Raw genomic sequence first — 57,671 nt, 5'->3', positions numbered from 1 at the left:
ATCCGGGCGCCGTGGTCGTTATATCGCACTCAATTGCGCGGCCATCCCCGAGAGTCTGGCGGAAAGTCAGTTATTTGGTGTCACCCAGGGCGCATTCACCGGCGCCCTGCAATCACGAGCAGGATTTATAGAAGCTTCAGATAAAGGCACTCTGTACCTGGATGAAATAGACAGCATGCCGCTGACTTTGCAGGCCAAATTTTTGCGCGTTCTGGAAACCCGTGGTGTTGAGCGATTGGGCTCGACAACATTCATCCCCGTGGACATGCGTGTGATTGCCTCGGCCCAAACCTCCCTTGCGAAGTTGGTGGCACAAGGTCATTTCAGGTGCGACCTGTACTATCGCCTGAATGTCGTGAATCTGCACTTGCCGCCTTTGCGAGAACGACGCGAATACATTACCCCCTTGTTTATGGAGTTTATTCAGCGCGAGGCCCGGCATTTCAACTCATCCATACCGGTACCGAACACTTCGCTGCTACAACAGATCATCTGTCACGACTGGCCGGGCAATGTCAGGGAGTTGCGCTCCGCAGCAAAGCGCTTTGTGCTCGGGCTACCCCCGCTGGATACGTCTCCCTGTGAACATGAATCCACAATTCTAAATTTAAAAATGCGCCTGCAACAAATAGAAAAGCAGTTGATCGCAGACTGCATGCGACGCCACTTTAATTGTATCGATTCTGTGGTAATCGAACTTGGGATTGCCAAACGCACGCTGTACCACCGAATGAAACAATTAGACATTTACTGAGCAACCCCCACTGGAACTGCCTACATGGATATCGACACTTAAATAGCGAACAGACGTTCTGTTGCACTCCCGATACCGAACCAAAGAGGTACATACATGCTCCTTTTACTGTCACTTGTAATGCCCTTTGCGAGCCAGGTCCTCAACGCACTTGGCGGATTTGGAAACACAAGAATGCCCCCTGCAAACCCGGCAAATACTCACACCAAAAACATCGATCCTGCTCCAACGAACATATACATAAATAATAAAATTTCGTTCTGACCTTCCTAAAAAAAACCAAGAGGATACAGACCATGCTTGGAGCACTATTTGGACTCTTTGCAGGAATGGCGCGCGGTGCTGGCGACGACCCCCTCCAAGCGCAAAAAAACTTTGCGCGCGAACAGGAATGGAAAGCCGCCGCGGCCGCCATGCACAAAACGGGAGTTGACACGAGAAACGGCATAGCCGCCGGAGTAATGGACTCAAGTAGCAAGTCAATGAATGCAACCTTTGCAGCTGCCAAGGCCATCTCGTACTGATTTTATTCATACCGCCCCATCTCGAATGGGGCATCCGGCCAATCGGGGCGTGCAGCCACACAAGCATGCAACTACAACTCACAGCTTGAGGTTTCAAATGAAAACCCACTTTCCTTCGAAGCTCCCCCAGGCCGTCTTGAGTGCCTCTGAACTACCCTCGAACACCCCCGAACTGGCCGATATCCATTGGTTCAACGCCTCTTTGCTTGCCACGGCAACTAAAGCAACCAATACCGAGATATCCGATAAATTGACCAGCCACCCACTCAAACAGCGCTCTGCACTTTTAGCGGGTCTGTCGAGTACCGCCGCAAGGGCCCTGCAAAAAGCCAGTACCAGCACCGACCCCCTCGACATGCTCAAATCCACCCGGGCCCTGTCGGCGCTCCACCTTGAGACCGTGCTGAGCGCCAAGATGATCAGCAAGACGTCACAAGCCATCGAAAAACTCACCAATCTGTCTTAGGTAACCGCATGGCAGCGCGCCTGATCAAGAGCGTGTGTTTCCTGCTCGTGCTGGCCGTCACCGGTTGTGGTGAAAGCGTGGTGCTTCACAGCCAGCTCTCCGAACAGGAGGCCAATGCAGTCATTGCAGAACTGGCAGACAAACAGGTCCACGCTCAAAAAGTCCCCGATAAAAATGGCATTTCCATTCGTGTCAGAACAGAAGCTATCAGCCGGGCGATTAACTCGCTGTCGGCGGCTGGCCTGCCCAGAACAAAGCGCTCCACACTGGGTGATATTTTTCGCAAGGAAGGTGTCATTTCTACGCCACTTGAGGAGCGCGCCCGTTACATCTATGCGCTGTCACAAGAGCTTGAAGCCACACTGTCGAGCATTGACGGGGTGATAGTCGCGCGCGTGCATGTGGTACTGCCCGAGCGTGTGGCGCCAGGTGAGGCCGTGCAGCCCGCATCCGCTTCGGTGTTTATCAAACACGATGCCAGACTGGACCCCGACGGCATCCAGTCGCGGGTACGGCGGATGGTTGCCAGCAGCATTCCGGGCATGGCAATGGCAATCGACAACCCGCACAAAATAACCACGGTTTTTGTTCTTGCCGCCGCGTTTCAGGACAACCAGCAACTGCTGTTCTTCGGACCTTTTCTGGTGCCGCAGCAAGACCTGGGGTTCTGGAAAAGCCTGTTCGCTGCACTGGTGACAGGGTGCCTGCTGGCAATCATTACGCCAGTTGTATGGTTAAAGCTGCGCAAAAAGGGCTCTGCATGAATGACATTGATGCCTGGGTACAGTGGTGGGCCTTGCCATGGCGCTACGCTCATCCGCACTGGCAGATCCTTGACGCATCGCCCGCCTTGCTGCGCAACCAGCATGCAGGCGCCAGCAAGAGCTTGGGTATCGCCCCCTGCCTGCCCTGTGCGCCCACAACCAGCCTGATGCAGCTGGCACTGGCGCAACCGGCGCACTATGACGCGTTGCTGCAAAGGGTCGAGCGTATCTGCCGTACTACACCTTCTGCTGCACGGGATGACACGCAGCGTTTGTGGTGCCAGCGCCTTGCCAGGGCTTTGCACACGCAGGACTGGCTCGAGCCCGCCGACGATCCCTTGCAACTGCTCAGAGCATGGCTCGAACCACCGGTCTGGCAGAGGTTGCGACTGCGCTTTGCCCCTGCACGGATCGAAACGCTGGAGCAAAAACCGGTGCCGGCCATTTCACCGGCCAAACTCCGAACGCTCTGGCAAACAGTGTTGTGGCACACACGACCCCGCGACGAGGGGCACAACCATGCTGACACGCCGCACGATTGAGCTGCAGCCAGGCGCAACCGGGCTGCCCCAGGTACTGATCAGCAGCCAGAACCTGATCGATTGCGGCCTGGCCAATGAGGTGCTGGCCCAGGCACGTGCCCAGGCAGACGAACTGCTGAGCAACGCTGAAAACGCTGCCGATACGCTGCTGCAAAAGGCCCACAGCGAATTCTGGCAACAGGCCAATGCCCATCTGGCGCGTTGGCAACAGGAACATGGCGCCTTGTGCCAAGCGATTGAAACCAGCGCCTCGCAAGTGGTCAATCAGGCTCTGGAGCGATTGCTCGGTGAGGTGCCGCCACAGATGCGAATCAATGCCTTGCTGGCGCAACTGCTGCCAGCCCAATGCCCGCCATTGAATGCAACCCTGCGCTGCCACCCGCAGATGCTTGCACCTATACGGCAGTGGCTAAGCACCCGCCCGGATACCGCATGGCAACTGCAAGCAGATGAACGCCTCGACCCCTTCGCTCTGGTGCTGGTCACTGCGCAACACGACCTGCGCATTGACTGGGCCACAACGCTCAAGGCGCTGCTGATCCCCATGACCACTGATGGAACTGATCCGGCAGGAGCTACCACTGAGTGGTGAGTATTGACTGATGGAGGTTCTATGGCTTCGTTCGAAAGCATTCAGCGTCGCATTGACACCCGCTTTATCCAGGCCCAAAAAAAACTGGAGGAGATCGCCCTGAACAATCAAGCAAGCCCCGAAGACATGCAGCGCTTCCTCGACGCTTCACAAAAAATGGCCATTGCCAGTTTCTCGATCAACGAGCAAACCCGATTCAAGCACAGCCTGACCAAAAGCATTATTGATGCCGTGCAGTGATGCTCAGGTTCAAGCACTCCTTGCAACGGACCCTGTTGCCAGCTCTTTTTTTGCTAGCCAACGGGGCGATGGCCGCCGTTCCACAGGAGTGGCAAAAAACGCCTTATGCCCATGAAGCCAATAACCTGTCAGTGCCTGATTTTCTAGGGGCCTTTGCCCATACCGTGGGCCTGCAACTACAGATTGATGGCGCGCTTCAAGGCGTCGTAAACGGCAAGCTACGCGCCGACACGCTCACCGGTTTAATGGAGCGGCTTGCACTGGAACACCGTTTCCAGTGGTTTGTGCATAACAACACGCTCTACATCAGTTCGCTTGACCAGCAGACCACGAGCCGCCTTGAAGTTGCGGACGATACCATTGCCGATCTGAAGCAGGCCCTGACCCGGATAGGCCTGCTGGATGAGCGTTTCGGCTGGGGCGAGTTGCCGGATATCGGCGTGGTACTGGTGTCCGGGCCCAAACGCTATATCGAGCAGATCAGGCAGTTCAGTCGCAAACGGGCAGAACCCGTCAATAAACAGGATGTGCTGACTTTCACACTGCAGTTCGCCAATGCGGCAGACCGGCAGATCGATTATCGGGGCGAAAAACTGAGTGTGCCCGGTATCGCCAGCTTGTTGCGCGGGTTGCTCGATACCAAGTCATCGAGCCCGTTCGCTGCTCCCTCCCCCGGCCCCTCGCCAGTATCCGGCACGGCCTCCCCCATGCCTTATTCAAGCAATCCACCACTGCCCGCGCTCACCGCCGATTTGAAATCATCAGGCCTGAACGCCATCCGCGTGGAGGCCGATGTACGTAACAACAGCGTGTTGATCTACGACGCCAGCGAACGCGGGACGCTCTATCAGGCACTGATCGCCAAGCTCGATGTCCCGCGCAAACTCGTGGAAATAGACGCCGTGATTCTCGATATCAACCGCACCCAACTCAACGAACTGGGGACGAAATGGGGCTTTCAGAGCGGCCGTTTCGGGATGGCTACTGGGTTGTCGGGCACTTCCCCGACAACCGTGTCCATGATCCAGGCTGACCGTTTTGCAGCCGAGATCAAGGCGCTTGAAGCCCGCGGGCTGGCAACGGTGGTATCCAACCCCTCGATCATGACCCTGGAAAACCAGCCCGCTGTTATCGATTTCAATCGCACGCAATATATCCAGGCCGTCGGTGAGGGCGTGGCCAACATCATGCCGGTCACCACCGGCACCAGTTTCCAGGTCATACCCCGGGTAATCGAAGCCAGTGGCGCCAATCAGATTCACCTGATCATCGATATCGAAGACGGCACCTTTGCCGATAACACAGGGCAGCATTCCACACCGGATGTTCGCAAAGGCAACATCAGTACCCAGGCAGTGATCCACGAAAAACAATCCCTGGTCATCGGCGGTTTTCATGTCGCTGAAGAGGTCGACAGCCGCAATCGAGTCCCCGTATTGGGAAATATCCCCTGGCTGGGCAAGCTGCTGTTTTCGTCCACGCAGAACACTAAAAATCGCCGTGAGCGGCTGTTTATCCTGACACCCCGCCTGATTGGCGACCAGACCAACCCTGCCCGCTACCTGCCACAATCGGATCAGGCGCAACTGGAGGCAGCGCTGACCCAATTGAGACGGCGTGATGCGAAGCAGCCAGTGATTCAGCGCTCCGATATTACCCGGGTGTTCCGCCAACTGGTCACGGGCCACGTGCCTGGCCGGTTCACAGCGATGCCGATGCCGCCCCGGACGGGCAGCCTGTGCAAAGCGTTCACGTCTCTGAAGGTCGATACCGCGCGTCATCAGTGGTACGAAAGTGAGGACTACAACGTGGCCCTACTGGTATTGCACAACCAGAGCCAGAGCCGGGTGCGCGTCGATGAACGTGATTGCAGCACTGCCGGCACCCTGGCGGTGAGTATCTGGCCGACTCCGTGGCTGGCGCCCGGCGAACGTGCGGAGGTGTTTATCGCGACACGAGCACCCGACCCCGACGAACAATCAAGCGTGTCTCGGCCATCATTGCTGGAGGCCACGCCATGACTCGGCTGATCGCAGTTGCCATGGCGGCGGCCCTGGCTGGACTGTTGCAAGGCTGCACCTCGGATTGCCGTACAGACCTGTGCGCGCGCCCGGCCTCCAGCGCCAGGACGCTGGTGATCTGGTGGCCACCACACATGCGTACAGATACAGGCTCGTATGCTGAACGTTCAGACCATCACGTTGTGCCTCTGGAACCCTAGATCAACCGTGCAACGACCCATTGCCCCGGTGATCTGAAGACATTCAAACCCACGCATCCGATCCTGCGCAGAGTCTTAGCCCCCACCCCCATGTACCGGCCTGTCTGATTATCAGCCAGGCCGGTATTATCATTACATCAAAGGGCTGCGGCCATGCCGGATCTTTTGGTCAAGCTGCTCGGGATTCAGCTCCCGAATACGAGCCGAGGGCAACGTATCCTTGAACTCAACGCGCAAGGGAGTGTTCTGATCCATACCGTATTTCAACTCAATGTTGAGGAGTTTGCAGGAATTGCTCAAGGCTGCCCTGCTGGAGTAGGCCACAAGAGGAATGGGGGTCTTCATAGCGTCGGTTCTAGTTGCCGTATAGCTTACAGCCAAGGTTTTAATCCGCAGGTTGTCCGGGTTTTCCAGGGCCTTTTGCACATCATTTATGGCGTTAGGCCCATCCCCTATCTGATTGTCAATCATGCGCAGCACCTTCGGCTTGACCTCCAGCCTGATCACTACCGAGGTGCCCTGGCTGCTTTCCAGGTCGTTGATGATCCGCTCGAATTGTGGCTGCTGGGCAAACAGCCGGAGAATTGCCGCCTTGTTAGCAGGCGCAGCGTCATTCAGCCACTCATGGTCAGGGCCACCTTTTACCCCCACATAGGAAACCGTTCTTTCAACTGATTTGAGTGCTCGCCGACCTTGTGCGGCCAGCGCCTCCTGGTGAAGGCAGGTTTGCAGCTGTTCATTGAGGGCATGGTGCTCTTCAGAACGGGTAGCGGGTGACGGTAGCTGAATGAATAGACGATGCAGATGTTGCAGTTGCTCCACCAGTGGGCCCTGTGCTGCAAACGAGGTCAGGTGTTGCTTGAGTGGCGCAGAATGCCGGGACAAGGCATCGCGTAATCCATTGACTTGCGCCTGATCGATCACAGCAGGCTGCTTGAAGGTAAAACGCATGCTGCGGGCAACACTGCGATCAAACCCCAGGGTGAACGAAGAATCACTCGTGATATACGGCACCCACGTAGGTCCATCGGCACCGAGCTGAGTCCACAAGGCGCCATTGGCCGGCGCCATACCTAAAGAGGCACTGCCTCTGGCTAACCATTGGGTATTCACGCTTTGGGCCCGGGTTATTTCATCCTGCCCCAAGACGACAGCGCTGCGTTGATCAACATGAAACAGTTGAAGCCCCCCCCCCGCATTCACCATAGTACGTACCAGGCCACCAGGTGTATTCGAGGTTTCCGGCATCAACATGTGAAAGCGGGGCTGCACATGAGCGGAAACACTCAAGTCCAAAGCATTTTTCGAGCTCGTGCCGCTCTTGTGATTGCTGCCAAGATCCAGCAAGTCGAAAACGTTCCCTTTCTCCCCGGTGAGGATGGCCATCATTGCGGGAAAATCTGCCTCCCTGATATCAAAGCTGACGCTTTGCTCGTTTTCATGCGTCAACGCCAATGTAGTCTCAGCCCCTACCCTGAGCCGGCCTTCGAGTGGCACCTCGGAGGGAAGCAACATGTTACCGACGCCTACAGAACCAGTGACGGTATGGCCAGTGCCCATATTGATGTCAACGCTGACCCCCTGATCGGTTCGAGTCAGCGTTATGCCGTTGGTATTGTCTCTTGAAACACCCCCTATGATTTCAAGCAACGGGACTGGAAGTAAGAACAGGGATGCCGATAAGGTTTTGCTCCGGCTCGATGCAACTGACTGGCCGCTTTCAGACTTTTGAATGCATTGCAGCAGAGCCTGCTTGACCGTCTCTTGTGGATTGAGCCCCAAGGTAGTGGTTATATGAAAATTGAGCGCTGATCCCGGGGTACCCAAGTCCCTGGCCAACAATTTGAAGTTGTTATAGAGCGTTTCTGCCTGCTTCAATCCATTGATGCTCTGCGATGTTTTCTTGTGTACCGGGCTGTTTTGATAGTTCTCTATCGCACTCTCCAGGCGGGCTGTTATTTCGGCCTGATCAGGCGCTTTACCCTCCAGCCGGTCGACCAGTTTGACCAGCCTGAAAAGTGTGCGGGCGTGCTGAATCAAATCGCTCTCGATCAGCCCGGTCGAATTGCTCAAATCACGTTTCAGGCCAGCGTCGTGCAACGACAAACAAACACCCTGTTTTTCGTAACTGCGCAGCAAGGCCGCTGTGATATCAGACTTTGAAGACCCCATATTCTCGAAGGACTGGCGAATTCGGGACAGGTTGCTCGCTGAGCCTTCAGTGGGTTTGCCACTCGTTGTGGGCAGATAATCCGGGATCACACGGGCTCCCTTGATGTCGCCCAATCGCCTGGCCAATTGCACGCTGCACTCTTCTACCTCACTCAGAAAACGCTTGAGTTTTGTGGCCAGGGCCTGGGTTGGCTGGCCCTCGCCCAGGCGGTCAAGGCGACTTGAAATATCCATCGTACGGGGTGTCACGCTCGCCAGCGTACGCAATAGCCCCTGCAGTTCCCGCACATCCGCGTAGAGGTCTGCCAGCCCGCGTCGCCCTTTAACATCATGCTGGATACCAAGGCCGATATTCTTGATCCCCTGAACAGGATGAAAATGGGCTAAAGCACTTTTAATGACCCCACGATCAACCGACAGGGCTTCAGTCTTGTGGCCAAAACAATCGGAGGTCACGGCCCAGGAGGTGCCGTTGTCCTGGCTCTTCAACTCAGCGTTGCCCAACACCGTACCCAGTGATCTCGCGGGGGTGTTTGAGTGTGCCGTTAAAGGTTTCCATTGCGGGTCACCATCCGCTGAAACAATCAACTGCCGATAGTGTTCACCCCATCTTTTTTGTTGCGCATTGTTTTCACCCCAGCTGACGATCAATTGCTGACCTGCTCCCATACGCAACGACTTGACCGGCGCATTGTCCGGCACCGGCACGGGAGTCCAGGTGAGCGCTGAGGTGCAAGGGGTTTGCCAGTGAGCCTTGTCGAGCTTGAGCAGTTCGCCGGCGCCGGTCTGTGCATACAGATCTCCCTGACGGTCAAGTGCCAGCGCCACAAGCTCTTTAGGCCGGGTAAAGGTCAAGACCCTGGCCTTTCCGTTGACGTGGGCAATCAGCTTGTTTTCAGCATCAAGCGTTACAAATTGCCTGGCGTTATCGATAGCAAAACCGGTGATCTTTCGCTCGTTATTCTCAACCATGGCGCCACCAAGGTTGATATGGGCATGAGCATCATTAACAGGTGTCAGGTCATAACTGGCACCGCTGTACGCAGCATCCCGCGTTTTATGGATTGCCAGCGCTTTCAGCTCTGCACCTTGCAATACATAAGCGCGACCATCCAGGCCACGCTCCAGTCGCTCCACATTGTGGTGAGCGCTTTTATCCCATTGCTGTGAGCGCTCGTTCCAGCACAGCAATGTGTTGCCCTCAAGCGCAACCTTGCCCCGCGGCCCAAGGTCCACACTACCGGCGAGTGTCTGCAGCCCTGGCTCGGGCAAACCTGTGTCGTTCACTCTGAGGATCACATCACTGAGGTTCCAGCCCGATGCCTGATCAGGGCCATGGCTCAAAGGGGTGCTGTGTAACTGGCGGCGGGAGTCGAGGACAAGGGCGTTGAGCCGGCCTTGATCATCATGCATAAAGCCCTTGATGCTGACTGCGCCCTGATGCAGCTGCTCAAGATTATCGAGTGGTTCAGGGCGCATGACCAATTGCCCGTCTTCGGCATTGCGCAGGTTCGCGCACAAAAACTCACCCTGAGGTGTCGAGGCGTACAGCACATCACCCGCCAGCCCCAGATGCGCCAGTTGCACCGGTTTACCCGACTCGTTGACGGGAACAAGACAAAGAGCAGCATCGGCTGTGTCGCGGCTGATTTTTAGCGTGAAACCCTCAAGGCTCGCCTGCGTTTTACCATCAATGCTCATGTCTGCGACCCCCTGCGGCACTTTCATCAGTTGCCCTTGAGCACTCAAGCCAATACGGCTGTATCGGGCCTCGTCCTTGTCGGGCAACCAACGAAGCGTCTGTGCTTCTAACCGGTACAGGCGTTGCTCGACCACACGAAACTGGCCGCCTTCGGCGGTTGTTTGCACACCGCTTATCTGCCCCAGATGGGCACGCCCGGGATTGATCGGGGGCGACGGGTAAAAACTCAGGGGAAGACTGCTTTTAAGTACTGCAGCGGCCGCAGGGGTGGACTGGATATGAAATACATTAAATTTGTCGTCCCTGATTCGCAGGTTCCGGGCAGGGCCTGCGTAAGTGGCATCTTGCTTGAACGGCCTGGACAACTGATTCAGTTGGGCGGCAATGTCCTGGCCCACATACGAGCCTTGGGTCACGACTTTTCCTTCAACCAGGCTGGCGCTGAATGCCAGAGAGGGCTGCTGATAATGACGAAAACCGGTCATTTGCACCGATTCGGTGGGGCCAGAAGTGTTCGGGGAGGCTGTGCCGCGCATTTCTGACGGCGCTGGCTTTGCGGGTTCAAAAAAATTGACGTCCATGACTGCTCAACTCTGACTGGCTGATGAAGAGTGAGTGACCATGTAATAGCGCCCGGTTCCTGCCCCGATCAGCGTTGCTCAAGTTCCGCCAACTCGATGACTTCACGGCGCTCGTCATCATCCAGTTCTCGCAGAGTGCGGTAGACCAGCGCAACCGCCTGCAGGGTCTCGCGGCTGATGCAATGCCCGGTCTCGATGCCATACAGCGTGCGAGCCAGCCACACACACTGAATCACCGGAACATCTGCTGCCCGTGCCCTGTCGATCATTCGCCGTGCCCGGGCATCAGCCCCCTTGGCAATCACGGTCGGCAAAGGCGTCTGTGGCGGCCGGTAGTACAGCGCCACGGCAAAATGCGTAGGGTTGATCAGCAGCATGTCGGCCTCTTCCAACGGCGGAGTCGGGGCCACAGGCTCTTCATGGGCCAGCTCCTGGGCCAGTGCCCGACGCAGCATCTTGGTATGTGGGTCACCTTCCATGCCCTTGTACTCCTTGACCACTTCGACATGGGTCATGCGCATGCGCCGGGCAAAAAAATACCGCTGCAACGCCAGGTCAACCACTGCTAGCACCAGCAGCAGGCCAAGGCACACATGCAGCAAATGCCGGAACAAGGCGATCAGCGCGACGATATAGCCCGGCAAGTCAGCGTTGACCAACCCGACCAACGCCCCCAGGGAAGGCCCGATCACTCGGTAAAGCACCGCACAGATCAGCAGTGCCTTGATCAGGCCGGTGAGCAGGGTCAACAGTGACTGGGCCGAAAACATCTGCCGGGCCTGATTGACCGGGTTGAGCCGGTTGAAGTCCGGGATCAGGACTTCAGGGGCAAACAGAAAGCCGAATTGCAGCCAGCTGCTGATTAATTTCATCAAGACTGCAACGCCGGTCATCAGTAAGGCGAAGTCAAAAAACAGGTAACCCGCCTCGACGAACACGGCCTGCAGCGAATGACCAAAGGGTTGCCCGACCAGTGAAACGGGCAGCATCAGCAATTGGCCAAAACGCTGCAGGCTGTTCTGAGCCGTGATCAAGGCGACCTCACTGATAACCGCCAGCGTCAGCAGTTTGGCGATGTCCTGACTTTGCGCAACCTGGCCTTTTTTGCGCTGGTCCTGCAGTTTTTTCTGGCTGGCGTCATATTTCTTCTCACCCGAATCGCTCATGACTCACCTACTTTGAAGAGCTGGCCCAGTGCGTGCCCAAGATCCCCCAGCAGACTCATCCGTCCCACGATCAGCTCCTCCAGTTGTGGCAGGTAGAGCAGCAGAAAGCCCAGCCCGGCCAGGCTTTTGGCCGGCATCGACAGCACAAATACCTGCAACTGCGGGCTGTAGAGGCTCAACAGGGCAACAGCGAATTCGATCAACAACAACAGCGCAATAAAGGGCGCGGCGTAGAGCAGCAGATGCGTGAAGGTATCGCCGAGCAAAGAAAGAAACACGGCAAAACCATCCGCAGCAATGGTCGGTAACCAGAGCGTGGGGGGCCAGATCAGGTAGCTGTCCCAGATCACCCGGGTCAAGCTGCCCAGCCCGAGGGTGACCATCAGCAAAAAAATGCTCAGTTGCTTGAACAGGTGCCCGACAGGTGTGGCATCCGCCCCCAGCGAAGGGTTGAGCTGCCCGCCGATCAGGGCACCACGCTGGTTATCGAGCAAAGCCCCTACCGACTCGAACAGCCAGAACGGCATGGACAGCAGCATGCCCAGCAAAAAGCCCAGCATGGCCTCTTTGAGCATCAGACCGCCGAGCGCCAGCAGGGTGTAATTCACGCCCGACAAGGCGTGATAAATACCCGGGGCAGGTATCAGGGCCAGCGCAAAAACGATGACATGCCGGGGCATGCCGCGCACATGTTCGAAGCAGAATGCCGGGATCAGAAAAAAACAGGGATACAGGCGCGCCATCGCAATGGCGAGGCTGGGCAGGTATTCGAGAAACGCAATCTGTGGGGCCATCGGGTGTTCCCTCTAAAGCGCCGAGCGGGCGACCATGTCAAAGGTGAGGTTGATCAATTGAATCAGCTCAACCCCGATCCAGCGCCCCGTCAGCGCCAACGTGACGCCCACTGCAACCAGTTTGATGCCGAAGGGCAGCGTCTGGTCCTGTACCTGCATCAGCGCCTGCACCAGCGAGGTCAGCACTCCCACCGCTACAGCCACGATCAGCGGTGGCGCAGACAGCACCACCACCAGCAGCATGCCCTGCTTGAACAGCAAAATCGGCTCCATGGACGCCTCACAGATAGGACAGGAACAGACTGTCGAGCAGACGTGTCCACCCCGAAACCAGCACAAACAGCAACAGCTTGAGCGGCAATGAAAGGGTCATGGGCGAGACCATCTGCATGCCCAGCGCCAGCAACAGGTTCGAGACGATCAGGTCGATCACGATAAAGGGGATGTAAATCAGAAAACCGATTTCAAACCCTGCCTGTAGCTGCGACAGCACAAATGCCGGTACCAGCAGGATAAGGTCGTCACGCTTGACCTCTTGCGCCAGTTGCGCAGGCCATAGACGCGCAGTGTTATCCAGCAGATGGGTCAGCACATCGGGAGCAGTGTTGCGTGCCATAAAGGCCCGCAAGGGCTTTACTGCCTCCTCCCCGCTCTCCTGCAAGGCTTGCACACTGCTCATATCCAGCGGCGTCTGCTTGAGGGCCTGGGCGGTTTCATACCCCACCGGTGCCATGACAAACATCGTTGCAGCCAGGGCAACTCCATAAAGGGCCATGCTCGGCGGCACCTGCTGCACACCAATGGCGTTGCGGGTAATCATCAACACAATGCAGATTTTCAGGAAGGCGGTGCACACCATCAGCAGCATGGGCATCAGTGACAGGCCGCCGAGAAACAGCGCCAGCAGAAAGGGATCGATCCCTTGAACGGTCATTGCGAAAAACTGATGCGCGACAGTTGCAGGCCAAGGCGCCCCTCAACCTCCACCAACTGCCCGTGACCGATCGGCCGGTCGCCGTAGTACAACCCGGCCATGCCCGTGTCATAGCCCTCGATGTTCAACACCATGCCGGGGGCCAACTGGCGCAGCTCACCCAGGCTCAACTTGAGTGCGCCACAGCGCACGCTCAGCTCTACCTGCAAGGTTTCAAACGGCTCATTGCCTTTATGCCGTTCAACGTCCGTACCCGCAAACATCACCTCTTCCACAGCCGACTCCTCGAGAGCACACACGGTCAGGCAGCGACGCCCGCCTTCATCATCAATTTGCGATGTGATCCGCCACCGCCCAATCCTCAACTGCCCCACGCCATCACCGCTGAACAACAGGCGCTCCGGCACCAGCACGTCGCCTGGCCGTACCCTGCGCAACTGCTCAACCGTCAACGGCAGATAGCCAAGCACCACGGGCACAGGCACGGCAAAGCAATCGGGCAACGGCGCCTTGACTGCCTGCCATTGCCCCGCCTCGCAAAGCGCCAACAGGCTGTGGGCCGCCAGCATCAATCGGCCGACACTTCGCGATGGGCCCAGCACTACACTGAGGCAGCACTCGAATGCGCCCACCTGCCTGTCGGCAAGGGGCCGCAGATAGCCAAAAAGCGCCCTCAACTGCGCACTCATGCGCTGCTCAAAATGCGCCCAAAACCATGACTGGGGATCGTTGCCGGTCTCGGCCAGCACCACCGGGCACTCGCCAAGCAGGCTAAGCAAGGGCCCTGCATCACTGAGCGTAAAGACCCCACAGCGGCTCTCGAACGAGACACACGCACCACCCCCTGGCGCCCGCCCCGGTTCCAGCAAAAGCTCACCGGGCTCGCCTGCGACCTGAAATGAATAGCGCAGGCCACGACCCAACCGCCAACAGGCCTGGACCGTGGTTGCGTCCAGCTGTGGCAAGGTGATCGGCGCTACCGTCATCACTGGCACTCCTGCAGTAACCGGATCCTGACGACCTGCCCCAAGGCACGGGCCAGACGCCGTTGACAGGGTTGCTGCTGACGGGAGAGCCATTGTCGGGTGGCGGATTGCTGCGCCTTTAAAATGATCAGCCAGCCATGATGTTCATAACGGGCGCTGACACTGACCCGCCCGCGATGTGCCAGATGCAGCACAAATTGCACTGGCCATGGCCCTGCCCCCGGTGCACGGGGCATCAGTGCCTCGGACAACACCTGTGCCAAGCCCCTATCCGCGCCTGCCAGGCTGTCTGCAAACAGTTTGCAGTCGGCTGCGCGCGCCGGGGCGGCAGGCAGATACCGGGCCAATGGCAACGGCACCGGGTTTACTCCTGATGACTCGGCCATCCCGCCTCCTCTGCCAGCAACATCGACCATTCCAGAAGTTTTTCGACCTTTCTCTGGCATTCACCCGCGTACTGGCGGGCACTCTCGACATGGATCGCAACCACGCGCTGCTGCTCGAGCAGCGCTTGCAAGGCACTTGCCTGCTGCGCTGTTTGAGCCGCCCACTGGCGCTGTGACTCGTCCCAGCCCGACAGGGTCCTGGGCGACACCACCTGCCCCTGATAGCGGCCGGTCAGTTCGGCTTGCTGCCGGTTTTCGTTTTGCCTGGCCTGCTCAACCGCCGAACGGGCCTGCTCAATGTTCAGGCCAAGGGCTCGCAGCTCCATACGTTTGATGTGCAACAAACGCTCAGCCCGATCGGCCCGATGTTGGCGCAGGCGCCGCAAGGGCTCGGTGGCAGGCGGGCGGTTTTCAGAAGGGCACATGGGCAGTCAACTCGCTCAAGTGCTCCAGGGTTTCCTGAAACGTTGCAGGCTCGCGCAAGTCCTGACGCAAAAAGGCCTCCACACGCTGGCGGCTCTCGACGGCCAGGTCGGTCAGGGCATCGTTGCCCGCCTGGTACTCACCCAGCCTGAGCAGCAGTTCGATCTGCTGATGCGCGCTCAGCAATCGCCTGAACGCGGCCATGTTTTGCATATGTTCTGGCGCAGCCACATTGCTCAGGATCCGTGACAGGCTGCCCAGCACATCTATCGCCGGATAGTGACCGCGCTCTGCCAGTTTGCGGGACAACACAATGTGCCCGTCCAGCAAGGATCGAACCTCATCGGCTACCGGATCGCCCATGGAGTCCTGCTCGATGAGTACGGTATAGATCGCGGTGATAGACCCCTCGCGAGTCAGGCCTGCGCGCTCTACCAGACGTGGCAACAGGCTGTAAACCGAGGGCGGCAACCCGCCTCTGCCCAAGGGTTCGCCAGCGGCCAGACCGATTTCCCGCTGAGCGCGGGCAAAGCGCGTCAATGAGTCGATCAACAATAAAACCCGCCGGCCTTTGCGTCGGAAACCTTCGGCCAGAGCAGTTGCGGTAAAGGCTGCCCGCGCACGCTCCATACTTGTGCGATCAGAGGTTGCGCACACCAGCACGGCTTTGCCCCGCAGCCCCTCATCCAGCTCATGGTCAAGAAACTCACGCAGCTCGCGACCGCGCTCGCCAACCAGGCCAAACACGATCACATCGCACTCGACGTTGCGGGCGATTTCGGCCAGCAGGGTGGTCTTGCCACAACCGGCACCGGCAAACAGCCCGACCCGCTGGCCCTCACCCAGGGTCAACAACCCGTCGATGGCCCGTACCCCTGTTGGCAAAGCGCGACCGATGCGCGGCCTCTGAGTGGGCAAGGGGGCTTCGCATACAACTGCATTGGCCTCCTCACAAGGCCTCCAGGAAAAGCCCCCCCCGTCGCCCCCGGCAAGCGGTCGGCCAAACCCGTCGAGCACTTGCCCCAGCAGATCATTGCCGACGCGAACCTGATGCACAGCCCCCAAGCGTTCAACGGCCGCTCCTGCGCTTATACCTTCGAGGCTCGCCAAAGCACTGAGGGTGGCGTCCTGCTGATCACAGGCGATGACCTCTGCCAGTATCCATGCGTTGCTCCCTGCCTGAACCCGGCACAGCTCGCCAATGCGGGCCTGGGGCAGGCAGCATTGCAGCAGCATGCCATTGATCCGCAGGAGCCGACCGCTCAGGGTTACCGGTGAAAAACCCGCCAGGTGCGTGAACTGGCGTTGCCGCCAGCGCTCAAGGCGCTCAGCGATCGTGCCGTTCACCAGCTCACCTCATAGCGCTGCGCGCCTTCAAACAGTACTCGGCGGTTGTCGATCGCAGTCAGGCGCACACCCTGCGCTTCGTCACCAAAAAACAGCCGACGCCCGTCTGCCAGTACAACATGGGCCTTTTGGCCACCGATTATCTGGACGATCCTGAAGGGCAGTGCCGTGCTGATTTCCTGGACCTGATTAATGATCGCAACCGGCGTTTCAAATTGCGCCTCGAAGCGATCGAGCATCCGCGAGACCAGTGCCAGCGAGTCCTTGCCGACATCACCGCCCAGGATGATTTGCTCATCAACCACCTGCAGCCGGATGGCGTTGTCCAGATCACGCTCGATCAACATCTTGAGTAATTGCTGATGGACCTGATACGTTGTTGCAAGCTGACGCCTGTCACTGACAGCCAATGGCTTCGGAGAAAGTGCCTGTGCCGTGTTTGAAGGCTGACAGACTTGTGCCGCCAATATCAGCACCGACACGCTCAGGGCCAGCGCCAGCCACTTGCCAGGGCGGCGCGCAGGCACCATGCCCGAGCGCGCGGCGGCCGTTTCGCTCTGCACCCTGGTTACTTCTGCCAGCTCATCCACCCAGGCACTTTGCGTATTGGCGATGCACAAGCGTATCCCGCCAATGGCGAACGCCTTACCCGCAGCCAGATCGGCAATCTGTGCCCGGGCAGTGCCGGTTTCATCCTGCAAGAGACCTTCCTGCGCCTGCACTGTCCAGCGCCCGTCCACACAGTGCAACCGGGCATGCCTGGTTTCAACGCCAGGGTCGTACAACTCCAGGTCGGCATCTTGATGGGCACCGATGCTCCAGCACTCACCGAACAAAGGCAGTGCAGCCCCCTCATGCAAACCGCTCAGCACTCGCAACTCGAACAGCTGGCCAGGCTGCTGCAAATCGAACACCACGGTTGCGCCATCAGGTAAGCCATGCCCCGGACTCAAGACACGGCCTCGCGCAGCACACCGTCGAATTGCAGATCAAGACGCCCGAGCACCTTGACCTTGGCCGAGCCGGTCAACTCGGCGAAAGACATGACCGGCACATGGTTGAATTCATCGAACAACAGCGTGCGCAACGGGCTGCGCAGATCCTGCGCCACCAGCAATACGCTTGCGTCGCACTTGCGCGGTGCAAAAGCCTCCTTGAGCAGCGCCACAAGTTGCGTACTGTGCTCATTGTCCAGGGCAAAGAACACGCCCGCTTGGGTTTGGCGCAATGCCTCACGAAAAAGGTTTTCGCTATGGGCAGACAACAGCCAGGCATGCAGACCGTCAGCCTGACTGTACAGATGATAGATCTGCGACTTCAGGGCAATCCGCGCATAGTCCGCCAGCGCTGACACTTCGCGCTCGTGCTGGCCATGTTCGGTCAGCACTTCGACAATCAGGCGTACCGCCCGCAGGGGTACGCCTTCACTGGCCAGGCGCTGCAGAACGGCAGAGAACCGGGACAGCGGCATGATCCGCTGCAACTCTTGAACCAGCTCAGGCTGGGTTTGCTCAAGCCAGCCGAGAATCGACTTGCTCTCCTGCAACCCCAAAAATTGCGGCCCGCTGATCATCATGGCTTGACGCATGCGCTCAACAATCAAGGCATGGGCACTGAACGACTCGACGCCCTCCCGGGCCAGCAGCGGATCACCGGGGTTCAGCCATAGCCAGTCCCGTTCATCTCTTTGCTCGCTGCCTCTGAGAGCACTCTGAGGAGCATCCGTGACACTGTCCCGTGCCACGGCCCGTCGTTCATCAAAAGTCGCCTTGAGCGTGGGCACTTCGTGAACACAAAAGCGAAACTCATCCTCGGGCAGCATGTCGCTGTATTCTATTTCAAAACTGGGAAGTGTCACCCCGATACGGGTGACGATACTGTTGCGCACCTGACGAATCCCGTGAATCAGCCGCTCAGTAAGCTCCAGGCTTTGATGGGCACTGGCGAACTGCAACAGATAGGGGCGTGTCGGATCAAACACTCTCAGATCTTCGTTGCCGTTGTGTTCAGGGGCCACCTGCACTGCTTGCGCCGGCTCCAACGCCTCAGCCTTGCGGCTTCGCGACCACCAGTAAAAACCCGGCGCAAACGTACACAGGGCAATCAAGCCAAACACCGGGGCGGGCATTCCCGGCAGGGCGGCGAAGGCCAGCATGGCCGCCGATGCGATCATCCAGCTCTTGGGTTCACGGGTTATCTGCTGGCCGATTTGTGCCCCGACATGGCTGCCTGGCGATTGGTCGTCGGGGGCGACACGGGTGATGATCATCCCCGCGGTCAAGGCAATCAACAGCGCCGGAATTTGCGCGATCAGACCATCACCGATGGTCAATACCGAATACAGCGTGATGGCCTCGCCAGCACTCATCCCGTGTTGCACTACCCCCGTGGAAAACCCGCCGAGGATATTGATCAGCACAATCACCAGGCCTGCGATGGCGTCTCCTTTGACAAACTTCATGGCGCCGTCCATGGCACCGAACATCTGGCTTTCCCGGGACAACTGGTCACGCTTGTATCGGGCCTGTGCACCATCGATCAACCCGCCACGCAGGTCACTGTCGATGGACATCTGCTTGCCCGGCAGCGCATCCAGGCTAAAGCGCGCCGCCACTTCAGCGACACGTTCCGAACCCTTGGTAATCACCAGGAAATTGACGATGGTGATGATCAGAAAAATCACCAGCCCCACCGCCAGATTCCCCCCCACCACAAAGTTGCCAAAGGCCTCGACGATCTCGCCCGCATCCTGCTCCAGCAGGATCAGGCGGGTCGTGGCAATCGACAACGCCAGACGAAACATCGTGGTCAGCAGCAAAAGTGCAGGAAATGTGGAAAATGCCAAAGGGTTGGGCAGATAAAGCGCCAGCACGATCAACAGGCTGGCCAGGCACATATTGAGCGCGATCAGCACATCCACCAGCCAGGTCGGCAAGGGCACGATAAAGATAAAAACAATGCCCAGCACCGCCACGGCCCCGAGCACTTCGCCCGGGCTTGCCACCCTGCCAGGGCCTTTACTGAGCCATTTGACGAGCCTCATCGAATCGGTCTCGTCAGCCCTGCCCACAGCTGGACGATACCTTCGCTCTGAGTGTGCTCACCCATCAGGCTCAAAAAAGACTGCAATGCGTCCTGACGGCTTGCAGGGTCACTCCAAACGGCCAACGGGAGACGCTGAATCAACGGATAAACTTGATTGAGCAAGACCAGTTGACTGGAAAGGTTTTCGCCACCCAACTCACGACTCAGGCTTTGCACCTCATCGCTATCGATGCCCGTGCCCGCGTACCCCAGCAGACGTTGCAACAGGCAGACTGGCGACAGTTCGGCCTGCCGTTCGCGGGATGACAATCGCTCAATAAACCACCGGCAACTGTGCAAAAGGCTGCTCAACTGGGTGCAGCCTTGAAGCCCGCTCAACAGAGTACGCAGCCTGATGCTCGGCACCGAGGGCCGGTGGGCGGCGATATCATCCGCCAGCGCGCGCGCCATCACGCGCAACCCGTCGTTGACCCTCTCTTCATCGAATAAAGCCAGCAAGGCCTGGATAATGCTCGGCAGTGATTGTTTGCGCACCACACTGGAGTAATACAGCGTGCGAACAGCCTGGCGCAGCGCGGCATCGCCTTCGGCTGCTGCCAGCGCCAGCGCAATATTCAGGCCCGCCTGAATTTGCCGGTCATAGCGGGTATGCAACTGTGCCTGAACCTTCTGCACCCGCTCGATATCACCTTCACGCCCTTGTGCCCGGGCCTGAGCAACCATGTACTGCAAGACAACACTGGTGCGGGCCGGGTCGTCGCCGGTCAACGCCAGCAAGGCTTCGACCCCTGAGTCTGACGCCAGTGCCAGACGAACGTGCCGGGTCAGCAGCCCCAGGCTGAGCTGAGCGGGATGCCCCAGTTGCTCATAGAGCTCGTTTAACTGCTGGATACCCTCAACCTTCTGCACCCGGTTATCTACCGTGCGCAGCGCGCGCTGAGCCAATGCCTTGCTGCTGCTTTCGGCTTTCTGGCTGAACAACATGCCAACCTCTTCAGCGGCACTTTGCGCAGAAGACTGGGGCATCTGCCCCCCAACGCTCCGAGAAGAGAGCAGGATCTGCGCGGTGTCGTTTCGCCCTTCAACTTTCATAGCGCTGCCAAGTCAGGAGGTTTCATTGACCTGTGTGGTTGATCACAGGCAAGCGGTTCCCTGGCAGTAGCATTGGCATGTTTTTGAAAAAACTGGCGCACGCACAAGGTCCGCTACGCAAGATCCGGCACAACCGCGCCTGTTAAAAACCTGTAAAGCTCATATAAATCAGATGGCTATATTCGATCCGCAAATTGGCACAGGCGATGCTTGGGAGGTCCTTGTCGAAACCATTTTCGATAGCACTCACCCTGAGGATAAAAAATGGATCACCTTGATAAGGCTTCCCCCCCTGCCCCCGATTTTCTGGATCTGTCGACTGAACTTCAAAAAAAGCTTAAAGCGTTTATCCACAAGCGCGTACTGAACCCCGAAGATGCAGAGGATATTTTTCAGTTGACCTGCCTGGAGGCGTGGCGCAGCAAAGCACGCTTCAACGGCCAGGCAACGCTCAGCACATGGATGTGCGGCATTGCCCAGAACCTCATTCGCAATCATTTTCGTCGGTTGCACGCAAGGCCGGTGCATTGCGAGTTCGACGAGACGCAGTGCCATGAGCAGGACCACAGCCCCGACCTGTATGGTCAATTTGAGACTCACCGCAGGCTTGAGCTCACGCTGATTGCCTTCAACCGGCTGCCCATCGAAATGCGCGACACGTTGTATGCATCGGTGCAAAGCGGCAGCAGTTATCGCGACACCGCCAGCGCTCTGGAAATCCCTATAGGGACAGTTCGCTCACGCATCTCGCGAGCTCGCGAACAACTCAAGATGGCCACCCACTGCTAGTGCCCGCCACGGATGCTCAGAGGGGTCCATGATTGAGGGCACGCCCGGAGCAAGGCCAGGGAATGGCCCCCACTACCGACTCAGACTTTTTTCGTTCGCGGCAGCAAAATCGCCAGCACGCCGAACAACGGCAGGTAAGAGCACAGGGTGTACACATACTCGATGCCATGAATGTCCGCCAAATGCCCGAGCAAGGCCGCACCAATCCCGCCAAAACCGAACATCAGGCCGAAGAAGATACCGGCAATCATCCCCACATTGCCCGGCACCAGCTCCTGGGCATACACCACAATGGCCGAGAATGCCGACGCCAGGATAAAACCGATGATCACGCTGAGCACACTGGTCCAGAACAGGTCGGCATAGGGCAGCAGCAAGGTAAACGGCGCCACCCCGAGAATTGAAAACCAGATCACCGCCTTGCGGCCGATACGGTCACCGATGGGGCCGCCAAAGAACGTGCCCGCCGCAACTGCGCCCAGGAACAGGAACAGGTACAACTGCGAGGTGGACACGGACACGTCGAACTTTTCGATCAGAAAGAAGGTGTAGTAGCTGGTCAGACTCGCCATGTAGAAGTACTTGGAGAACACCAGCAAGCCGAGCACCGCCAGGGCACCGAGTACCCGCTGCTTCGACAACCCATGAGTCGCCTGCTGCCCGGCCTTGAGCTTGAACAGATTCAAATGGTTGCGGTACCAGCGACTGATGACATACAGCAGCCCAACGGCGAACAGGGCAAACAGGCCGAACCAGGCCACGTTACCCTGACCGAAGGGAATGATGATGGCCGCAGCCAACAACGGGCCAAAGGCCGAGCCGGCATTGCCACCTACCTGGAAGGTCGATTGCGCAAGCCCGTAGCGCCCGCCCGAAGCAAGCCTCGCTACACGGGAAGCTTCGGGGTGAAACGTAGAAGAGCCAATACCCACCAGGGCGGCGGCCAGCAAAATCAGCGGAAAACTGCCGACCTGAGACAACATCAAAATCCCGATCAGGGTGCAAACCATCCCGGCAGGCAACAAAAGCGGATTGGGATGACGGTCGGTGTAGTAACCCACCCACGGCTGCAATAGCGAAGCGGTCATCTGAAACGTCAGGGTTATCAGTCCGATCTGAGTAAAGGTCAGGTCATATTTGGCCTTGAGCATCGGATAGATCGACGGCAGTACGGCCTGGATCAGGTCATTGATCAGATGCGCCAGGGCCACGGCGCCGATAATGCGCATGACCAATGGGCTTGACTGAGGGGCTGGAGGGGACGCGATTGTAGTTGTTTGAGCGTTGCTAAGAGCCATTTGGGTTTCCGTACGACAGGTGAATGCGCGCTTGCAGATCCGTCAATGTGCCATTCTTTTACAAGATCTTTCCATGCAAACGCCGTAAAACCTTAAGCAATTGATAGAACGAAGATTTTTTTTAGATATTTGCTTGACACACCCCCCGTACGAGGGAATAATGCGCGCCATCGGCTACATAGCTCAGTTGGTTAGAGCATAGCATTCATAATGCTGGGGTCCGGGGTTCAAGTCCCTGTGTAGCCACCAAACGCTTGTTTACAGAAGTCTCCATGAGTCTGCAGACAGTACAAGAAGCCCGCCTAGTGCGGGCTTTCTTGTGTCTGGGGGTTTCTTATTGTCTCCTCCCAAATCTCCCCGTCGCATCCTGCGAGCCCTCGGCCAATAACCTGGCAACTGCGTCCAGAAATCGCCTCCCCCCCCTTACGTCATGACCGATCCGAATCAGTCTGCTTCACACCTGTTCGCAGCCCATGATCTGAAATGGACAGGTAGCCCCACTATTCCCTGACACTTTTAATATAATAAATATTTACTTTTTAAATCTGGGTTACCTAAAAAAAACAATGCTAGCCTGCGCGTTTTTGGAGAGCCGCTTATATGAAGGCACTTAAATACGTCACTTTTAAATACCCCTGCTCCGTTATTTTTATAATGTCTTTTTTCCTATTTGCTGCCCTGCAATACAGGCCCGCAGTGCTCAATTACACAACACGCTTCGTCGACTTCGCCCACTATATGTTCCAGGACGGATTGACGCTTTTTCCAATCTCTGATGACCTGCAGCCCTATCCCGACTACACAGTGACCCATACGCTCCTCGTTTATCTGATTTCACTGCCATTTGGCCAAGTATCCCTTCTCTCCCTGGCGACGCCCTTTTGTATTGCTGCCGCCTTGACACTGGTATTCATATACAAGCTGGGTGAACGGCAGGAAAAGAAATGGGGCGCATATGGTGTTGTGTTCGCGCTATTCACCTGGTCATTTCTGGACGGCGTAAACTCCTTATCAATGGATATATACCCTGCACTTTTTACCGTGATATGTTTTTATCTGGCCTGTGCAGGAGACGAGCATAAACAAACATCCCGATTGCTGCTTATACTCGCAGCCCTGGCGCTGGGCTTTGCATTCCGTGGTCCTGTTGGCCTGATCGTCCCAGCCAGTGTAGTCGCCTCTTATTACCTGCTGAGCCGGCAATGGCGCAGGCTCGTTGTGTTCTGCCTGCTCGCCGGCCTGGTCCTGGGCGCTGCCCTTTTGCTGCTGATAGCGGCTGCCTACGCACAAGGTGGACATGCTTTCTTGCAGGAGGTATTGGTCAAGCAAGGGCTGGGGCGATTTGACAGTAACCAGGCACCTCGTTATTACTTCTACTTCTCTGCCGGCTTGCTGACCTACGGTGTAACCGTTTTTATTGCCTTGAACGTCATCATCAGAAAGGGCAAAGATTTTTTTGCACCGTCGCCTCTACCGTCGACAAGCATGCTCTTGTATCTCTCGGCCTGGTTTCTTGTCGTGGTCGTACTGCTGACAATTCCAAGTGCCAAGAAAGCGCGTTACATACTTTCAATCACACCCGCGATTTCCTTGTTAGCGGCCTATATCTTTGTAGATCGAAGCCAACGATTCGCCAACACCAGAGACAAACTGCTGAAGTTCTGCTTGAGACTACCCGTTATTGGCCTCGGGATGCTTCTGTTTGCATTTATTTATAGTCACTTTGCGGCGTCCCCTGTTCAACCGAACTACCTTGGTGCAATGACGGGCTTGATTATTCTTGCCGCGGCTCGCCCTTGGATGGAGTCACGCCTTTATTCACATCCACATCGCGAGTTTTTGACATTCTCTTTTGGGGCGGCGACTTTTCTCGTACTGGACATGTTTTTCTTTAACGCCATTACCTACCATCTGGAATTGGCCAATGAACCGACCCCCAAGTTCTTGCCTTATTGGTTTTGGTGACGCGCGCGCTCACAACGTCACCCATTACGGATTCCGCTCGAGTGAGCGACTATCAAGCAGCCGCCTGATGCGGGCTTAGTCTTGCCTGACGATATCGACTGAAATCTCCACCGCCTCAATCACTCCCCTGTTCTCAAGCCAGTGCGTGGTGTGCCTGTCTTCAGGCCAGCCCACACCCGGGCCATACTCCGTGGCGATACCATTTCTATGGTCAGTGATAACCCCGTGAAGGATATAGACGGTGCCAGGCCTGTCTGTATGGTTGTGAACCGGCCCGAAAACGCCCCCCGGCTCAATCGTCACCTTACGCATGCGAAGCTGGCGCCCTGCCATTCCCTCGATCTCGGGGCCAAGGTCGATGGTGGCCAGCAACGTGACCGTAACGCCTTTAGTCTCGGGTACTGCCTGTTCATTGCTCATCGCACCCACCTCTTCAAAAGACAAAGCCTTATTGAAAGTAAACACCCTGAAAGGCGTAACGAGTGACGAGGCGACAAAGGGATAGGCAGAACAGATTTGCTCCACCCGAAAACAAAAAACCCCCGAAGCCATAAGGCATCAGGGGTTTTGCTGTTGTGGTGCCCAGAGACGGAATCGAACCGCCGACACGGGGATTTTCAATCCCCTGCTCTACCGACTGAGCTATCTGGGCAAGGCGGCAATTAAACGTGTTTTACCGTCGGGGCGTCAAGCACGAAATAAAAAAAAGACCAATGATTACCTGCGCTTACATCACCGCCCAGGCCTGATATCACCCCTGGGGCAGGATTTTCCCCGGGTTCATCAGCCCAAGAGGGTCGAGAGCCTGCTTGACCAGGTGCATGACACCCAGTGCGGCGCCATGCTCCAGGGGCATGAACTTTATCTTTCCCGAACCAATGCCATGCTCTCCGGTGCAAGTGCCCTCAAGGGCAATGGCGCGCTCGACAACCCGCTCATTGAGCGCTTCGGCTTCAACCAGTTCTGCGGCATTGCCCGGGTCGACCACCATCCCCAGGTGAAAGTTGCCATCCCCGACATGCCCGACCATGCCTACGAAAAATGAAACCCTGGCCACATCTTCAGCCGTTTCGGCAATGCACCGGGTCAGCGCCGAAATCGGTACGCAGACATCCGTACTCCAGATCCGACCATTCGGCCGCATGGACTGCATTGCATAGTGGACACTGTGCCGGGCACGCCACAGGGCATTGCGCGCATCAGCATCGCCAGCCGCCTGAAAACCCAATGCACCATTGCTTTCAACAATCTCCCGGGTCAGTTCCACCTGCTCCGCCACACTGGCCGGGGAACCGGCGAACTCGAAAAACAGCGTCGGCGTTTCAACCAGGCCCATGTGCGAGAAACGGTTGACCGCCTGCACCGTGCGCGCATCGAGCAATTCGACCCGTGACACTGGAATGCCATATTGAATGATCGACACCACCGAACTGACCGCCGCCGCTATCGTCGGGAAGGTACACACCGCCGCGCAGGTGGTTTCCGGAATACCGTAAAGGCGCAGGGTGACTTCGGTGATGATCCCCAGCGTGCCTTCCGAGCCGACAAACAAGCGCGTGAGGTCGTAGCCAGCGGATGATTTTCGCGCCCGCCCACCGGTCTTGATCACCTGGCCGTCAGCCAGCACCACGGTCAGGTTCAACACGTTTTCGCGCATGGTCCCGTAACGCACCGCATTGGTCCCTGAAGCGCGGGTCGCTGCCATGCCCCCCAGGGTACTTTCACCGCCCGGGTCGACCGGAAAGAACAGCCCGGTGGTACGCAGTTCGGCATTCAGCTGCATGCGGGTTACCCCGGCCTCCACAGTGACATCCAGATCATCCGGGCGCACGGCGATGATTCGCTGCATGCGGCTCAGGTCGATACAGACCCCGCCCCGGGTAGCGCCTACATGGCCTTCCAGTGAAGTGCCACCACCAAAGGCAATGATGGGCACTCGCTGCGCTGCGCAGAGTTTGACGATGGCCGCCACCTCGGCCGTGGACTCGGCGTAACACACCGCGTCCGGCGGCAAGGTCGGGTGGTATGACTCACCTCGGCCGTGTTGCTCGCACTCGGCTCGGCCAGTGCTCAGGCGCTCACCGAGCAGCTCGCGCAGGGCATCGAGCAGGGTGGGCATGGGAGAAGCGTGAAATGCAGGGTTAGAGGCCATGGAAACGTCCATATTATTGTTGGGAGGGACGATTCCAAGGTACAACAAACGGCCACTGTGATCACCGGCAGATCCGCAAGCCCGCTGAACGTGGCCGTAACGTTACTGGCTGCCGGGATATAACGCCCCGTCAACCAGCCTTGCGACCACCCTGCGCAAACGTTCGAGCAACACCTCATTGGCCGCGACGGAGGCCGGGTTCAAGGGCTCACGCAACAAGGCAATTTCGCACTGATTGCAGGCCTCAGCCAAATTGACAGCGCCCACCGTGGCAAAAGAACCGTGCATCCGGTGCACATAACTGATTAGTTTCGAGGTATTGCCCTGCTGCAACGCCAGCTGAGCCTGCGCCAGATCCTCCTGCATGGTGGCGATAAACAGCCGATGCATGGCTGGCGAAAGGCTGATCCAGTCTTGCAGATTATCCGTCTGCAGGGGTGCATCGGGGGCATCATGGACGCCAACAGGCAGCTCGGCAGGCGCTGCGCACAAGGCGGACAAGGTCTGGCGCAATGTGGTCAGGCTCAGGGGCTTGACCAGCCATACATTCATTCCCGCTTCCAGGCAGCGCTCCCCTTCTTCACGCAGGGCATTGGCGGTCACACCAATAATCGGCACCCGCGGGTCAAGCTCACGCAAGCGGCGCGTCAGCTGATAGCCATCGAGTCTGGGCATATTGACGTCGGTGATCACCAGATCAAACGACGCTTCCTTCCAGCGCGACAGGGCTTGTTCACCATCGTCTGCCAGCGTGACCCGAACCCCCAGGGCTTCCAACTGCTCCCTGAGGATCTCCTGATTGACGGGGTTATCCTCGGCGACCAGAACGTTCAATTCCAGGTTTGCGGCATAGGGCACCACACTGGCGGACGCCTGGGGGACAGCCCCATGGGCGATCTGCATCAGCGTTCTGCCAATGGCGCGAATATCATAGGCATTGACCTCCCAGCCACGGGCAGTTCTTTGCGGCTGGCTGCCCCCCGACTCGGTCGCCAGCAGCCGCTCACCTTGCCAGGGCACTGTCAGCGGTTGGTCAGGGTCCAGATCCAGCAGGATTGCAGGGTAGTCGGGAGGAAGCGCTGCCGGCATAACCTGGGCGCGAGCGCCCCAATGGTTTAACCAGTCTGCCAGGATCTGCCCTATATCATTGCGCGCAGCGCGCACGTAAACACGGACCCCCTCAAGGTCGATATCGGCACAACTACCCAGTGAGCCGGCGATAACCGGTAAGCTCATATGCAACGAAAAGCTGCTGCCAAGCCCCGGTTCACTGACCACCCGCAAATTCGCGCCCATCATCTCGCTCAAGCTCGCACAAATGGACAGGCCCAGCCCCGCACCGCCTGCACGTTCGCTGCCACCCACCTGGGAAAAGGGCTTGAACAGGCGCGTCAGTTGCCCTTCGCTGATCCCCACGCCGGTATCGGAAACCTGCCACTGCAACGCGGCCTGCCCTTGTTCGATGCCTATCACCTTGAGCCTGAAGACAACCCAGCCGGTGTCGGTGAACTTGATTGCGTTACTCAGCAAATTATTGATGATTTGCCGAATACGTACCGCATCGCCACTCAACAATGGCGGCAACTGCGCGTCGGCACAGGCAAAAATCTTCAAGCCCTTATTGCTCGCCGCGGCTGAATAACTGCGCACACAGTCTTCAAACAAGTCCAGCGGACAGAAGGACTTGGCCTCGACAGCCATTTGCCCGGACTCGATCTTGGAGACGTCCAGCACATCACTGATCAACTGAAACAACACCGTAGACGACCGCTGAATGGTCTGCAGGTATTCACGCTGGCGCTCATTCAGAGACGTAAGGCCCAGCAGTTCAAGATTGCCCAGTACCCCGTATAGAGGCGTACGAATTTCATGGCTCATGGTTGCCAGAAACAGAGTTTTGGCTTTGCTCGCTTCGTCAGCCGAACGCCGCTCCTGCTCCATCAGGTTGGCGTCATCCACATGCCGGGTGACGTCGTTGAAACCACAGAGCACCACGTTCTTGCCCTTGTAACGGGTAAAGACAAAACAGGCCTGCAGATAGCGCCCCGCGACTTCCAACTGGACCTCTCCCAGTTCGTGCTCACCATAATCGCGCTTCAGCAGGGCAATCAGTTCAGGGGTACCCTGCCACTCATGCGCCCTCTGGTTTTCCAGCAGGATCTCTCCCGTGCTGCGCTCGACCACGCACAATCCCACGGGTGCGCTGTCGAGCATGGCCCGATTGAATTCTTCGCTCTCGGCCAGGGACTGGCTGGCACGCTGGGCAGGTTCGATGATTTGCTTGCGGTACCAGCGGTTGAAGCGCCAGCCGATCAGCCCAAACAACACCAGCAGGCCCGCCGCGCCGGCCAAAGGCCATTTGGCATAGCCAAAGAAGTTCTGATAACTGATCGCGTACAACCCGACCCAGGGCGTGGCCCCGCCCGAACTCAGCTTGAAGCGCAGACCATCGCGGGTAATGCTCAAGCCCAGGGGCAGATCCTCGACATCCCCGGCGTCCCCCAGCAATACATCGCCGGCAGGCGAGATCAAGGTCAAACGGCTGTTGGTGGGGTGCATCAGCAAGCGCTCCAGATCACCGATATCGCTGACGTCCAGTAACGCGTTCAGGATCACCAGGTCATTGGCTTCAGCCCCAGGTGGCATGAAGTTGCGCGACAGATTCAGCCCGACGGCGCCGACAATGTACTTGCGCTTTTGAATCAGGTCCTGCGGAGCTTTTATCCAGATCAGCTCATCACTGCCAAGGGCATGGCGATGCACCATAAGTTCATCGTACAAACGTTTGGTCACATCGAAAAAGTTGCTTTTGAGCAACAGGGGGGACTGCCGCGTGCCCTCAATACCGGGCACCGCAATAGTGAATTGATCGCTGGGGGAAAAAACAAATACCTGCGGCGCCACATAGTGGGAATCGGACCAGTAAGCCGTGAAAAGGTCGGTCAACTGCACACCGAGCGAGTAGACGCCCTGCATTTCGGCATGGGTGAACTTGTCTCGCTGGCTCACCGTAAAGGGCAATGACTTGGCCGTGTCACGGTTCTGGAACAAGCGCTCATCGCCCTGACGGATCAGTACCTCGTGCGAGTGCGGTTGGCTATCTATCAGCAGGTTTTCATTGGCCTGACTGTAGCTTTGAACGGCAATACGCAAAAAGGTCTCATGCTCATGAATGCTTTCCATCAGCCGCGCGAAATGAAAATCCGTCTTCTCGCCCTCCTCCTTCAGCACTCGATTAACCGCCCAATAGCTCATGCTCACCAGCAGCAGGGCAAACCCGGTGAGCAGGAGCAATAGTTTGTTAAGTCTGAGTGAGCTCAGTGCCAGCGCACCGAGACGTACCTTAGCTTGCTTCATGATTTAGCGCCGTCGATGACCTGGGAGGAAATAGGCAAGCCTGTTGCTAGCCAAAGGGTTACACATTGCACTATCCGCCAGCCCCCACTGCGCTCGCCACGAGCCTTGAGCCGCCACTTCTGCGCCCTCGAAATGGCCTGAGCAAGCCGAACAGGAATTGTCTGATGGGGATTCTCCTCTGGCAATTGCATCCTTTGCATCACCTGCCGCGGCGAGCCGTTGGCAGGGGGGGCATTAAATAATGGAAATCACACATCATTGGTTTGTAGAGGGCTTCTCTCATGTTTCATAAATTTGGCAAATACACCGCGCTTTGTGGCTCTTCGCTGCTGATCGTAATGGCTGCTGCTACCGCTCAAGCGGCTGATGGTCAGGTTGAATTCACCGGCACTATCAACGACAACGCATGCACCATCAACAGCGAAAGCGTTAAAAAAGCGGTTGATATGGGCCAGGTCCGTATTGCCGACTTCCCTAACACTGTAGGGGCTGTCGCCACTGCTGGCGCCACACCATTTTCGATCTCGCTGGAAAACTGCAGCGGCTCGACCCTGAAAAACGCCTCCATCAAATTCAGCGGCCAACAAGCTGGCACTGATGCAACCGTGCTGGGCATGACCGGTGACAACCAGGTACCCGGCGTTGGTATCCAGATCAACGACGCGCGCACCGGTAACAAGTTGCCACTTAACACGGCCAGCAACGATTACGTTCTGCGTCCGCAGTCCAACACCTTCGACTTCACCGCATCCTATGTTCGCCTGGTTGCCGACACCGCAGCTTCGGGTGAGACCCCGGGTGTGCGTGGCATCGGCACCGGTAAAGTCAATGCATTGGCCAGTTTCGACGTTACCTACAAGTAATTTATGCATTTAACGAAGAGCTCGCGGTTGATAGCGATTGATCGCGAGCTCTGGCGTTAACCAGAGGACATCTTAATGCGTTTAAAAGTTGCAGCCTTTTTGGCACTGGCAGCAAGCTTCTGGCTGCCCCAGGTTCATGCAGGCGTCAACGTGGGTTCTACGCGCGTTGTGTATCAAAGCAAGGAGAAAGAAGCCAACCTTGCACTCTCAAACTCGGGTGATGACGGTGTGCCGTATCTCGTGCAGTCGTGGGTCAGCCCGTTCGATGACCGCGACGCCAGCGCCGATGAGTTTATTGTCACACCGCCGTTGTTTCGCCTGGATGCCAAGGGCCAGAACCTTCTGCGCATCATTGCCACCAACGCTCAGAACCTGCCCGATGACAAAGAAAGTCTGTTTTTGCTCAATGTCAAAGCCATCCCGGCCAAGAGCGAGGAACAGCGTAACCAGAACGTGCTGCAAATAGCACTCAAGACCACGATCAAACTGTTTTATCGCCCTGCCAACCTCAAGGGCACATTGCCCGAAGCTGTTGAAAAACTTCAGTGGCGGACCGAAGGCGGGAAATTGGCGGTGCATAACCCGTCAGGCTACAACGTAGTGGTCAGTGAGTTGCTGGTCAACAACAGCGCCAGCAAAGGCATGCCCGAGGTTATCAAGCCCGGCAGCACCGTCACCACTCCGATAGCGCTGAAAAACAGCGACAGCCTAGAACTTAGCTACATCAACGAGTACGGCAGCACAGTCAAGGCCGCACCCGTTACCCCACATTGATCACTGAATAATCCGCTGAATGGAAGGCCCCCCTCATGCTGCGATTGCGCATGTGCGCCTTCGCGCGCCGAGTAAAGTGCTGGAGCACGATGACCGTTGCGGCTACAGGTCTTGCAACAACCGCAGTGCATGCAGACTACAGTTTTGACTCTTCTTTTCTGGAAATTGGCGGCGGCAACGCTTCGAGCGAAGTGGCCGAGCAAGTAAAAGCCATGAGCCAGGGTCAACTTCCGGGGATCTACCGGGTTGACCTGTCAGTGGATGACCGGCTTGTGGAGCAGCGCGACCTGCACTTTGTGCGAGAAACCGCGAGCCAGATATCGACTCCCAACGGCCTGTTCCCCTGCTTCAGCCTTCAGGCCCTGATGGATTTGGGAATTGACCCCACACGCCTGAAAAATGCGGACATCAGCGCCGACAATTGCGTGTACTTCAACCGTGACCTTACCGGCGTCACCTACGATTACGACTTCAACAAGCAGCATTTGAGCCTGCAGGTTCCCCAGGCGTATATCGGCAGCGTGCCGTTTGAAACCCGGCGCAAGACCTGGAGCGATGGCGAGCAGGTGGCCTTCGCCAACTACAGTTTTTCCGGGAGCGACTACGAGAACCAGTTCGGCAGCCGCCAATCCCAGTTCGGCAGTGTTCATAGCGGGTTCAACAGCGGCGCCTGGCGCTTTCGCAATTTCTCGACCTGGCAAAAAGGCACTAACGTCGACGGCAGCTGGAAATCGGTGGACACCTATGTCCAGCGCGACCTGGGCAACCTTATGGCCATTGCCACGGTGGGTGAAAGCGCCACCGACAGCGATCTGTTCGACACCATCTCTTACCGCGGCGTGGGGATCGCTTCTGATCTGGACATGCTGCCCGATGATGCGCGTAATTTTGCCCCCGTAGTGCGTGGGGTTGCCAACGGCCGCTCGCTGGTGACATTGCGCCAGCGCGGTTATGTCATCAGTGAACAGTGGGTGCCGTCAGGTCCGTTCGCCCTCAAGAACCTGTACTCGACCGCGGGCAACGGCGATATCGAAGTCACCATCGAAGGCCCCAATGGCGAGCGCCAGGTCTACATCCAGTCATTTGCCTCTGTGCCTTACATGTTGCGTGAAGGCCAGCAAAGCTACGCTGTGACCGCAGGCCAGTATCGCCCGGCAGAAGGCGCGCAGAATTCGCCCAAGCCCAGTTTTGTACAAGGCACCTATCGCCGCGGCCTGACCGAGGGCACCACGCTGTTCGGTGGCAGCATCGTCAGCGAACAATACAAATCGGCGCTGCTTGGCTTTGCCCACGACTTTGCCGGCTTTGGTGCGATTTCCCTGGACGTGACCCATGCCATCAGCGAAGACATGGGCGCAGACGCCAAAACGCTGTCGGGCCAGTCATATCGCTTCCGGTACTCCAAATCCATCGATCTGACCGATACCAGCTTCAGCCTGATTGGCTATCGCTACTCCACCAGCGGCTATTACAGCTTCAACGAGGCAATCAACGCACGCTCCAACAACTCGCTAGAGCCCTATGTCGATGAAACCCTGAATAACAGTGCGGCGTTTTCCCCCTATTTGACCGGCCATATGAAAAGCAGCTTTACCGCCAACGTATCGCAACAATTCGGTACCTGGGGCGGCATGTACGCCAACCTGACCAAAACCGATTACTGGAACCGGGCCAAGAGCAATACCTCCATTCAGTTGGGCTACAGCTTCAGTGTTGCCAGCGCCTCCTACAACCTGGGGCTGTCACAGAACAGCGGCATGGGCGACGACATCCGTAGCGTGTCGCTGAGCGTCAGCCTGCCGCTGGGCAGCCCGGGCAGCAGCAGCCGCATCGGCCTGAGCACCAACCAGGACTCCGCCGGCAATGCCAGCCGCAATGCCACCTTCAGCGGCTCGCAACTGCAGGACGATGCCCTGTCGTACAACCTGGGCATCAATCAGCAGATCAGTGACGATGACCGCGTGCTCGGCGGCTCGGTGGCGGCCCGCTACAACGCGGCCAATGCCATTTGGCACGGCTCCTATAACAAGGATCAGAACACCCGTCAGATGGACTATGGCGTGGAAGGCGGCGTGGTTGCCATCCGCAATACCGTGATGTTCACCCAGCCATTGGGCGAGACCAACATCATTGTCGCCACCCCCGGCGCCGCCGATGTGGGCGTGCTGACCAAGAGCGGGATCAAGACCAACGGCAGTGGCTACACGATTATTCCCTCGGCGCAGCCGTACCGCAAAAACAAGGTATCGCTCAACACTGACTCACTGTCGGACAACACCGACATTGCCAACCTGGTACAGGAAGTCACCCCCAATCGTGGTGCCTTTGTCCTGGCCAACTTCGAAACCCATAACGGCCGCCGCCTGCTGGTCAGCGTCAGCTCAAGCACTGGCAAGCCCGCCCCTTTCGCCGCCGAAGCGCAGCTGTATGACCCCAAGGGCACTCTGCTGAGCAGCGCGATGGTAGCCGACAAGGGCCGGGTATTTATGACTGGCGTGCCGGACAAGGCGCGGCTGCTGATCAACGTCAACGGCCAGCCTTGGTGCGCCAAGGACCTGGACCTGAACACCTACAACCTGTCAGAGACTGGCATCGGGCAACTGACCATCCGTTGCGATGCCAAATCGCCAGACACTCAAGGTACTCCCGATGCATGAATCAAACGTCAAATCATCTCGTCCGGGGCTGGTCAAAGTCTGCTTGTTGCTGCTCTGCCTGTTGCTGGGACTTGTCAGTCAGCAAGCGTTTGCACTGATTGAAAACAACCTCGCATGCACCCCTACGGGCACCACCGGCATCATTCAGCTGGGCGACCTTGCGCCATCCACCAGCTATACCGCCAACATGACAGCCAACTGCCGGGTTACCCGTTGGTTTCCCTTTGGCGCGTCATTGCAGCACAGCCAGTTCTACAACCAGGGCAGAGGCAGCAAGGTCCAGGTGTTTCATACCAACTCTGGACTGATGGTTCCCGAGCTGCCCATCGGGACTGCGACCACTACATGCATGCCGTGGAGCTGTGTGCAGCTGTACGTGGGCAACACCTTTTCCTACAACGTTCTGCTTTATGGAACGGCGCCCGTCACGCCTGGCAACTACATGGTCAGTGTCACGCTCACAGACACCTCTATCCAAGGTTATGAGGCTTACGGCGACTACTTGCAGACCGTCATTCTCAGCTTCCGGGTCATCCAGCCCGCCTGTTCGATGGGCTCGGCAAAAACCCTCAACCTGCCCTTTGGCACACTCAGCAGCAATGACTTCGCCAGTTCGCAGCAAATTGCCAATATCACCATGAATTGCACTCGCGGTACGCAAGCGACCGCCACGCTGGTACCCACCCAGGCGGCCATCAGCGGCAGCCCGGGCGTTTCAGCCACAACTCTGGCCGGTCTGTCGATGGCTGCCACCTGGGCTGACACCAACACGGCAGTGAGCTTCAACAGCCCACGCACGCTGGCGCTGACCAATGGCAGCAACAACATCAGCCTTGGTTTTCGCCCGCGCCTGAATACCAGTGTTTCGCCTACCGGAAATTTTTACAGTCAGTACACCCTCAACATCACCTATCTCTGATCAAGTAAGGAGCTCAACCATGAAATTATCCCTGACATTGGCTGCGACACTGTTCGCAGGCCTGCTCAGCTCGACCGCCAACGCCGTAACAGACACTGTGACCATCAACCTGAGCGGCACCCTGACGCGTCCGCCCTGCAACCTGACCAGCAGCAAGACGCTGACCGCCAACTTCGGCAGCCTGCGTTATGACCAGGTGGCCGATGCCGCGCTGATCGACATCCCCCTCACCATGACCTGCCCGGCCAACTCGGTACTGGCGGTGAGCATTCTGGCAGCCCGCACGATTCAAGGCTCAACCACACAGGCCTCAACGGGCAAAACCAATCTGGCTTATTCATTGCTCTGGAACAGCGACAGCACGGCGGCCAACATTACCGGGACCAAACGCAACCTGACCAACCAGAGCGGCACGGTCGACCTGAGTATGAAAGCAAAGTTGATTGCCCTTGGTGCGTTGACCGAGGGTGCATTCAGCACTTCGGCTGTTATCAGTATCGAGTACCTGTGAGATGTCCATGCTCGCCAGAGTGAGCCTGTGGGTGGCGATGCTGTCCACCGCAGCGCTGTTGCTCAGCCCGGCCATCTGTGCAGAGGATGCCGCCCTGATAGAGGTGGGCGGCACTCTGATAAAACCACCCTGCACAGCCAACTTCCCGGCCTCGCAAAGCGTGGATATCCCCAAGACAAACCTCAACTCGCTGAACTCGGACATCACCGGCTGGACCGATGTCAGCCTGGACTTTCAATGCATCAAAGGCAGCCAGGTACACCTGCGTTTCAGCGCCGGCAATGGTGCTTTTGACAGCAGCACACTGCGCACCACGCTCGACAGACTGGGGCTGAAAACCCGCCTGAGCGACATGACCAGTACGTTGAAAGTGATTGACCTGAAGCTGGGCGAGCAATTGATCTTCCCGGTTGAAGAAACGCGGCTCAAGCTCCAGCTCTCAGTGCGGCCGGTCAAGACCGGGGAGGAACTGCCCGCAATCGGCAGTTACAGCTCAACGCTATTGATGGAAATGATCTATCTGTAAACCGCTGCGTCAGGCAAACAGATTGGCCTTGACGCACAAGATCAGCAGCGCTTGATCATTGTCGACATTGAGTTTGCGCATCGCCGAAATCTTCAGGGTACTGATGGTTTTAATGCTGCGGTTCAGGCTATGCGCGACATCGCTCACACTCACCCCCGTAGAGAACAGACGCAGGACCTCGAACTCCTTGACCGTCAGTTGGCTGAGCCTTTGTGAAAGGTCATCGGCGTCCTCACTCAAGGCCCCTTGCGGCTGGTCCTGCTGGTAGTGCCCTTGGCGATAGAACGCGTCCAGCGCCACCAGGATCTGCTCAAGCCCAGCGCTCTTTGAAATGACACCGCTGATACCCAGCTCATACAGCCAGGTCAGTACTTGTGCATTGGTTATAACGGTCAGGATCAATACCTTGGGTTCGGGAAAATGCCGGCGCAGGTACTCCACCAGGCGAGTGCCGTCACCATATTGATCGTCACCCGGCATGTTGTAGTCGGTAATAATCACATCAGGCTTGAGTAACGAAATTTTGTCGATCAACTCCGAGGAACTCATTGCTTCGCCCACAACCTTGAAACGCGGGTCACGCTCAATGATTTCACGCACGCCCATCAACACAATCGGATGGTCGTCGGCCAATAAGACTTTCATTTGCGGCATGGCAAACATGACTCCTGCACTGGAAGAGCACTACAGCTATTCGAAGGGGTCCGCTTTGATGCAATAGGTCAGCAAGGCATGATCGTTAAGCACTTCCAGCTTCTGCATCGCAGCCACCTTTTGGGTGCTCACGGTTTTAACGCTGCGGTTCAATTGGCGGGCGATATCACCCACGCTATTGCCCGCAACAAACAGCCTCAGCACCTCAACTTCACGGGGTGAAAGTGTGGAGAAACGTTCATCAATGACTTTGGGGTTAGTCACCACAGAGATGGCTGGAGCAGCCGGGGCCGTATAGTCCCGATCGTTGGCCAACGCACTTAGGGCCTTGCCTATTTCTTCGCGGATATGGCTTTTAGCAATCACGCCTGCCACACCCAGCTCCAGCAAGCGCGAGATAATCAGATGATTGCTCATGACTGTCAGCACCAGGATCTTGACCCCGGGAAAATGCTCAATGATGTACTCGATCAGTTGCAGACCGTCGCCATAGGTTTCATCCCCTGGCATGTTGAAATCAGTAATCAGCAGTTCGGGTTGATGCAACTGCAACTGCTCGACCAACTGCGACGAGCTCAGCGCCTCGCCTACCAGGGAGAAATACTCATCACGTTGAATCATTTCCCGAAGCCCCAGTACCACCACTGGATGATCGTCGGCAATCACTACCTTTAATTCGCGCATTGCCTGGCTCCACATTGATGACATGGCAAGTCCGGCGCCCCCGGTTTCTACAGATCGAGCGCAGAACAAGACCCGTGGCGCCGCACTCAGCTACCCCGGTGATGGCTTAGAGCTATCGTCCAGTAAAAGAGTTTCAAAGTCGGCGCACGATATAGCGCCGCAAATAAGGAAACCTTGCACTTGATCACACTGGATGCTGCGCAGAAACTCGAGTTCGGCCTGTGTCTCGACGCCCTCGGCGACAACTGTCAGGCCCAGCTTGCGGCTCAGTTCAACAAGGCTGCGCAGTGCTGACGCCAGATTCTCGTTTTCGACACAGCCATGTACCAGCGACCGGTCAATCTTGAGCTCACTGAATGGAGTGGAAACCAGATTGAAGTAAGAGCTGAATCCCTTGCCAAAATCATCCTGGGCCAAGCCAAAGCCCATCATGCGCAAACGACAAGCTCCCGCATAGTAATTACTGAGCTCTTCTGTGGTTGAACTCTCCATCAGTTCAAAAACGATACTGCGTGGCTCGCCACCATCAGCAATCACAGCGTCGCGCAGACGGTCGGCGAGCGCATGGTTATCCAGCAAATGCGTGGGCAAGTTGATTGAAACCGGAATATCCCAGCCCTGCTCTCGCCATTGTCTTTGGGCTTGAAGTGTTTGCTCCAGCATCAGCCACAACAGCCGCTCTTCAAGACCGTGGCTGATCAACAAGGTCAGAAAGTCCTTGGGCAATAACAAGCCGGCCTCGGGATGCACCCAACGCACCAGGGCTTCTGCACTGAGAATATTGCCGTTGCGCAGGGATTTCTTGGGCTGGAACCATGCTTGAATCTGCCCGTTGGCCATGGCCAATTCGATACTCTGCGGGTCGACTTCAATGGCCAGTGAGGGGTCCGTATCACCGTTAAGGCGGAAAAGCTCCATTCGCTCTTTCAAGCGCTGTACCGCATTGAACTCGACCGGTTTGGAGATCAGGCCAATCACTGAAATACCCAGGTTTTTTGCTGCCAGCCCCGCACTAATCAGCATGCGCCGGGACGAGGCGCTCATCAGTGCCAACGCCGGTTTATTTTTCAGGGCGGCAACTCTCTGGATCAGTTGCACACCATCCATCACAGGCATCAGCAAGTCACTGAGCAGCAAGTCATAGTCATGACGCGCCAGACACTCCAGCGCGCCATCGCCATCCCAAACGGTGTCAACTGTAAAGCCACCCACCTCATTGAAAACGTTCAGCAAATACTCATGCTGAAAAGGGTGATCCTCAACGACCAGTACACGATAGGGCTTCACTGGATCCTCCTTTAGAAGTGCTGAAGACAGTTGTATAGGGTGTGCAGCGTAAAAGGCTTGATCAGGCAGTGATTCATCCCCGCATTCAGACAGCGCTCGCTCTCCTCACGCATGGCATTGGCCGTTGCACCAATGATCGGCAGCGTTATGTTCATGGCCCGCAACCGGGCCGCCAGCTCATAACCGTTCATTTTCGGCATGTTGACGTCGGTCAGCAGCAGATCAAAATCGTCGTCGCGCCAACGCTCGAGTGCTTCCAGTCCATCGCTGACCAATGTCACTGTGCAACCCAACTCTTCAAGTTGATCTCGCAGAATCAGTTGATTGATCACATTGTCTTCGGCAACCAGAATGCGCAAACCGAGCTTGAGTTCCGTCTTCACCGTACCCGGCTCAAGATCGCTGCCAATACCCATGCCCTGGGCCTTGCACAGGGCACGATAGACGTCCTGCAAGCTGCTCAGGTCCGCTTGCCAGCAAGGGTTTTCAACGGCGGGAGCTACCGACATGTCACTGGCGGCTACCACCAGCGGGCCTGTCCAGCCAGGTTCAAGCAATTGCCGGGCAGCGCCGGGATGCAGCTCCAATAAAACAGCAGCATCGGATGCATCCCCTGGTTTCGGCGCCCCAAGATGAGCCCGCGCACCCCAACGGCGTAACCAGGCGCAATAACACTCGGCCAGTTCGCGCACGGGGGAAACCACATAAACAACGCGGGCAGCCAACTCGCCAAAAGGGCTAAAACGCGCCGGTTCGCTAACCTGCACCAAGGGCAGATGCAGGGTAAAACTGCTACCCAATCCCGGCTCACTGACCAGACGCATGGTGCCATTCATCAAGTGCATAAGGCGCTTGCAGATGGACAGGCCCAGCCCGGTGCCGGCGACCACGTTTTTCGCAGACTCCACTTGATAAAAAGGCTCGAACAGATGAGCCTGCTCTTCATGGGCAATACCTTTGCCAGTATCGGAAACCTGCCAGTGCAACATCACGCGCTCATCATCACGGCTGTCCATTTTCAGACGCAGGACAATTTTTCCGTAGTCCGTGAACTTCAGGGCGTTGTTGAGCAGGTTATTCAAGATCTGGCGGATGCGGGTGACATCACCGCTGAGCCACTCGGGCACCGTTGAATCAATCAATGCAAACAACTGCAGGCCCTTGGCCTGGGCTGCGCCACTGTAGCCCAGGACCACCTCTTCTATCAGCTCAAGAGGGCTGAAGGTGTTGAGTTCCAGTTGCAGCTGACCCGCCTCGATACGCGACACATCCAGCACGTCGCAAATCAGCTGCAACAAGTTGCCGGATGAGCGTTCGATAGCCTTGAGATAGTTGTTCTGCTGATCGTTAAGTTCGGTACGCGCCAGCAGTTCCAGCGTGCCCAAAACACCGTACAGGGGTGTACGGATTTCGTGGCTCATGGTTGCCAGAAACAGAGTCTTGGCCTCATTGGCCCGGTCCGCCAGTTGCCGGGCACGTTCGAGGGTTACTTCAATCTGTTTACGTGCGCTGATGTCGCTGAACGCGCAAATCAGCACGTCCTGACTTTTGTAGCGCGTTGGGGCAAAGGCCAGGTACAGAAGACGGCCATCCTCCATTTCGATCTCATCACTGTTGCGCAAGTCACATTCATCGAACGCGCGTGAAATCCAGCCATGGCATAACTTGCTGCGCTCAGTGCCGTTACCCAGCCACTGTTGTGACAAGGAGTTTTCCAGTACCACGGTGCCGTCTGTGCGCCGGATTACACACAGGGCCATCGGTGCAACTTGCAATACGGCACGACTGAACGCCTCACTTTCAACCAGCGCCTGAATGCGTTTCTCACCCGGGGTGATCAGGCGCCGATCAATGCGCACAATCAGTAATCGCAAGCCGATGCAGACGGCAATAAACAACAAAACACAGCCCAACAAAGGCCCGCCCAAAACTGGCAATAGAGATTTGATATCTAAGGCATAAACGATTTGCCAGCCCGAATAGCCCAGCTTCTTCGTGATTGCCAGGCTATCGGGCAACCAGCCACTACCGATAAAGCCAAATGAATTCTTGGGTTCCAGCGTCTGCAATGAATTGACGAGAGTGGATTGTGCGGCGTTGGTGAATAGAATCTGGCCTTGACCGTTGAGCAGCATGAAGTCACCGGCACTTTCACTGCGCAAGGCCTCTACCAGATCCGGAACCTCGACCTCAATGCCCAGCCAGCCGGAAGACAGGTTACGGTTATCGAGTCGGGAAAATAAATAAAAGGGGGCATTCAGGACCTTGCTGTCGGTCAGCCACAGATCATCACCAAATGAATAGGCCTTGGCCCCTTCATCAAGCAGCCGCTGCAACACCACTTTGGGCAGCGGTTCAAGGTTGCCTGAAGAGTCGAACAAACACACCACTTTGGGCTTATCCGTCTGCGGCACATACAACAGATTGACTTTGCTTTCGTGCAAATAATCCATCATCCGCCGGGTCAGCCAAAGGTTCCAGTGGCCAGCCTCACTGCCCAGGCTGATGTTGACCTCTTCTTGTGGATCAATACCGGCGACCGTTTGGCCTGCCTGATGATCAGGCACAGTGGCCAGCACCAGGCTCTTGAGAAGCGTCTGGCGGCTGACGAAAAAATCCTGGGCATTGAACACCGCCTCGTTCATAAAACTGCGGCGCTGCGAGACCTCTTCGTTGAACACGGCACGCAAGTATACGAACGACCCCGCAAGGAGTCCGACGATCAGGCCACAGGCAAATAAGTGCAGGAGTTTTCGAGCGGCTTGGGGGGTCGATTTCATGCCGCAAGCCTGAGGCTGCGGCATGCAAAAAATAATCAGACAATTCCTGAAACCAGTCGTCGCTGACTCCGCTCTGCTACGGGGGAGTGACGCTTATTACGGACGCACCGCACTCAAATCCATCCGCCCGTCTTTCATCGGCGGGCACCAGTAGTAGCCACCGTTAAGTGGACGGCTGTAACGATACAAGCCATCGATGATGCCGTCTTCCAGACCGCTCATGCGCCGCAGTTGCACTTCAAAGGCATTCAAGGTGCGACCGAAGGCAACAAACATCAGCCCGGACTTGCCGTTTTCTGTCCACGGCATGGAGCGACGCACAATAAAGGCTTCCGGGGTGAAGCTTTCCTGGGCAGTACGTTTGACGTGGGCAGACTCCGGCGCATCGTCCAGCTCTTCGTTGTCGCTCTTGCGACGACCCATGATGTTGTCCTGCTCCTCGGACGGCAGTGCGGCAAAACCGTTCAGGTCATGCTGCCACTGCTGAATGGCCACAAAGCTGCCACCGTCCAGCCCGGCGCCAGCATTGGCAACGATGGCCGCGTCCACAGCCGCTTCGTCCACCGGGTTTTCAGTGCCGTCTTCGTAGCCGGTCAGGTCACGATCAGTGCCGTAACGGAAGCCTTCGGTCACTTGCAGCAGGTTGAACGCAGGCGTCAGGGCAGTCTCGATGGCCTGGCTGCGGTGCAGCAACTCGCCACGGTCTTCGCCCAGCAACCACAGCCACAGGGCGTGCTGGGTCGACGGGTTTTCAACCATGGCATTGATCGCAGGAAACACCCGCAACCCCGGGACTTTCGCGCCAAGGGCCAATACCAGCGGCGAACCAAAACCGGCCACCACGCTTTTGCCATCCACCCACTGCGACAAGGTGTCGAGTGCAGCCGGCAAAGCTTCTACTGACTTGAGGGCGAAAAACATGTAACGCGCTTGCGAAGGTATCGGTTTGGCAAGAATGCTCGACTGGTAGAGACTCATAGAAACTCCTTTGGAAAGCCTGGAGTTTACTCCTACCAGTACTTTTTCCGTCACCTCAGAGGGATTTTTCTTAAGTTCAACCCCTGCATATCAAGGCTCATGACGACAGCTGGTTGGCAAACTGACCCACGGCATCGACCACTTTCTGCGCGCCATCCTGGATTTCGACAATCACCGTGCCCGCTTCGGCGGCCAACGTCAATCCTGCTTCGGCCTGAAGCTTGCCATCGGCCATCAGGGTCACGGCGCTACGGGCCATGTCCTGGTTCTGCCGCACCACACCGATGATTTTTTCAGTGGCCTTGCTGGTGCGCGACGCCAATTGGCGCACTTCGTCAGCCACGACGGCAAAGCCACGACCTTGTTCACCGGCACGCGCGGCCTCAATGGCGGCGTTAAGCGCCAGCAAGTTGGTCTGGTCGGCAATCGAGCTGATGGTCTTGACGATGCTGCCAATCACTTGCGACTGATCGCTCAAGGCTTCAATGCCGTCACCCGCCTGCTGCATGTGACGGGCCAGATCACGCATCACTTGCACCGCTTCGGTCACCACTTTGGTGCCGCGCTGGGCACTGCTGTCGGTTTGCAGCGAAGTGCTGTAGGCAATGCCTGCCGCTTCGCAGACGGCCTGTTCCTGATGAACCTGATCGGTGATCACCGTGGCGAACTTCACCACTTTGTACAGGTTGTCATTGGCGTCGCGCACCGGGTTGTAGGTGGCCTCAAGCCATACATCACGGCCGTGACTGTCAATGCGCTGAAAGCGTGCCGCGACAAACTCACCCGCATTTAAACGCTGCCAGAAAGCCTGGTATTCGGCACTGTTCTGTTCTTGCGGGGTGCAGAACATGCGGTGATGTTTGCCCTGGATCTGCCCCAGGGTATACCCCATGCCGGAGAGAAAACGCTCATTGGCGGTCAGCACTTCGCCCTTGAGGTTGAACTCGATCACGGCGGTAGAACGCATCAGCGCACTCATCAGGTTTTCATGGTCGCGGGAAGTTTCGATGGTGCGCGTCAGGTCACTGGAGAAAATCGAAATGCGCAGCACCCGCCCGCTGGAGTCCAGAATCGGCTGCATGATCGAGCGCAGCCACGCTTCCTGGCCATTGCCGCGCAGCAAGCGCACGGTGCCACTGTAATGTTCATTGCGCTTCATGGCGCTCTTGAAACGAAGGCTGTGTTCGTCGTTTTTCAGGTGCGCGGGCACCAGTTCATCAATATGCAGACCCAGCAACGCAGTACCGGTGTAGTGCATCTGTTGGGTGAAGTTATGGTTGGCTGTCTCGATGCGCCCATCCGCGCCCAGAGACAGCACCAGCATTTCGCTGTCCAGGCTCTCCCGAACCTGCTGCAGGCTGGATATTTCTTCGCGAAGAGCCGACAGCTCTTGCTTCAAGCGTGTGTTGAACATGGGGTACCCGGAGCAATGAAAGAATGCGTGCAACAGAATCGGCTTTAGGCGAATTTTCTGGAGCGCCGAAAACGACCGTTCATCCAAAACCGAGGCCACTGAATAACCCTGCACATTCATGGCCACACGCAGCGGGCCATCGGAATTGCTCCCGCTTTGATTTACTGTGCTCGGGCCATCCCATAACCATAAGAAAACCGAGGTACATTTCATGGCCGCCGAGATTACAGACAGCCGCTCTGCCCGCTTTGCCCTGCGCTGCTCGAACTTTGCCGAGCGCTGGTTTCCCGATTCGTGGGTGTTCGCCGCTGTTGCGGTAATAACCGTGGCATTGGCCACGATGCTGATGGGCGCCAAACCCACCGATGCCGCCATGGCATTTGGTGACGGCTTCTGGAGCCTGATCCCGTTCACCATGCAAATGGCCTTCGTGGTGATTGGCGGCTATGTGGTGGCCAGCTCGCCGCCCGCCGTCAAATTGATCGACAAACTGGCCCGGGTACCGAAAAACGGCCGCCAGGCCGTGTGCTGGGTAGCGTTGATTTCAATGGTCGCGTCATTGCTCAACTGGGGGCTGTCGCTGGTGTTTGGCGGCTTACTGGTACGGGCACTGGCCCGGCGCACCAACCTGCGCATGGACTATCGCGCCGCCGGCGCTGCGGCCTACCTGGGGCTGGGCGCGGTGTGGGCACTGGGGTTGTCGTCTTCGGCTGCACAGTTGCAAGCCAACCCCGCCAGCCTGCCGCCGTCGATTCTGGCGATTACCGGGGTTATCCCCTTCACTGAAACCATCTTTCTCTGGCAGTCCGGGGTGTTGCTGGCGGCGCTGGTAGTGGTGTCGTTGATTGTCGCCTACGCCACCGCACCCGGCGCTGAATCGGCCCGCGACGCAGCTGCCTGCGGTATCGACCCGAGCTTCAGCTCACCGAAGCTCCCCCCGCGCACACGCCCCGGTGAGTGGCTGGAATACAGCCCGCTGCTGACCATTTTGCTGGTGCTGCTGGCTGCTGGCTGGTTGTTCCATGAGTTTTCGACCAAACCGGCGATCAGCGCCATCTCCGGGCTCAACACTTACAATTTTCTGTTCCTGATGCTCGGTGCCCTGCTGCACTGGCGCCCGCGCAGTTTTCTCAATGCCGTGACCAGCGCCGTGCCAACCACCACCGGGGTGATGATCCAGTTTCCGCTGTATGGTTCGATTGCCGCATTGATGACGGTGGTCAAGGGCACCGACGGGCAAACACTGGCCCACCATATCTCGACGTTTTTCGTGCAGATCGCGTCCCATGACACTTATGCATTATTGATGGGCGTGTATTCGGCGATTCTGGGCTTTTTTATCCCGTCGGGTGGCGGCAAGTGGATTATCGAAGCGCCGTACGTGATGCAGGTGGCCAATGATCTGGGCTATCACCTGGGTTGGGCTGTGCAGATCTACAACGCCGCCGAGGCGCTGCCCAATCTGATCAATCCGTTTTACATGCTGCCGCTGCTGGGCGTACTGGGTTTGAAGGCGCGGGACTTGATCGGCTTCTCGTTTGTGCAACTATTGGTGCACACGCCGCTGGTGCTGTTTTTGCTGTGGGCATTGGGGACGACGCTGGTGTATACCGCGCCGGTGATGCCGTAAGCGTACTCGTAACTAAATGTGGGAGCGGGCTTGCTCGCGATTCAGGTGGCGCGGTAAAGCAGGAAAACCGCGTCGATACCATCGCGAGCAAGCCCGCTCCCACAGGTTATGCATGCAACTTTATACTGCGCCCACCGGCCGCAAACGATACTGCGGCGGCAACTGGTCAAGGCCGCTGATGGTGGTGTTCAGGCTTTTCCAGCGACCGTCCTTGATCCCGTAGATGCAGCCATGCACCGACAGCTTCTGCCCGCGGTGCCAGGCATTTTGCACAATATTGGTATGCCCGACGTTCGCCACCTGCTGGATCACGTTCAATTCGCAGAGGCGGTCAACCCGCTCTTCCTCGGTGGGTAACAGCGCCAGCGCTTCACGATTCTCGTAATACAGGTCACGAATCGAACGCAGCCAGCCATCGATCAGCCCCATCTGCTGGTCCTTCATCGATGCGCGTACACCGCCACAGCCATAGTGGCCGGTCACCAGAATATGTTTGACCTTCAAAACGTCGACCGCGTACTGGATCACCGACAGGCAGTTCAAGTCAGTGTGCAACACGACATTAGCCACGTTGCGGTGCACAAAAAGATCGCCGGGCAACATGCCGACAATTTCGTTGGCCGGCACCCGCGCATCCGAACAACCAATCCACAGGTATTCCGGTGTTTGCTGGCGGGCCAGCTTGGCGAAGAAGTCGGGATCTTCCTGCTTGATCGCATCGGCCCAACGCTCATTGTTATCAATCAGATCTTGTAGTTCGTTCATGCTGTGGAGCCTCAAGAGTTGATGCGCTGTTCTGACAGCCGACCAGCGGTCGGGGTCACTTGCCCCATGACATTCCGGCGGTCAGTTGGGTGGAATCTTCAGCAATGGCTACAGTCATCGTATTAAAGCACCCAGAGTATGAGGAATTACCATGACTGATTCACGTCGCCCCTACGGGGCACCACAACCCGCACCTATCGACGATATCGAGGACGCCATGGGTTCGGTGGAGCCGCTGGATTTTGATGATGACGATACCTATGAGCCCGTCAGCGACTTGTTTGTCGACGATACAGGCTCCAGGCACAGAGCCGCGCTGGATGACGAACTGGATCTGGGCCTCAACGACGACGACCTGGAGCAGGAGATGCTGATCCGCGAGGACGGCGCCCGCGATGCCAAGGAGGCTGCCCAGGGGCCGGACGGTGCCGCTGACTGGGATCTGAGCCTGGTTGATGAAGACGAAATCGGCGCCGGCAAAGGGCTGGATGAAGCCGAACTGGCGGAAATTGACCCGGTGGGACGCAAGCGTTGAAAGGTAAACCCTGTGGGAGCGGGCTTGCTCGCGATCGGATCAACACGGTTTACCTGATAAACCGCATCGCCAGCAAGCCCGCTCCCACATAACGACTTTTCGCCGTCAGTCGACCAGCGTGCAGGCCATCACCACCGCATCTTCACGCCCACCCACAGCCGGGTAGTAGTCACGGCGACGGCCGATTTCATTGAAGCCATAACGCTCATACAACTTGAACGCCGCGGTATTGCTGTCGCGCAGCTCAAGGAAGCATTCGCGCGCCTCATGCTGATAGGCAATCGACATCAAGTGCTCAAGCAGCTTGAGCCCCAGGCCACGGCCCTGGCTCTCGGGCTTGACGGTGATATTGAGCAGATGGGCCTCGTCGAGGATGATCTGCACCACGCCATGCCCTACCTGCTGCTCACCTTCAAACATCAGCCAGATATGGTACTTGCCCAGGCCGTCGAGAAATATGCCGCGCGTCCAGGGGTGACTGAAAGCGGCGTATTCAATTTTCAATACCGCATCAAGGTCCGCCTCGGTCATCGGGCGAAAAGTTACCGCATCACTCATCGTTCTGTTTCCAGCGCGCCATTAGCCGGCGCATGGCTTGCCACACATGCGCTTTGCGTTGTGGCTCATCCATTAAGAGTTCCAGGCCCGGCAACGCCCATGCGCTGCCCAACCCTTCAATTTGCAGTTCAGTGTTGAATGCCTCGGCATCGGCCTCACCGGCAAAGCGCACCGCAGGCAGTCCGATCAGCCACAAACAGGCACATTCGGCCTCTTCCAGGCGGGCCATAAGAAAGCCCTGCACAAACTCACGCGCAGCCTCGGGCCCTTGATCGACATTGCCACGCCGCAGCAACGGCCAGCGCACCGGCTCGCCAATGATTTGCGGGCTGTCGGGCAAGCCGGCAGCGCGCAACATGTCCTTTAACAATAAATAGGCCGGGTCGCGGCTCTGGAATGCACCGCCTGTAGGTAACTCCACCAGCACCAGGCAACGTCCTGCCCGCAGTAACTGCAGGGCAAAACGCGGCGGTGGCAGTTGCACGGCCTTGGCCGGTACAGGTGCCAACTCGGCTTCGACCACCGGTTTGCTGACCGGGCGACTGACCGAAGGCCGGGGCACTTCGATTTTTGGCCGCTCGACAGGTTTGCCCGGTGCAACCGCCGCCTTGACCGCAGGCCTTGTGATCACAGGCTCCGCGGGCGGCTCGGGGAGCACCAGCAGTTCTGGCCGCGAAGGGGCGGCAAACGGCAGTTCAGTGCGCGGCAACCAGCTGACCACTTGCATGGCAGTCAAGAAAGCGCGGCGGCGGGACTCATTCAACAAGGATCGGCCATCTGTGGATTACTAAAGTGTGGGGATTCTACCGCCCTTCTGCCCTTCCCGCCCGCAGTTGATCTGCCAAGTGATGACTCGACAGCACGTTGCAGTACAATCGCGGCCTTTACTTGCCAATTGACCGGCCCTCCCATGATCGAACCCAAGCGCGTTTTACGTGCCCTCGCCGAGCACTGGGCACTCCTTGAGCCTTTGTGTGAACACTTCGACCAAGGCACCCTGAGCCTGAACGAATTACGCCTGCAACTGGCCGTTCATCAGATGGACAGCACGCCGCAAGACATCACCGCCGTGCTCGATGCCTGGATTCGTCTGGACATTCTGGTGCCGGTCGCCAAAAGCCCGAACCGTTTCGAGCTAAACGCCCAGATTCACGACTTTCTGGCTTATTTGCGCCACGAGCACCGACTTGGCCTGTGCCTGGAAATCGAAGCCTACCTGCGCCATCTGGAGCGGCTGGCAGGTTATATCCAGGATGCCTTCGACATTCGAGACGGCCATGACCTGGCACGCCAGCTGCGTTTACTCGATATGCGGGTACGCGATGTATTGAAAAAACTCGCCAACGATGAACAGGCGCTGGTGGCCGTAGCCGAACGGGCCAAGACCAGCGACCGGCAAATTCCGTTGCGTCAGCGCTATGCCGAGGTGCTGGCAACCTGGGATGAATACGTCGAACCCATGATTCAGCTGGTCAACGCCGACGGCGCTTTCGAGCAAGGCGTACGCAAGGTCGAAGTGGTGCTGCTGCGCATGCTCAGCGAACAGCAACGCCTCGGCCACTTGGTAGACGACGACATGCTGCTGCGCACCCATGCGCGCATCCTTGAGATGCAAACCAGCGCCCAGATGACCCTGCGCCATGCCCGTGAGTTGCTACTGCCGCTGCGTGAAGAAGCCCGCCGGCACAATGCCGTGACCCGTGGTGCCGCGCTGGCACTGGCAGCCATCCGCCGCAAAGGCCTGGACGCAGTGCCGCAAGCAGCCATGCCGATGTTCACCCGCCCGCAAAGCACCTTTTTGGGGAGCGCCAGTCAGGTTGAGGCTTATGTCTATGCCCTGGCCCGCTTCGAAGCCAAACCGGCGAAATTTCCCAAGGCGCATAAGGTCCACCGCGGCGAAACGCCCAAGGCCCCGCGCACGGTCAAGGAAATGCTCGACCGCTGCAGCGATGCGCTACCGATGCCGGACTTGATGTGCTGGCTGCTGGCACAAGAGCCAGACGGCGACACCGATGAATTGCTGTACTGGTTCTCACGCCTGTCCCGTGAAAAACGCTTCGTGCGCGAACGCCTGGAGCGCCGCGATTACCACACCCACGAACATTTGGTCAGCCTGCGCTCCTTCGCTCTGCTTTCTCACAGCGAAGATGCGACCCAGACTACTGCGAGCTCTCTGCATGCATCTTGATCTTTCTGAACTGTCCCAGCTGGCACCGATTTTTCGTGAGCTGTTCAAGGGTTATCACGTCAGCCGCCGCGACCCGGAGCTGTACGCGCAACTGTCGAACTTCCAGGATCAATACCGCGCCCTGTTTAAAGCCCTGGGCTTTGAACTGGTGTGTGATACCCGCGGCTTCTATTACTTTGTGCCCGACACTGCCACTGCGCAGGTCAACAAGACCGCACAGCGCCTGGCGCTATTCACGTTTATCATCGTCGAGCATCTGGCCGATCAGGGCCGCGACCCGATCGCCGTGCTCGACGGTGGCAGCCTGGGCCGCGACGAGTTGCCTGCGCTGCTGGAAAAATACCGCGACCTGTTTGTGCAGGCTGAAGTCACCAGCCAGGACGAACTGGAAGAAAAGATCATGCGCCGCATGACCCAGCTCGGTTTTGCCAGTGAAGAACCCGGCATCTATCGCTTTCTGCCACCGATGCACCGTTTTCTCGATGTGTGCCTGTCGGTGCAACAAGACCGCGACCTGGCCGCCAGCCTGCACAGCATCCTGCCTTTGCCCACGCCGGTGCTGGCCGATGACGACAGTGATGACGAGGCCGCATTGGCCCGCGCCATTGCCGACGAACAACAGGAGATGGACGCATGAGCCAGGAACGCTACGGCATTCGCCGCTTTGCCCTGTTGAACACCGCCGGTTACAGCCTGGGGCTGTTCCCGCTGGAACACCCGCTGTCGGTCTACGGGGCGAACAACCTCGGCAAATCGGCATCAATCAACGCCCTGCAGTTCCCGATTCTGGCGCGCATGTCCGACATGAGCTTCGGCAAATACAGCCTTGAGCAGTCGCGACGCTTCTACTTTGCCTCGGACACCAGTTACATCCTGGTCGAAGTGTCCCTACCCCACGGCCCCCATGTGATCGGTGTTGTCGGTCGCGGCCCGGGGGGCGGCTTCGGTCACCAGTTTTTTGCCTACGCGGGCAAACTGGACCTGGCCCACTACCAGAAAGACGACACCTGCCTGCGCCAGAAGGAGCTGTTCAACAACCTGGAGCGTAATGGCCTCAAAGCCTACGAGCTCAAGCCTGATGAGCTTCGGCGTCTGCTGGTGGGTGGCCATACGTCGATCCCCCTGGACCTGACCCTGATCCCGCTGCGCTCCACCAGCGAGCAGAGCCTCAAGACCTTCCGCGCGCTATTTATCAACCTGCTGCATATGCGCGAAATCACTGCGGCCAAGCTCAAGCAACTGTTCCTCGATGCGTTCGAACACAGCCTGCGTTCGGGCAGCGTTGATTACATTGCCGCGTGCGAAGAAGCTTTCCGTGATGTACGACGCATGGAGCAGGACTACAACGCACTGGTCGGCGCCGGGCCGTTGGTCGAGGCATTGGCCGCAGGTGTGCGCCAGCGCGACCTGCTGCGTGGCAAGCTGCACCGCCTGTCACCGCTGCTCGATTCCTTGCTCGGTACCTGGCAGGACTACGCCGGGGCCCGCAAGGAAGAGCTGCTGATCCAGTCCGAGCACTACCGCAACGAACAGGACGCCCTGCAAAACAACCAGCGCAGCAGCACTCAGGAGTTGATGCGTCTTGAGCGGGAAATTTCCGGTATCCAGCGCTGGCTCGGCGAGTTGTCAGTGCTCAAACATCGTTTCGCCCTGGTCGACGACGTAAAGGTGCTTGAGCAGCAATTGCTGAGCGCCAAAGACGCCCACGACGAACTGGCGGGGGCGCTGGCGCAGTCGCGTCAGTTCAGTGCCGAGGATCTGGACGAGCGACTGCGCGATCTGGAAAAGCGCCTCAAGTCGGTCAAGCAGCAGCTCGATCACGCCGACAACAACAGCTATGCCCGCTTGCGCGAAGAGTTTTCGCAGCAGGATGTGGAACGCCTGATGCGCCTGTTCAACAGTGCCCTGTTCAGCCTGCCCCTGGGTGAGCACGGGATTGCGCTGGATGACAGCGATGCCTGGGTCAAATCGCTGGAGCTGATCCTCGATGGCTTTAAAGGCGAGCGTTTTGAAGCCCCGGGCCTGTCCATCGACTTGAGCCATATCGAGCCCCCTGCCCTGCAGGCACTGGCGGACCGCGCGGCTTTGCGCGAGCAGAAAGAGCGTCTGGAAAAAGAGCTCAAGCAACTCAAGACCCAGCAGGCCGTGACCTCTGACCGCGCCGCAAGCAAGAGCGAAGCCGAGTCCCTGTATCAGCAGGTGCTGGATGCGCAAAAGGCGCTGGAAGATTTCCGCCGCAGCCAGACGCTCAGTGCAGAAGAAGGCGAAAAACTCGAGCAACTGGCTCAGGCCGAAGCTGCGCAGGACGAGTTGAAACGCTCCAGCGATGCCTTCACCGAGCGCGTCCAGCAGTTGTCGGCCAAGTTGCAACTGGTCGGTCGCCAGATCGGTGACATGGAAGCCAAACAGCGCACCCTGGATGACAGCTTGCGTCGACGCCAACTGCTGCCCGCCGACTTGCCGTTCGGTACGCCATTTATGGATCCGGTCGACGATTCGATGGACAACCTGCTGCCGTTGCTCAACGACTATCAGGACAGCTGGCAGGGCTTGTTGCGTTGCGACGGCCAGATCGAGGCGCTGTACGCTCAGGTACGCCTCAAGGGTGTGGCCAAGTTCGACAGTGAAGACGATATGGAGCGGCGCCTGCAGTTACTGATCAACGCCTACGCCCACCGCACCGAAGAAGCCCTGACCCTGGGCAAGGCGCGCCGGGCCGCAGTCACCGATATCGCCCGCACGCTGCGCAATATCCGCAGCGACTACGACAGCCTCGAGCATCAACTGGCATTGTTCAACCGCGAAATCAACAAGCGTCAGGTGTCCAACCTCAAAAGCTTCCGTATCGTGCTGGCCCCCAACAAGGAGGCGCTCAAACATATCGATCAGATTATCCACAGCGCCAGCCAGTACGAAGAAGGCGAGACACTGTCGGTGTTTGACCTCAGCCAGAGCACCGAACAAGACAACAAGAACGAAGAGGCCAAGGAGTATCTGGCGCGCCTGGTGGCAGCCAACCATAACCAGTTGGGGCTCAAGGACTTGTTCGAGCTGGCGTTCGAGATCACCAAGCTCAATGGCCAGCCGGTGATCCACACGGATATCGATGGCGCGGCGTCCAACGGTACGACCATGACGATCAAGGCGCTGACCAACATGTATTTGTTGCTGCACTTGATGGACCGCGATCAGGCCGGGCGTATTCGCTTGCCGTACTACCTGGACGAAGCTGCCGACATTGACGAGAAAAACCAGACAGCTCTGCTGGAGACCAGTTTGCAGCTGGGCTTTGTACCGATTCTGGCCAGTGTGAAGCCGCAGGTCTGCGCCCATGTGGCCATCGACCTGGAAGGCGGCAGCGGCCCTAACGGGATCTATATCGATGAAGACGACTGGAAGTACATTCGTCGCCATGACGAGGTGAAACCTGATGCGTTGACGGCGGTGGAAGAACGCGAACTGGATGAAGTCTGAGACTGAACCCCGTACATAAAAAAACCGCGATCATTGATCGCGGTTTTTTTTTCAGCTTATTTGCCTAACGGGATCTTCGGTGCCCACTGCAGCCATTCGTCTTCGAACTTGTCAAAGAGCGGGAAGGTTTGCTCAGGGCGAGCCTGGGTGCCCAGCTTGTCGCCGTCCGGTGTGGCGAAGGCAATGCCACCCTGCACCAGGGTTTCCAGGGATTCAGTGCGAATCGTTGCTCCTTTGAACAAACCGAAGTCGACACCAAAACCGCTCGTATTCCAGAAACGGCTACCGCTACGCACCAACGGCGCGTAACGCGGCTCGATCAGGATATGTACCAGCACCCGGTCGGCACTGTTGCCCAACTCATACCCCGTGACTTTACCCACGGTGACTTCACGGTAGGTAACAGGCACGCCCTCCTTGAGCGAACCACGACGGGCAGCGCTCAATACCAGGCTCAATCCGGCCTGGGAAACGGCGGCATCCGGCGCTTGCTCCAGGGCTACAAAACTGGTCTGGCGCCCCAGTTGTTTGCTCGCCGGTTGCACCTCGAGGTACTGGCCGGTGACCAGGGTTTCGAGGTTGGCCGTTTTCATCAAACCAAGCTCCGGCTTGACCACCCAGAATTGGCTGCCAACCCGCGCAATCCGCTCAGGCACTTCGGTGATGCGTGCCTTGAGCAGAACCGATTGCAGGTCCTCGCTCAGGTCAATGCTTTCGATCTTGCCAACATCCAGCCCCTTGAAGCGAATCGGCGTACCCTCGCGCAGGCCATCGGCACGCGGCACCTTGATCGTAACGGCGACTCCCTGCTGCATGGCTGCGTCACGGTCAGTAAACAGACGGAAACGCGGGATACGTTTTTGCAGCGGCGCCTTGGCTTCCGGTGTTTCAAAAGCAATCCCGCCTGCCATCAGACTTTGCAGGGATTCGCTTTTAACCTGGATACCGCCGGTCAAACCGCCGGTCAACGTGATGCCGCTGGCATTCCAGAAACGGGTCGAAGCATTGACCAGATTCTCGTATTCCTTCTCGATATGGACACCGATCACCAACTGCTTTTTGGTGCGGGAGAACTGATAGCTCTGCACCGAACCGACCTTGACCTGCTTGTAGAGGATCGGGCTGCCGACATCCAGCGAGCCCAGGTTCTCGGTAAAGAGCACCATATGCAGGCCCGGTGAGCGCAGATCCAGCGGCGGAGCCTTTGGCCGGGCGACGAATTCGCGTTCGGGGGTGCTGCCCTTGTCACCCGGGCGAATGGCAATGTAGTTGCCTTTGACCAGCGCCTCCAGCCCGGTAATGCCGGCCAGGGAGATGGACGGCTTGACCACCCAGAACTGGGTCCCCTGCACCAGGTAGTCTTCTGCCAACGGGTCCAGGGTCAGCTCGGCACTGGCGCTGGTCAGATCAGGGTCCACCTTGAGACCCTTGAGGCTACCGACCTGGATGCCTTTGTACATGACCGGCGTACGACCGGCCTGCAGGCCCTCGAAGTCGCTGAGTTTGACTTTGACCTTGATCCCCGCCTGCGCGGCATCGAAGTCTTCATAAAGACGGAACGGCAGGCTCGAATCGGTGGGCGGGCTGTCTTTGCGGTTCTCTGGAGTGGCGAAGGCAATACCACCGGCCACAATACTGGCCAGAGATTCGCTGCGCAGTTTCACACCCGACAGGTTGGCGTCGATGCTGATACCGCTGGCATTCCAGAAGCGCGTATGTTTGCGCACCAGATTGGCGTAGGTCGGCTCAATAAAGACTTTGATTTCAACAGTGCTTTGGTCTTCGGAAAGCACGTAGCTTTTGATCTGCCCTACCTGGATCTGCTTGTAGAACACCGGGCTACCACGGTTCAACGAACCGAGACGCTCAGCTTTAAGCGTCAGGTGCAGACCTGGTTTGGCATCAGACAAGGGCGGTTCTTGTGACAGCGCCTTGAACTTGCGTGCAGGCTCGCCATCGGCGGGACTGACCGCAATATAGTTGCCGGACACCAGCGTTTCGAGCCCGGTGATACCGGCCAGAGTGACACTGGGTTTGACCAGCCAGAAACGGGTATTGGTTTTCAGGTATTGCTCAACGTCCTTGTCCATTTCGACGGTAGCAATCACCCCTTTGCTGGGGCCAGACTCGTCGAGGGCGAGGGTTTTCACCTTGCCCACGGGCATGCCTTTGTAGACCACCTCGGTCTTGTTGGCGACGATGCCTTCGCCGCTCTCGAAACGCACCTGAATATCGATGCCGGTTTCGCTGTAGGCGCGCCACCCCAGCCAGCCACCGATGACCAGGGCAATAAGCGGAAGGATCCAGATCGCCGACCAGTTGGAAGCCGGGCGGGTTTTAGCGGTAGGCAAGTCACTCATGGTCGTCGTCCGACTCCGTGTTGTCCCAAATCAGTCGGGGATCAAAAGTTACAGCTGCAAGCATCGTTAGCACCACCACACTGGCAAATGCCACTGCGCCAAGATTGGCTTCGATGCTGGCTATGCGTCCAAAATTCACCACGGCCACCAAAATGGCAATGACGAAAATATCCAGCATTGACCAACGGCCAATGAACTCGATAAATCGGTACATAATGATACGTTGCCGGGCAGAAAGAGGCTGATGGCGTTGTACCGAAAACAACAGCAAGGCGATGCCGACCAGCTTGAAGGTGGGCACCAGAATACTTGCCACAAACACCACGGCAGCAATCGGGATCATGCCGTGCTGTACCAGCTCGATGACACCCGCCATGATCGTACTCGGCGAGCCCTGGCCCAATGAGTTGACTGTCATGATCGGCAGCAGGTTGGCCGGGATATAGAGAATGGCCGACGTCAGCAGCAATGCCCAGGTGCGCATCAAACTGTCGGGGCGACGCGCGTGAACCAGAGCACCGCAGCGAGTACAGGTTTGCTCGTCGGTTTCGGGGTCTTGCCTGTTCAGTTCGTGGCATTCGCCACAGATCAAGATACCCGCATCAATCGCCCGCATGAGCATCCTCCCCGGATAACGCCTGCCAGATCTGGTGAGGTGACATCACCACTTCCAGCCAGACCTGTACCAGCAACAGGCTGACAAAACAGACCAGGCCCAGGCCAAGACTCAGCTCAGCCAGATCGGACAGTTTTACGATGGCCACCAGCACGCCCATGAAGTACACCTCAAGCATGCCCCAATCACGCAGATGGTGATAAATGCGGTAAATCAGCAAACCGTAGCTGCGCCCGATATTCCAGCGAATGCTCAGCAACACAGCAAGCTGGCAGAGCAACTTGAGCAGCGGGATGCCCATGCTGCACAGGAACACCACCGCCGCGATGCCTTGCATGCCGGTGTTGTACAAACCGAGCACACCACTCCAGACCGTGTCTTGCGACGCCTGGCCCAGTAGATTGAGCTGCATGATGGGTAAAAAGTTCGCAGGTATGTAGAGCAGCAAAGCAGCAATCACAAGCGCAAGGCTGCGTTCAACCACCTTGTACCTATGAGCGTAGAGTTCATAGCCGCAGCGCGGGCATTGGGCTTTCTCACCGAGAGCGAGATGCGGCTTGCGCATCAGTAGATCGCACTCATGACAGGCCACCAACTCGTCCAGCGGTAATTCTGACACCCTGCGGGGGTCAACCGGATCTGGCATATAGGGAGTCTCAGGCTCAGAAAATGACTGGGCCTATTCTAGTGCGCGGGCTACAAAATAACTGTGCCTATTTGCAGGACTTTAGCTGCAGGCGATCTGAAGAACGATACGCTCAGGCGGGTCATAACTTTTTTCGCCACAAAAACAAACCCCCTGTCTGCGTGAGCAGACAGGGGGTTTGGAATTTAATCTTGACGATGACCTACTCTCACATGGGGAAACCCCACACTACCATCGGCGATGCATCGTTTCACTACTGAGTTCGGGATGGGATCAGGTGGTTCCAATGCTCTATGGTCGTCAAGAAATTCGGTAGCCAGGTCGTTTACCTTTCGGTTTACGCTCCAGCGAATGGGTATGTAATAGATGTGGTGTTTTGTGAACCGCAAACTTTCGGTTTGTATCGTCTTCACACACCGCAATTCGCTTCTAAGCAAATTGCTTGGGTGTTATATGGTCAAGCCTCACGGGCAATTAGTATTGGTTAGCTCAACGCCTCACAGCGCTTACACACCCAACCTATCAACGTCGTAGTCTTCGACGGCCCTTTAGGGAACTCA

General features: G+C 57.5%; 49 protein-coding genes, 2 tRNA genes, 2 rRNA genes and 2 pseudogenes (1 of these 55 running past the window's edge). 23 read left to right on the top strand and 32 right to left on the bottom strand.

The annotated features are described in order from the left end of the window. The 9 genes from PPTH39_RS11145 to hrpT form a co-directional block, all read left to right on the top strand. Window positions 1-754, top strand: the 3' portion of a protein-coding gene (locus PPTH39_RS11145) for a sigma 54-interacting transcriptional regulator (protein WP_130871979.1). The gene continues 164 nt to the left of window position 1, outside the view; the window shows 754 of its 918 coding nt (coding positions 165-918); its start codon lies off the left edge, out of view; its stop codon occupies window positions 752-754. A gap of 296 nt (window positions 755-1,050) precedes the next feature. Continuing rightward, the gene (locus PPTH39_RS11140; protein ID WP_095003180.1) at window positions 1,051-1,278 is read left to right on the top strand and encodes a type III secretion system major pilin HrpA; all 228 of its coding nucleotides are present in this window, start codon (window positions 1,051-1,053) and stop codon (window positions 1,276-1,278) included. A 97-nt stretch (window positions 1,279-1,375) separates the two neighbouring features. Further along, a complete protein-coding gene (locus PPTH39_RS11135) occupies window positions 1,376-1,744 on the top strand; it encodes an EscI/YscI/HrpB family type III secretion system inner rod protein (RefSeq protein WP_095003181.1) in 369 nt (122 codons plus the stop codon). Between the two features lie 8 nt (window positions 1,745-1,752). Next, window positions 1,753-2,508, top strand: coding sequence for a type III secretion system inner membrane ring lipoprotein SctJ (sctJ, locus tag PPTH39_RS11130; RefSeq protein ID WP_095019656.1), 756 nt, complete (start codon window positions 1,753-1,755; stop codon window positions 2,506-2,508). Next, the gene (locus PPTH39_RS11125) at window positions 2,505-3,050 is read left to right on the top strand and encodes a type III secretion protein (RefSeq protein WP_095021243.1); all 546 of its coding nucleotides are present in this window, start codon (window positions 2,505-2,507) and stop codon (window positions 3,048-3,050) included. Before sctJ ends, PPTH39_RS11125 begins: the two co-directional genes overlap by 4 nt. Continuing rightward, window positions 3,028-3,642 (top strand): type III secretion system stator protein SctL, encoded by a 615-nt coding sequence (gene sctL, locus PPTH39_RS11120; RefSeq protein ID WP_130871978.1) that lies wholly within the window; start codon window positions 3,028-3,030, stop codon window positions 3,640-3,642. The genes PPTH39_RS11125 and sctL overlap by 23 nt, the downstream gene beginning before the upstream one ends. 21 nt (window positions 3,643-3,663) lie before the next feature. After that, complete coding sequence (locus tag PPTH39_RS11115; RefSeq protein WP_095019658.1) at window positions 3,664-3,882, top strand: type III secretion protein HrpF; 219 nt, start codon at window positions 3,664-3,666, stop codon at window positions 3,880-3,882. A 35-nt stretch (window positions 3,883-3,917) separates the two neighbouring features. Next, window positions 3,918-5,903 (top strand): type III secretion system outer membrane ring subunit SctC, encoded by a 1,986-nt coding sequence (gene sctC / locus PPTH39_RS11110; protein ID WP_232527632.1) that lies wholly within the window; start codon window positions 3,918-3,920, stop codon window positions 5,901-5,903. After that, window positions 5,900-6,103, top strand: coding sequence for an HrpT family type III secretion system protein (gene hrpT, locus PPTH39_RS11105; protein ID WP_095019660.1), 204 nt, complete (start codon window positions 5,900-5,902; stop codon window positions 6,101-6,103). Before sctC ends, hrpT begins: the two co-directional genes overlap by 4 nt. Window positions 6,104-6,235: 132 nt before the next feature. Here the strand turns inward: hrpT and PPTH39_RS11100 are convergent, their stop codons facing one another. The 12 genes from PPTH39_RS11100 to sctW form a co-directional block, all read right to left on the bottom strand. Beyond that, complete coding sequence (locus tag PPTH39_RS11100) at window positions 6,236-10,558, bottom strand: AvrE-family type 3 secretion system effector (protein ID WP_232527631.1); 4,323 nt, start codon at window positions 10,556-10,558, stop codon at window positions 6,236-6,238. 68 nt (window positions 10,559-10,626) lie between these two features. After that, window positions 10,627-11,724: a type III secretion system export apparatus subunit SctU gene (gene sctU, locus PPTH39_RS11095; RefSeq protein ID WP_095019661.1), complete on the bottom strand. Its 1,098-nt coding sequence runs from the start codon at window positions 11,722-11,724 to the stop codon at window positions 10,627-10,629. Next, window positions 11,721-12,518: a type III secretion system export apparatus subunit SctT gene (sctT, locus tag PPTH39_RS11090; RefSeq protein ID WP_095021228.1), complete on the bottom strand. Its 798-nt coding sequence runs from the start codon at window positions 12,516-12,518 to the stop codon at window positions 11,721-11,723. The genes sctU and sctT overlap by 4 nt, the downstream gene beginning before the upstream one ends. Window positions 12,519-12,530: 12 nt before the next feature. Beyond that, the gene (gene sctS / locus PPTH39_RS11085) at window positions 12,531-12,791 is read right to left on the bottom strand and encodes a type III secretion system export apparatus subunit SctS (protein WP_095003190.1); all 261 of its coding nucleotides are present in this window, start codon (window positions 12,789-12,791) and stop codon (window positions 12,531-12,533) included. A 7-nt stretch (window positions 12,792-12,798) separates the two neighbouring features. Then, on the bottom strand, window positions 12,799-13,452 hold the full coding sequence (gene sctR / locus PPTH39_RS11080) for a type III secretion system export apparatus subunit SctR (RefSeq protein ID WP_095003191.1): 654 nt from the start codon (window positions 13,450-13,452) through the stop codon (window positions 12,799-12,801). Continuing rightward, the gene (locus PPTH39_RS11075; RefSeq protein ID WP_130871976.1) at window positions 13,449-14,438 is read right to left on the bottom strand and encodes a FliM/FliN family flagellar motor switch protein; all 990 of its coding nucleotides are present in this window, start codon (window positions 14,436-14,438) and stop codon (window positions 13,449-13,451) included. Before PPTH39_RS11075 ends, sctR begins: the two co-directional genes overlap by 4 nt. Next, window positions 14,438-14,824, bottom strand: a complete 387-nt coding sequence (locus PPTH39_RS11070) for a type III secretion system HrpP C-terminal domain-containing protein (protein ID WP_169916765.1) — start codon at window positions 14,822-14,824, stop codon at window positions 14,438-14,440. Before PPTH39_RS11070 ends, PPTH39_RS11075 begins: the two co-directional genes overlap by 1 nt. Then, entirely contained in the window at window positions 14,803-15,249 is a 447-nt protein-coding gene (locus PPTH39_RS11065) for a YscO family type III secretion system apparatus protein (RefSeq protein ID WP_095024941.1), read from the bottom strand. Before PPTH39_RS11065 ends, PPTH39_RS11070 begins: the two co-directional genes overlap by 22 nt. Continuing rightward, entirely contained in the window at window positions 15,236-16,594 is a 1,359-nt protein-coding gene (locus PPTH39_RS11060) for a FliI/YscN family ATPase (protein WP_095024942.1), read from the bottom strand. The genes PPTH39_RS11065 and PPTH39_RS11060 overlap by 14 nt, the downstream gene beginning before the upstream one ends. Beyond that, window positions 16,591-17,547 (bottom strand): FHA domain-containing protein, encoded by a 957-nt coding sequence (locus PPTH39_RS11055; RefSeq protein ID WP_165446515.1) that lies wholly within the window; start codon window positions 17,545-17,547, stop codon window positions 16,591-16,593. Before PPTH39_RS11055 ends, PPTH39_RS11060 begins: the two co-directional genes overlap by 4 nt. Further along, complete coding sequence (gene sctV, locus PPTH39_RS11050) at window positions 17,544-19,637, bottom strand: type III secretion system export apparatus subunit SctV (protein ID WP_130871974.1); 2,094 nt, start codon at window positions 19,635-19,637, stop codon at window positions 17,544-17,546. Before sctV ends, PPTH39_RS11055 begins: the two co-directional genes overlap by 4 nt. Continuing rightward, entirely contained in the window at window positions 19,634-20,665 is a 1,032-nt protein-coding gene (gene sctW, locus PPTH39_RS11045; RefSeq protein WP_130871973.1) for a type III secretion system gatekeeper subunit SctW, read from the bottom strand. Before sctW ends, sctV begins: the two co-directional genes overlap by 4 nt. 330 nt (window positions 20,666-20,995) lie before the next feature. On the opposite strand from sctW, the gene PPTH39_RS11040 reads away from it, so the two are divergent. Next, complete coding sequence (locus PPTH39_RS11040) at window positions 20,996-21,520, top strand: RNA polymerase sigma factor (protein WP_095019668.1); 525 nt, start codon at window positions 20,996-20,998, stop codon at window positions 21,518-21,520. A gap of 80 nt (window positions 21,521-21,600) precedes the next feature. Here the strand turns inward: PPTH39_RS11040 and PPTH39_RS11035 are convergent, their stop codons facing one another. Further along, window positions 21,601-22,818 carry an MFS transporter gene (locus PPTH39_RS11035; protein WP_095003198.1) on the bottom strand — a complete coding sequence of 406 codons (1,218 nt, stop codon included), beginning with the start codon at window positions 22,816-22,818 and terminating at the stop codon, window positions 21,601-21,603. Window positions 22,819-22,990: 172 nt separating this feature from the next. Between PPTH39_RS11035 and PPTH39_RS11030 the strand changes: the two genes are divergently transcribed. Together PPTH39_RS11030 and PPTH39_RS11025 are read left to right on the top strand one after the other, a co-directional pair. After that, window positions 22,991-23,067, top strand: a tRNA-Met gene (locus PPTH39_RS11030). A 351-nt stretch (window positions 23,068-23,418) separates the two neighbouring features. Next, on the top strand, window positions 23,419-24,783 hold the full coding sequence (locus PPTH39_RS11025) for a glycosyltransferase family 39 protein (RefSeq protein WP_130871972.1): 1,365 nt from the start codon (window positions 23,419-23,421) through the stop codon (window positions 24,781-24,783). A 75-nt stretch (window positions 24,784-24,858) separates the two neighbouring features. On the opposite strand, the gene PPTH39_RS11020 is transcribed toward PPTH39_RS11025, so the two are convergent. The 4 genes from PPTH39_RS11020 to PPTH39_RS11005 form a co-directional block, all read right to left on the bottom strand. Beyond that, complete coding sequence (locus PPTH39_RS11020; RefSeq protein ID WP_095019690.1) at window positions 24,859-25,203, bottom strand: cupin; 345 nt, start codon at window positions 25,201-25,203, stop codon at window positions 24,859-24,861. Window positions 25,204-25,359: 156 nt separating this feature from the next. Next, a tRNA-Phe gene (locus PPTH39_RS11015) sits at window positions 25,360-25,435 on the bottom strand. A 99-nt stretch (window positions 25,436-25,534) separates the two neighbouring features. Beyond that, entirely contained in the window at window positions 25,535-26,935 is a 1,401-nt protein-coding gene (locus PPTH39_RS11010) for an FAD-binding oxidoreductase (RefSeq protein ID WP_095019670.1), read from the bottom strand. Between the two features lie 102 nt (window positions 26,936-27,037). Beyond that, a complete protein-coding gene (locus tag PPTH39_RS11005; protein ID WP_130871971.1) occupies window positions 27,038-30,292 on the bottom strand; it encodes a hybrid sensor histidine kinase/response regulator in 3,255 nt (1,084 codons plus the stop codon). A gap of 281 nt (window positions 30,293-30,573) precedes the next feature. Here PPTH39_RS11005 and PPTH39_RS11000 point away from each other — a divergent pair, with 281 nt between their 5' ends. From PPTH39_RS11000 to PPTH39_RS10975, 6 genes are all read left to right on the top strand, one after another. Continuing rightward, window positions 30,574-31,155, top strand: a complete 582-nt coding sequence (locus PPTH39_RS11000) for a fimbrial protein (protein WP_095019672.1) — start codon at window positions 30,574-30,576, stop codon at window positions 31,153-31,155. Between the two features lie 75 nt (window positions 31,156-31,230). After that, window positions 31,231-31,929 carry a fimbrial biogenesis chaperone gene (locus tag PPTH39_RS10995; RefSeq protein WP_095019673.1) on the top strand — a complete coding sequence of 233 codons (699 nt, stop codon included), beginning with the start codon at window positions 31,231-31,233 and terminating at the stop codon, window positions 31,927-31,929. A 35-nt stretch (window positions 31,930-31,964) separates the two neighbouring features. After that, on the top strand, window positions 31,965-34,586 hold the full coding sequence (locus tag PPTH39_RS10990) for a fimbria/pilus outer membrane usher protein (RefSeq protein WP_095031443.1): 2,622 nt from the start codon (window positions 31,965-31,967) through the stop codon (window positions 34,584-34,586). Beyond that, the gene (locus tag PPTH39_RS10985; RefSeq protein ID WP_095021237.1) at window positions 34,579-35,505 is read left to right on the top strand and encodes a fimbrial protein; all 927 of its coding nucleotides are present in this window, start codon (window positions 34,579-34,581) and stop codon (window positions 35,503-35,505) included. The genes PPTH39_RS10990 and PPTH39_RS10985 overlap by 8 nt, the downstream gene beginning before the upstream one ends. Window positions 35,506-35,524: 19 nt before the next feature. After that, a complete protein-coding gene (locus PPTH39_RS10980; protein WP_095019676.1) occupies window positions 35,525-36,016 on the top strand; it encodes a fimbrial protein in 492 nt (163 codons plus the stop codon). 7 nt (window positions 36,017-36,023) lie between these two features. Beyond that, window positions 36,024-36,542: a fimbrial protein gene (locus PPTH39_RS10975; protein ID WP_232527630.1), complete on the top strand. Its 519-nt coding sequence runs from the start codon at window positions 36,024-36,026 to the stop codon at window positions 36,540-36,542. A gap of 9 nt (window positions 36,543-36,551) precedes the next feature. Here the strand turns inward: PPTH39_RS10975 and PPTH39_RS10970 are convergent, their stop codons facing one another. The 7 genes and pseudogenes from PPTH39_RS10970 to PPTH39_RS23855 form a co-directional block, all read right to left on the bottom strand. After that, window positions 36,552-37,196 (bottom strand): response regulator, encoded by a 645-nt coding sequence (locus tag PPTH39_RS10970; protein WP_095023120.1) that lies wholly within the window; start codon window positions 37,194-37,196, stop codon window positions 36,552-36,554. 36 nt (window positions 37,197-37,232) lie between these two features. After that, window positions 37,233-37,880 carry a response regulator gene (locus PPTH39_RS10965; RefSeq protein WP_095003207.1) on the bottom strand — a complete coding sequence of 216 codons (648 nt, stop codon included), beginning with the start codon at window positions 37,878-37,880 and terminating at the stop codon, window positions 37,233-37,235. Between the two features lie 90 nt (window positions 37,881-37,970). Then, window positions 37,971-39,167 carry a response regulator cyclic di-GMP phosphodiesterase PvrR gene (gene pvrR, locus PPTH39_RS10960; RefSeq protein WP_095021239.1) on the bottom strand — a complete coding sequence of 399 codons (1,197 nt, stop codon included), beginning with the start codon at window positions 39,165-39,167 and terminating at the stop codon, window positions 37,971-37,973. An 11-nt stretch (window positions 39,168-39,178) separates the two neighbouring features. Next, window positions 39,179-41,947: an ATP-binding protein gene (locus PPTH39_RS10955; RefSeq protein ID WP_095021246.1), complete on the bottom strand. Its 2,769-nt coding sequence runs from the start codon at window positions 41,945-41,947 to the stop codon at window positions 39,179-39,181. Between the two features lie 96 nt (window positions 41,948-42,043). Next, the gene (locus PPTH39_RS10950) at window positions 42,044-42,925 is read right to left on the bottom strand and encodes a Dyp-type peroxidase (RefSeq protein WP_130871970.1); all 882 of its coding nucleotides are present in this window, start codon (window positions 42,923-42,925) and stop codon (window positions 42,044-42,046) included. 97 nt (window positions 42,926-43,022) lie between these two features. Continuing rightward, window positions 43,023-43,454: pseudogene (locus tag PPTH39_RS23860) on the bottom strand (methyl-accepting chemotaxis protein); the annotation flags it as partial. 108 nt (window positions 43,455-43,562) lie between these two features. Further along, window positions 43,563-44,249: pseudogene (locus PPTH39_RS23855) on the bottom strand (PAS domain-containing protein); the annotation flags it as partial. A gap of 301 nt (window positions 44,250-44,550) precedes the next feature. Here PPTH39_RS23855 and PPTH39_RS10940 point away from each other — a divergent pair. Next, window positions 44,551-45,969 (top strand): short-chain fatty acid transporter, encoded by a 1,419-nt coding sequence (locus PPTH39_RS10940; RefSeq protein WP_095003210.1) that lies wholly within the window; start codon window positions 44,551-44,553, stop codon window positions 45,967-45,969. Between the two features lie 120 nt (window positions 45,970-46,089). Here PPTH39_RS10940 and can read toward each other — a convergent pair whose 3' ends face one another. Then, window positions 46,090-46,734 carry a carbonate dehydratase gene (gene can / locus PPTH39_RS10935; RefSeq protein ID WP_095003211.1) on the bottom strand — a complete coding sequence of 215 codons (645 nt, stop codon included), beginning with the start codon at window positions 46,732-46,734 and terminating at the stop codon, window positions 46,090-46,092. Between the two features lie 151 nt (window positions 46,735-46,885). Here can and PPTH39_RS10930 point away from each other — a divergent pair, with 151 nt between their 5' ends. Further along, window positions 46,886-47,269: a serine kinase/phosphatase gene (locus PPTH39_RS10930; protein ID WP_169916771.1), complete on the top strand. Its 384-nt coding sequence runs from the start codon at window positions 46,886-46,888 to the stop codon at window positions 47,267-47,269. Window positions 47,270-47,374: 105 nt separating this feature from the next. On the opposite strand, the gene rimI is transcribed toward PPTH39_RS10930, so the two are convergent. Together rimI and PPTH39_RS10920 are read right to left on the bottom strand one after the other, a co-directional pair. Further along, window positions 47,375-47,827: a ribosomal protein S18-alanine N-acetyltransferase gene (gene rimI / locus PPTH39_RS10925; RefSeq protein WP_016781701.1), complete on the bottom strand. Its 453-nt coding sequence runs from the start codon at window positions 47,825-47,827 to the stop codon at window positions 47,375-47,377. Continuing rightward, a complete protein-coding gene (locus tag PPTH39_RS10920) occupies window positions 47,820-48,593 on the bottom strand; it encodes an energy transducer TonB (protein WP_130871968.1) in 774 nt (257 codons plus the stop codon). The genes rimI and PPTH39_RS10920 overlap by 8 nt, the downstream gene beginning before the upstream one ends. Window positions 48,594-48,737: 144 nt before the next feature. Here PPTH39_RS10920 and mksB point away from each other — a divergent pair, with 144 nt between their 5' ends. The 3 genes from mksB to mksF are packed head-to-tail and all read left to right on the top strand — an operon-like array spanning window position 48,738 to window position 53,489. Continuing rightward, window positions 48,738-50,015, top strand: a complete 1,278-nt coding sequence (gene mksB / locus PPTH39_RS10915) for an Mks condensin complex protein MksB (protein ID WP_095019681.1) — start codon at window positions 48,738-48,740, stop codon at window positions 50,013-50,015. Then, complete coding sequence (gene mksE, locus PPTH39_RS10910; RefSeq protein ID WP_095003214.1) at window positions 50,005-50,652, top strand: Mks condensin complex protein MksE; 648 nt, start codon at window positions 50,005-50,007, stop codon at window positions 50,650-50,652. The genes mksB and mksE overlap by 11 nt, the downstream gene beginning before the upstream one ends. Beyond that, complete coding sequence (gene mksF / locus PPTH39_RS10905) at window positions 50,649-53,489, top strand: Mks condensin complex protein MksF (RefSeq protein ID WP_095019682.1); 2,841 nt, start codon at window positions 50,649-50,651, stop codon at window positions 53,487-53,489. The genes mksE and mksF overlap by 4 nt, the downstream gene beginning before the upstream one ends. A 56-nt stretch (window positions 53,490-53,545) precedes the next feature. Here the strand turns inward: mksF and PPTH39_RS10900 are convergent, their stop codons facing one another. The 5 genes from PPTH39_RS10900 to PPTH39_RS10880 all read right to left on the bottom strand — a co-directional run. Then, window positions 53,546-55,849 carry a PqiB family protein gene (locus PPTH39_RS10900; protein ID WP_095003216.1) on the bottom strand — a complete coding sequence of 768 codons (2,304 nt, stop codon included), beginning with the start codon at window positions 55,847-55,849 and terminating at the stop codon, window positions 53,546-53,548. After that, a complete protein-coding gene (locus PPTH39_RS10895) occupies window positions 55,842-56,465 on the bottom strand; it encodes a paraquat-inducible protein A (protein WP_095003217.1) in 624 nt (207 codons plus the stop codon). The genes PPTH39_RS10900 and PPTH39_RS10895 overlap by 8 nt, the downstream gene beginning before the upstream one ends. Beyond that, entirely contained in the window at window positions 56,452-57,111 is a 660-nt protein-coding gene (locus PPTH39_RS10890; RefSeq protein ID WP_095021242.1) for a paraquat-inducible protein A, read from the bottom strand. The genes PPTH39_RS10895 and PPTH39_RS10890 overlap by 14 nt, the downstream gene beginning before the upstream one ends. A 189-nt stretch (window positions 57,112-57,300) precedes the next feature. Beyond that, window positions 57,301-57,416, bottom strand: a 5S ribosomal RNA gene (gene rrf / locus PPTH39_RS10885). A 148-nt stretch (window positions 57,417-57,564) separates the two neighbouring features. Beyond that, window positions 57,565-57,671: ribosomal RNA gene (locus PPTH39_RS10880) — 23S ribosomal RNA — on the bottom strand; the annotation flags it as partial.

The sequence above is a fragment of the Pseudomonas bubulae genome, assembly GCF_900618535.1.
GTDB classification, from domain to species: Bacteria; Pseudomonadota; Gammaproteobacteria; order Pseudomonadales; family Pseudomonadaceae; genus Aquipseudomonas; species Aquipseudomonas bubulae.
Note: the sequence above shows the minus strand (reverse complement) of the source record. Positions and strands in the feature narration are given on the sequence as shown.

Excerpts from the sequence above, each read along its gene's own strand:
- PPTH39_RS11140 (WP_095003180.1), top strand. The coding sequence starts at position 1,051 with ATGCTTGGAGCACTATTTGGACTCTTTGCAGGAATGGCGCGCGGTGCT.
- PPTH39_RS11135 (WP_095003181.1), top strand. The coding sequence starts at position 1,376 with ATGAAAACCCACTTTCCTTCGAAGCTCCCCCAGGCCGTCTTGAGTGCC.
- sctJ (WP_095019656.1), top strand. The coding sequence starts at position 1,753 with ATGGCAGCGCGCCTGATCAAGAGCGTGTGTTTCCTGCTCGTGCTGGCC.
- PPTH39_RS11125 (WP_095021243.1), top strand. The coding sequence starts at position 2,505 with ATGAATGACATTGATGCCTGGGTACAGTGGTGGGCCTTGCCATGGCGC.
- sctL (WP_130871978.1), top strand. The coding sequence starts at position 3,028 with ATGCTGACACGCCGCACGATTGAGCTGCAGCCAGGCGCAACCGGGCTG.
- PPTH39_RS11115 (WP_095019658.1), top strand. The coding sequence starts at position 3,664 with ATGGCTTCGTTCGAAAGCATTCAGCGTCGCATTGACACCCGCTTTATC.
- hrpT (WP_095019660.1), top strand. The coding sequence starts at position 5,900 with ATGACTCGGCTGATCGCAGTTGCCATGGCGGCGGCCCTGGCTGGACTG.
- PPTH39_RS11100 (WP_232527631.1), bottom strand. The coding sequence starts at position 10,558 with ATGGACGTCAATTTTTTTGAACCCGCAAAGCCAGCGCCGTCAGAAATG.
- sctU (WP_095019661.1), bottom strand. The coding sequence starts at position 11,724 with ATGAGCGATTCGGGTGAGAAGAAATATGACGCCAGCCAGAAAAAACTG.
- sctT (WP_095021228.1), bottom strand. The coding sequence starts at position 12,518 with ATGGCCCCACAGATTGCGTTTCTCGAATACCTGCCCAGCCTCGCCATT.
- sctS (WP_095003190.1), bottom strand. The coding sequence starts at position 12,791 with ATGGAGCCGATTTTGCTGTTCAAGCAGGGCATGCTGCTGGTGGTGGTG.
- sctR (WP_095003191.1), bottom strand. The coding sequence starts at position 13,452 with ATGACCGTTCAAGGGATCGATCCCTTTCTGCTGGCGCTGTTTCTCGGC.
- PPTH39_RS11075 (WP_130871976.1), bottom strand. The coding sequence starts at position 14,438 with ATGACGGTAGCGCCGATCACCTTGCCACAGCTGGACGCAACCACGGTC.
- PPTH39_RS11070 (WP_169916765.1), bottom strand. The coding sequence starts at position 14,824 with ATGGCCGAGTCATCAGGAGTAAACCCGGTGCCGTTGCCATTGGCCCGG.
- PPTH39_RS11065 (WP_095024941.1), bottom strand. The coding sequence starts at position 15,249 with ATGTGCCCTTCTGAAAACCGCCCGCCTGCCACCGAGCCCTTGCGGCGC.
- sctV (WP_130871974.1), bottom strand. The coding sequence starts at position 19,637 with ATGAGGCTCGTCAAATGGCTCAGTAAAGGCCCTGGCAGGGTGGCAAGC.
- sctW (WP_130871973.1), bottom strand. The coding sequence starts at position 20,665 with ATGCCCCAGTCTTCTGCGCAAAGTGCCGCTGAAGAGGTTGGCATGTTG.
- PPTH39_RS11040 (WP_095019668.1), top strand. The coding sequence starts at position 20,996 with ATGGATCACCTTGATAAGGCTTCCCCCCCTGCCCCCGATTTTCTGGAT.
- PPTH39_RS11035 (WP_095003198.1), bottom strand. The coding sequence starts at position 22,818 with ATGGCTCTTAGCAACGCTCAAACAACTACAATCGCGTCCCCTCCAGCC.
- PPTH39_RS11025 (WP_130871972.1), top strand. The coding sequence starts at position 23,419 with ATGAAGGCACTTAAATACGTCACTTTTAAATACCCCTGCTCCGTTATT.
- PPTH39_RS11020 (WP_095019690.1), bottom strand. The coding sequence starts at position 25,203 with ATGAGCAATGAACAGGCAGTACCCGAGACTAAAGGCGTTACGGTCACG.
- PPTH39_RS11010 (WP_095019670.1), bottom strand. The coding sequence starts at position 26,935 with ATGGCCTCTAACCCTGCATTTCACGCTTCTCCCATGCCCACCCTGCTC.
- PPTH39_RS11005 (WP_130871971.1), bottom strand. The coding sequence starts at position 30,292 with ATGAAGCAAGCTAAGGTACGTCTCGGTGCGCTGGCACTGAGCTCACTC.
- PPTH39_RS11000 (WP_095019672.1), top strand. The coding sequence starts at position 30,574 with ATGTTTCATAAATTTGGCAAATACACCGCGCTTTGTGGCTCTTCGCTG.
- PPTH39_RS10995 (WP_095019673.1), top strand. The coding sequence starts at position 31,231 with ATGCGTTTAAAAGTTGCAGCCTTTTTGGCACTGGCAGCAAGCTTCTGG.
- PPTH39_RS10990 (WP_095031443.1), top strand. The coding sequence starts at position 31,965 with ATGCTGCGATTGCGCATGTGCGCCTTCGCGCGCCGAGTAAAGTGCTGG.
- PPTH39_RS10985 (WP_095021237.1), top strand. The coding sequence starts at position 34,579 with ATGCATGAATCAAACGTCAAATCATCTCGTCCGGGGCTGGTCAAAGTC.
- PPTH39_RS10980 (WP_095019676.1), top strand. The coding sequence starts at position 35,525 with ATGAAATTATCCCTGACATTGGCTGCGACACTGTTCGCAGGCCTGCTC.
- PPTH39_RS10975 (WP_232527630.1), top strand. The coding sequence starts at position 36,024 with ATGCTCGCCAGAGTGAGCCTGTGGGTGGCGATGCTGTCCACCGCAGCG.
- PPTH39_RS10970 (WP_095023120.1), bottom strand. The coding sequence starts at position 37,196 with ATGCCGCAAATGAAAGTCTTATTGGCCGACGACCATCCGATTGTGTTG.
- PPTH39_RS10965 (WP_095003207.1), bottom strand. The coding sequence starts at position 37,880 with ATGCGCGAATTAAAGGTAGTGATTGCCGACGATCATCCAGTGGTGGTA.
- PPTH39_RS10955 (WP_095021246.1), bottom strand. The coding sequence starts at position 41,947 with ATGAAATCGACCCCCCAAGCCGCTCGAAAACTCCTGCACTTATTTGCC.
- PPTH39_RS10950 (WP_130871970.1), bottom strand. The coding sequence starts at position 42,925 with ATGAGTCTCTACCAGTCGAGCATTCTTGCCAAACCGATACCTTCGCAA.
- PPTH39_RS10940 (WP_095003210.1), top strand. The coding sequence starts at position 44,551 with ATGGCCGCCGAGATTACAGACAGCCGCTCTGCCCGCTTTGCCCTGCGC.
- can (WP_095003211.1), bottom strand. The coding sequence starts at position 46,734 with ATGAACGAACTACAAGATCTGATTGATAACAATGAGCGTTGGGCCGAT.
- PPTH39_RS10930 (WP_169916771.1), top strand. The coding sequence starts at position 46,886 with ATGACTGATTCACGTCGCCCCTACGGGGCACCACAACCCGCACCTATC.
- rimI (WP_016781701.1), bottom strand. The coding sequence starts at position 47,827 with ATGAGTGATGCGGTAACTTTTCGCCCGATGACCGAGGCGGACCTTGAT.
- mksB (WP_095019681.1), top strand. The coding sequence starts at position 48,738 with ATGATCGAACCCAAGCGCGTTTTACGTGCCCTCGCCGAGCACTGGGCA.
- mksE (WP_095003214.1), top strand. The coding sequence starts at position 50,005 with ATGCATCTTGATCTTTCTGAACTGTCCCAGCTGGCACCGATTTTTCGT.
- mksF (WP_095019682.1), top strand. The coding sequence starts at position 50,649 with ATGAGCCAGGAACGCTACGGCATTCGCCGCTTTGCCCTGTTGAACACC.
- PPTH39_RS10900 (WP_095003216.1), bottom strand. The coding sequence starts at position 55,849 with ATGAGTGACTTGCCTACCGCTAAAACCCGCCCGGCTTCCAACTGGTCG.
- PPTH39_RS10895 (WP_095003217.1), bottom strand. The coding sequence starts at position 56,465 with ATGCGGGCGATTGATGCGGGTATCTTGATCTGTGGCGAATGCCACGAA.
- PPTH39_RS10890 (WP_095021242.1), bottom strand. The coding sequence starts at position 57,111 with ATGCCAGATCCGGTTGACCCCCGCAGGGTGTCAGAATTACCGCTGGAC.